Origin of the sequence: Actinomadura harenae, from assembly GCF_003696215.1 — a bacterium.
Taxonomy (GTDB): Bacteria; Actinomycetota; Actinomycetes; order Streptosporangiales; family Streptosporangiaceae; genus Spirillospora; species Spirillospora harenae.
This window is the reverse complement of the sequence record NZ_RFFG01000044.1, coordinates 1-57396: the sequence shown is the minus strand read 5'-3', so window position 1 is coordinate 57396 and position 57396 is coordinate 1. Positions and strand designations below refer to the sequence as shown.

48 protein-coding genes (1 of these 48 only partly in view) are annotated in these 57396 nt (G+C 73.0%); 23 read left to right on the top strand and 25 right to left on the bottom strand.

The window, feature by feature from the left end; all coding sequences use genetic code 11:
• Together EBO15_RS23685 and EBO15_RS23680 are read left to right on the top strand one after the other, a co-directional pair.
• On the top strand, positions 1-1396 hold the 3' end of the coding sequence (locus tag EBO15_RS23685) for a LamG-like jellyroll fold domain-containing protein (RefSeq protein ID WP_122196626.1). The gene continues 1856 nt to the left of window position 1, outside the view; 1396 of the gene's 3252 nt are visible here — the last part of the coding sequence; its start codon lies off the left edge, out of view; the stop codon is at positions 1394-1396.
• Between the two features lie 268 nt (positions 1397-1664).
• A complete protein-coding gene (locus tag EBO15_RS23680) occupies positions 1665-3314 on the top strand; it encodes a PQQ-binding-like beta-propeller repeat protein (protein ID WP_122196625.1) in 1650 nt (549 codons plus the stop codon).
• Positions 3315-3377: 63 nt separating this feature from the next.
• On the opposite strand, the gene EBO15_RS23675 is transcribed toward EBO15_RS23680, so the two are convergent.
• Both EBO15_RS23675 and EBO15_RS23670 read right to left on the bottom strand, forming a co-directional pair.
• A complete protein-coding gene (locus tag EBO15_RS23675; RefSeq protein WP_122196624.1) occupies positions 3378-4280 on the bottom strand; it encodes a phosphotransferase family protein in 903 nt (300 codons plus the stop codon).
• Positions 4277-5422, bottom strand: a complete 1146-nt coding sequence (locus EBO15_RS23670) for a DUF1972 domain-containing protein (protein ID WP_199744761.1) — start codon at positions 5420-5422, stop codon at positions 4277-4279. Before EBO15_RS23670 ends, EBO15_RS23675 begins: the two co-directional genes overlap by 4 nt.
• 186 nt (positions 5423-5608) lie before the next feature.
• On the opposite strand from EBO15_RS23670, the gene EBO15_RS23665 reads away from it, so the two are divergent.
• From EBO15_RS23665 to EBO15_RS23645, 3 genes are all read left to right on the top strand, one after another.
• Positions 5609-6718, top strand: coding sequence for a glycosyltransferase family 4 protein (locus EBO15_RS23665; RefSeq protein ID WP_233616392.1), 1110 nt, complete (start codon positions 5609-5611; stop codon positions 6716-6718).
• Between the two features lie 247 nt (positions 6719-6965).
• The gene (locus tag EBO15_RS43725) at positions 6966-9608 is read left to right on the top strand and encodes a hypothetical protein (protein ID WP_147481626.1); all 2643 of its coding nucleotides are present in this window, start codon (positions 6966-6968) and stop codon (positions 9606-9608) included.
• Positions 9608-10891, top strand: coding sequence for an MATE family efflux transporter (locus EBO15_RS23645; protein WP_147481625.1), 1284 nt, complete (start codon positions 9608-9610; stop codon positions 10889-10891). Before EBO15_RS43725 ends, EBO15_RS23645 begins: the two co-directional genes overlap by 1 nt.
• 757 nt (positions 10892-11648) lie before the next feature.
• Here EBO15_RS23645 and EBO15_RS23635 read toward each other — a convergent pair.
• The 5 genes from EBO15_RS23635 to EBO15_RS23615 form a co-directional block, all read right to left on the bottom strand.
• On the bottom strand, positions 11649-12629 hold the full coding sequence (locus tag EBO15_RS23635; protein ID WP_122196645.1) for a sulfite exporter TauE/SafE family protein: 981 nt from the start codon (positions 12627-12629) through the stop codon (positions 11649-11651).
• Positions 12630-12739: 110 nt separating this feature from the next.
• Complete coding sequence (cysC, locus tag EBO15_RS23630; RefSeq protein ID WP_122196644.1) at positions 12740-14254, bottom strand: adenylyl-sulfate kinase; 1515 nt, start codon at positions 14252-14254, stop codon at positions 12740-12742.
• A gap of 112 nt (positions 14255-14366) precedes the next feature.
• Positions 14367-15272 carry a class I SAM-dependent methyltransferase gene (locus EBO15_RS46215; RefSeq protein ID WP_233616391.1) on the bottom strand — a complete coding sequence of 302 codons (906 nt, stop codon included), beginning with the start codon at positions 15270-15272 and terminating at the stop codon, positions 14367-14369.
• Positions 15273-15446: 174 nt separating this feature from the next.
• Entirely contained in the window at positions 15447-17081 is a 1635-nt protein-coding gene (locus EBO15_RS23620) for an MFS transporter (protein ID WP_122196618.1), read from the bottom strand.
• Positions 17078-17710: a TetR/AcrR family transcriptional regulator gene (locus EBO15_RS23615; RefSeq protein ID WP_122196617.1), complete on the bottom strand. Its 633-nt coding sequence runs from the start codon at positions 17708-17710 to the stop codon at positions 17078-17080. Before EBO15_RS23615 ends, EBO15_RS23620 begins: the two co-directional genes overlap by 4 nt.
• 270 nt (positions 17711-17980) lie before the next feature.
• Here EBO15_RS23615 and mfd point away from each other — a divergent pair, with 270 nt between their 5' ends.
• The 6 genes from mfd (at position 17981) to nhaA (ending at position 28675) form a co-directional block, all read left to right on the top strand.
• A complete protein-coding gene (mfd, locus tag EBO15_RS23610) occupies positions 17981-21514 on the top strand; it encodes a transcription-repair coupling factor (protein ID WP_122196616.1) in 3534 nt (1177 codons plus the stop codon).
• Between the two features lie 10 nt (positions 21515-21524).
• Entirely contained in the window at positions 21525-22205 is a 681-nt protein-coding gene (locus EBO15_RS23605) for a SurA N-terminal domain-containing protein (protein WP_147481624.1), read from the top strand.
• Positions 22206-22208: 3 nt separating this feature from the next.
• Entirely contained in the window at positions 22209-23252 is a 1044-nt protein-coding gene (locus tag EBO15_RS23600) for a MazG family protein (protein ID WP_122196614.1), read from the top strand.
• A 110-nt stretch (positions 23253-23362) separates the two neighbouring features.
• The gene (locus EBO15_RS23595) at positions 23363-25561 is read left to right on the top strand and encodes a transglycosylase domain-containing protein (protein WP_233616390.1); all 2199 of its coding nucleotides are present in this window, start codon (positions 23363-23365) and stop codon (positions 25559-25561) included.
• A gap of 141 nt (positions 25562-25702) precedes the next feature.
• Complete coding sequence (locus EBO15_RS23590; protein WP_199744760.1) at positions 25703-26647, top strand: NADP-dependent oxidoreductase; 945 nt, start codon at positions 25703-25705, stop codon at positions 26645-26647.
• Positions 26648-26719: 72 nt separating this feature from the next.
• A complete protein-coding gene (gene nhaA / locus EBO15_RS23585; protein ID WP_233616389.1) occupies positions 26720-28675 on the top strand; it encodes a Na+/H+ antiporter NhaA in 1956 nt (651 codons plus the stop codon).
• Here the strand turns inward: nhaA and EBO15_RS23580 are convergent.
• Positions 28654-29007, bottom strand: coding sequence for a hypothetical protein (locus EBO15_RS23580; protein WP_147481623.1), 354 nt, complete (start codon positions 29005-29007; stop codon positions 28654-28656). The two genes, nhaA and EBO15_RS23580, sit on opposite strands and share 22 nt — an antisense overlap.
• 87 nt (positions 29008-29094) lie before the next feature.
• On the opposite strand from EBO15_RS23580, the gene EBO15_RS23575 reads away from it, so the two are divergent.
• Positions 29095-29346, top strand: a complete 252-nt coding sequence (locus EBO15_RS23575) for a hypothetical protein (protein WP_122196612.1) — start codon at positions 29095-29097, stop codon at positions 29344-29346.
• Between the two features lie 24 nt (positions 29347-29370).
• Here EBO15_RS23575 and mgtA read toward each other — a convergent pair whose 3' ends face one another.
• A complete protein-coding gene (gene mgtA, locus EBO15_RS23570) occupies positions 29371-32187 on the bottom strand; it encodes a magnesium-translocating P-type ATPase (protein ID WP_233616388.1) in 2817 nt (938 codons plus the stop codon).
• A complete protein-coding gene (locus EBO15_RS23565) occupies positions 32171-32533 on the bottom strand; it encodes an ArsR/SmtB family transcription factor (protein ID WP_233616387.1) in 363 nt (120 codons plus the stop codon). Before EBO15_RS23565 ends, mgtA begins: the two co-directional genes overlap by 17 nt.
• Before the next feature lie 260 nt (positions 32534-32793).
• Between EBO15_RS23565 and EBO15_RS23560 the strand changes: the two genes are divergently transcribed.
• On the top strand, positions 32794-33132 hold the full coding sequence (locus EBO15_RS23560) for a hypothetical protein (RefSeq protein ID WP_122196611.1): 339 nt from the start codon (positions 32794-32796) through the stop codon (positions 33130-33132).
• 84 nt (positions 33133-33216) lie between these two features.
• Here EBO15_RS23560 and tatA read toward each other — a convergent pair whose 3' ends face one another.
• From tatA to EBO15_RS23535, 5 genes are all read right to left on the bottom strand, one after another.
• Positions 33217-33513, bottom strand: coding sequence for a Sec-independent protein translocase subunit TatA (tatA, locus tag EBO15_RS23555; protein ID WP_122196610.1), 297 nt, complete (start codon positions 33511-33513; stop codon positions 33217-33219).
• 41 nt (positions 33514-33554) lie between these two features.
• Positions 33555-34097 (bottom strand): isochorismatase family protein, encoded by a 543-nt coding sequence (locus EBO15_RS23550; protein ID WP_122196638.1) that lies wholly within the window; start codon positions 34095-34097, stop codon positions 33555-33557.
• A gap of 24 nt (positions 34098-34121) precedes the next feature.
• A complete protein-coding gene (locus tag EBO15_RS23545; RefSeq protein ID WP_122196609.1) occupies positions 34122-35057 on the bottom strand; it encodes a threonine/serine dehydratase in 936 nt (311 codons plus the stop codon).
• Between the two features lie 20 nt (positions 35058-35077).
• On the bottom strand, positions 35078-36037 hold the full coding sequence (locus EBO15_RS23540; protein ID WP_122196608.1) for a hypothetical protein: 960 nt from the start codon (positions 36035-36037) through the stop codon (positions 35078-35080).
• Between the two features lie 198 nt (positions 36038-36235).
• Entirely contained in the window at positions 36236-36517 is a 282-nt protein-coding gene (locus EBO15_RS23535) for a hypothetical protein (RefSeq protein WP_122196607.1), read from the bottom strand.
• 181 nt (positions 36518-36698) lie between these two features.
• On the opposite strand from EBO15_RS23535, the gene EBO15_RS23530 reads away from it, so the two are divergent.
• Both EBO15_RS23530 and EBO15_RS23525 read left to right on the top strand, forming a co-directional pair.
• Positions 36699-38111, top strand: coding sequence for a glycerophosphodiester phosphodiesterase (locus tag EBO15_RS23530; protein ID WP_122196606.1), 1413 nt, complete (start codon positions 36699-36701; stop codon positions 38109-38111).
• Between the two features lie 55 nt (positions 38112-38166).
• A complete protein-coding gene (locus EBO15_RS23525) occupies positions 38167-38526 on the top strand; it encodes a tetratricopeptide repeat protein (RefSeq protein ID WP_122196605.1) in 360 nt (119 codons plus the stop codon).
• A 30-nt stretch (positions 38527-38556) separates the two neighbouring features.
• Here EBO15_RS23525 and EBO15_RS23520 read toward each other — a convergent pair whose 3' ends face one another.
• From EBO15_RS23520 to EBO15_RS23510, 3 genes are all read right to left on the bottom strand, one after another.
• A complete protein-coding gene (locus EBO15_RS23520) occupies positions 38557-39135 on the bottom strand; it encodes a dihydrofolate reductase family protein (RefSeq protein ID WP_122196604.1) in 579 nt (192 codons plus the stop codon).
• Between the two features lie 118 nt (positions 39136-39253).
• Positions 39254-40441, bottom strand: a complete 1188-nt coding sequence (locus tag EBO15_RS23515; protein WP_122196603.1) for a thioredoxin family protein — start codon at positions 40439-40441, stop codon at positions 39254-39256.
• An 80-nt stretch (positions 40442-40521) separates the two neighbouring features.
• Positions 40522-41697 (bottom strand): MFS transporter, encoded by a 1176-nt coding sequence (locus tag EBO15_RS23510; RefSeq protein WP_122196602.1) that lies wholly within the window; start codon positions 41695-41697, stop codon positions 40522-40524.
• Between the two features lie 61 nt (positions 41698-41758).
• Here EBO15_RS23510 and EBO15_RS23505 point away from each other — a divergent pair, with 61 nt between their 5' ends.
• Positions 41759-42754, top strand: a complete 996-nt coding sequence (locus tag EBO15_RS23505) for an ArsR/SmtB family transcription factor (protein ID WP_122196601.1) — start codon at positions 41759-41761, stop codon at positions 42752-42754.
• Here the strand turns inward: EBO15_RS23505 and EBO15_RS23500 are convergent.
• Positions 42744-43595 carry a hypothetical protein gene (locus tag EBO15_RS23500; RefSeq protein ID WP_122196600.1) on the bottom strand — a complete coding sequence of 284 codons (852 nt, stop codon included), beginning with the start codon at positions 43593-43595 and terminating at the stop codon, positions 42744-42746. The two genes, EBO15_RS23505 and EBO15_RS23500, sit on opposite strands and share 11 nt — an antisense overlap.
• A 99-nt stretch (positions 43596-43694) precedes the next feature.
• On the opposite strand from EBO15_RS23500, the gene EBO15_RS23495 reads away from it, so the two are divergent.
• Positions 43695-44450, top strand: coding sequence for an alpha/beta fold hydrolase (locus tag EBO15_RS23495; RefSeq protein WP_122196599.1), 756 nt, complete (start codon positions 43695-43697; stop codon positions 44448-44450).
• Between the two features lie 6 nt (positions 44451-44456).
• On the opposite strand, the gene EBO15_RS23490 is transcribed toward EBO15_RS23495, so the two are convergent.
• The 4 genes from EBO15_RS23490 to EBO15_RS23475 all read right to left on the bottom strand — a co-directional run bounded on the left by EBO15_RS23490 (position 44457) and on the right by EBO15_RS23475 (position 48834).
• On the bottom strand, positions 44457-45911 hold the full coding sequence (locus tag EBO15_RS23490) for a sensor histidine kinase (protein WP_233616386.1): 1455 nt from the start codon (positions 45909-45911) through the stop codon (positions 44457-44459).
• A gap of 166 nt (positions 45912-46077) precedes the next feature.
• Entirely contained in the window at positions 46078-46989 is a 912-nt protein-coding gene (locus EBO15_RS23485) for an ABC transporter permease (protein ID WP_122196598.1), read from the bottom strand.
• Positions 46979-47788: an ABC transporter ATP-binding protein gene (locus EBO15_RS23480; RefSeq protein WP_122196597.1), complete on the bottom strand. Its 810-nt coding sequence runs from the start codon at positions 47786-47788 to the stop codon at positions 46979-46981. Before EBO15_RS23480 ends, EBO15_RS23485 begins: the two co-directional genes overlap by 11 nt.
• Entirely contained in the window at positions 47785-48834 is a 1050-nt protein-coding gene (locus EBO15_RS23475) for an ABC transporter substrate-binding protein (RefSeq protein ID WP_122196596.1), read from the bottom strand. The genes EBO15_RS23480 and EBO15_RS23475 overlap by 4 nt, the downstream gene beginning before the upstream one ends.
• Before the next feature lie 292 nt (positions 48835-49126).
• On the opposite strand from EBO15_RS23475, the gene eno reads away from it, so the two are divergent.
• The 4 genes from eno (at position 49127) to EBO15_RS23455 (ending at position 52678) form a co-directional block, all read left to right on the top strand.
• Positions 49127-50410, top strand: a complete 1284-nt coding sequence (gene eno, locus EBO15_RS23470) for a phosphopyruvate hydratase (protein ID WP_122196595.1) — start codon at positions 49127-49129, stop codon at positions 50408-50410.
• Positions 50411-50472: 62 nt separating this feature from the next.
• Entirely contained in the window at positions 50473-50940 is a 468-nt protein-coding gene (locus EBO15_RS23465; protein ID WP_122196594.1) for an FtsB family cell division protein, read from the top strand.
• A 266-nt stretch (positions 50941-51206) separates the two neighbouring features.
• On the top strand, positions 51207-51758 hold the full coding sequence (locus EBO15_RS23460) for a DUF501 domain-containing protein (RefSeq protein WP_122196593.1): 552 nt from the start codon (positions 51207-51209) through the stop codon (positions 51756-51758).
• Positions 51755-52678 carry a Ppx/GppA phosphatase family protein gene (locus EBO15_RS23455; protein ID WP_122196592.1) on the top strand — a complete coding sequence of 308 codons (924 nt, stop codon included), beginning with the start codon at positions 51755-51757 and terminating at the stop codon, positions 52676-52678. The genes EBO15_RS23460 and EBO15_RS23455 overlap by 4 nt, the downstream gene beginning before the upstream one ends.
• On the opposite strand, the gene EBO15_RS23450 is transcribed toward EBO15_RS23455, so the two are convergent.
• Complete coding sequence (locus EBO15_RS23450) at positions 52675-54183, bottom strand: CocE/NonD family hydrolase (RefSeq protein WP_122196591.1); 1509 nt, start codon at positions 54181-54183, stop codon at positions 52675-52677. The genes EBO15_RS23455 and EBO15_RS23450 overlap by 4 nt on opposite strands.
• A 52-nt stretch (positions 54184-54235) precedes the next feature.
• On the opposite strand from EBO15_RS23450, the gene EBO15_RS23445 reads away from it, so the two are divergent.
• Positions 54236-54934: a TetR/AcrR family transcriptional regulator C-terminal domain-containing protein gene (locus EBO15_RS23445; protein WP_199744759.1), complete on the top strand. Its 699-nt coding sequence runs from the start codon at positions 54236-54238 to the stop codon at positions 54932-54934.
• Here the strand turns inward: EBO15_RS23445 and EBO15_RS23440 are convergent.
• A complete protein-coding gene (locus EBO15_RS23440) occupies positions 54931-55593 on the bottom strand; it encodes a DUF2510 domain-containing protein (protein ID WP_122196589.1) in 663 nt (220 codons plus the stop codon). The two genes, EBO15_RS23445 and EBO15_RS23440, sit on opposite strands and share 4 nt — an antisense overlap.
• Before the next feature lie 689 nt (positions 55594-56282).
• Between EBO15_RS23440 and EBO15_RS23435 the strand changes: the two genes are divergently transcribed.
• Positions 56283-57101, top strand: a complete 819-nt coding sequence (locus EBO15_RS23435) for a uracil-DNA glycosylase (RefSeq protein WP_122196588.1) — start codon at positions 56283-56285, stop codon at positions 57099-57101.
• The last annotated feature ends 295 nt before the right edge of the window (positions 57102-57396 follow it).

The window sequence follows — 57396 nt, the reverse complement described above, 5'->3', positions numbered from 1 at the left end:
CGGGACGGCCGGGGGAGCGCCCACGCCCACCCCGGACGACCTGACCCTGGAGGCGTGGGTCAAGACCACGTCCACGTCCGGCGGGAAGATCGTCGGGTTCGGCGACAAGGAGTCCGGGTCGAGCTCCAACTACGACCGCCGGCTGTACATGACCGGCGACGGCGCGGTGATGTTCGGCGTCCACGACGGCCAGACCAAGACGGTGCGCAGCGAGTCCGGCCTGAACGACGGGAAGTGGCACCACGTCGCGGGCACGCTCGGCTCGTCCGACGGGATGCGGCTGTTCGTGGACGGCGAGCAGCAGGCCGCCGACTCCGGCACCACGTTCGGGCAGAACTTCGACGGCTACTGGCGGATCGGCGGCGACAACCTCACGGGCTGGCCGCAGGCGAGCGGCGCGTACTTCAAGGGCGACATCGACGAGGTGGCGTACTACCCGTCCGTGCTGACCGCCTCCGACCTGCACCGGCACTTCGCGATCGGCTCCGGGCTCGAGAAGCCGAACGTGCCGCCGGTAGCGACGTTCACGCCGTCCTGCGCGCAGCTGTCCTGCGCGTTCGACGCGGCCAAGTCGTCCGACCCGGACGGCACGATCAAGTCCTACACGTGGGACTTCGGCGACAAGACCACCGGCACCGGCGTGAAGCCCTCGCACCTGTACCAGGCGGCCGGGAGCTACACGGTCAAGCTGAAGGTCACCGACGACAAGGGCGTCGCGACCGAGTACACGGCGTCCGTCGCGGTCAAGCCGCAGAACCTCGTCACCGACGCGTTCACGCGGACCGCCGCGTCCGGCTGGGGTTCGACGTCCCCGTCCCCGGGCGGCGCGTGGACGGTCTACGGCGGCACGTTCTCGACCAGCGGCGGCGTCGGCTGGATCAAGATGACCAAGACCGGCGCGCTCGGCGGCGCCGGGCTGAAGGCGGTGTCGTCGACGAGCAGCGACCTGGCCTTCCAGCTCTCCGCCGACAAGAACCCGTCCGGCGCGGGCGTCGCGGGTTACGGCACGCCGCGCACGATCTCCGGCGCGGGCGAGTACCGGGCCCGCGTCCGCATGGCGGCGGGCAAGGTCTACCTGCGCCTGAGCAGGACGAACGCGTCCGGCACGGAGACCGCGATCGGCTCGGAGAAGGCCGTCGCGGGCATCACGTTCAAGGCGTGGACGCGCCTGCGCCTCCGCGTCCAGGCGGTCGGGACGGCCCCGACGACGCTGCGCGCGAAGGTCTGGCTCGTCGGGCAGTCCGAGCCCGCCGCATGGACGATCTCCGCGACCGACTCCACGGCCGCGCTGCAGCGCGCGGGCGGCGTCGGCGTGCGCGCCTACACGGCGAAGAACACGGCCGTCCCCGTGCGTCTCTCGATCGACGACCTGCGGGCGGACCGCCTGGCCCCCTGAGCCGGAGCCGAGGCGGCGCGTCCGGACCGGGTGCGCCGCCCGGCCTCCCGGCCCGTTGTGAGCCGCGCGCGGGGCGCCTGCCCGACTCTGTCGGGCGTTCGCCAGGCGCCCTCCGCGCCCGAGGGCGGGTCCCCTTCCGGGGATCCGCCCTCTTTGCTGAGGATTCACCGGGATGCGCTGAGCCGAATGCGGACAAGTACTACGATCTCCCCCTGACCGTGGTGGCCGGAGTGCCACCGAGTCTCCTGCGGCACAAGGGAAGCGATTCGTGAGGTCTCACACGCGACCAGAAACATCCACCCGCCGGACGAAACGCCCGGCCGTCGCGCTCGCGGGAGGTGCCGCGCTCCTCGGCGCGGCCTTCGCCCCCGTCGGCACCGCGATCGCCGACACCGCTCCGCCGACCGGGACTCCCGCGACGATGAGCGCCGACGCCCTGCCGACGTGGCAGGTGGACGGCGTCGTCTGGAGCATGGTGACGGTCGGCGACACGGTCTACGCGACCGGCAACTTCACCAAGGCGCGTCCGCCGGGCACCAAGCCGGGCAACGCCAAGGAGGTCGCCCGGCAGAACCTCCTCGCGTTCAGCCTGAGCACCGGCAACCTCGTCACCACCTTCAACCACAAGCTGAACGGCCAGGGCCTGCGCGTCGTCGCGTCCCCGGACGGCAAGCGCGTCTACGTCGGCGGCGAGTTCACGACGGTCGACGGCAAGGCGCACACTCGCCTCGCCGCGTTCGACACCAAGACCGGCAAGCTCGTGGACGCCTTCAAGCCGGTCGTGTCGAACAAGGTCCGCGCCATCGCCGCGACCGCCACGACCGTGTACTTCGGCGGCAACTTCTTCAACGTCAACGGCAAGGCCCGCACCCGGCTCGCCGCGGTGAAGGCCGCCGACGGCGCCAACATCGACACCTGGCGTCCGACCGCGGACGACGACGAGGTGTTCGCGCTCGCGCTCGCCCCGGGCGGCAAGACCGTCCTGGTCGGCGGGCGCTTCCAGCAGCTCGACGGCCAGTCCAAGGTCGGCGTCGGGGCCGTCTACGCCTCCAACGGCGCGCTCGCCCCGTGGAGCAGCCGGCCCGTCCCGTCCCGGCAGGGCCTGAACTTCTCCTACGTCACCGACCTGCAGGTCCAGGGCGACACGGTGTTCGGCGCGGCGGACGGCGAGGGCCAGCACTGGTACGACGGCCGGTTCGCGGCCAAGGCCAACGGCGGCGACCTGGTCTGGCTGGACAACTGCTACGGCGCGACCTACTCGATCCTGCCGCTCGGCAAGGCGGTCTACAGCGTCTCGCACGCGCACGACTGCTCGTCCCTGGGCGCGTTCCCGGACACCACGCCGGCCACCTGGCACCGCACGCTCGCCGAGACGGCCGCCCCGACCGGGCGCGACAAGAGCGAGCCGGGCAGCAACAGCAACTACAGCAAGCAGCCGATCCCGAGCCTGCTGCACTGGTTCCCGACGCTGGCGTCGGGCACCTTCACCAAGCAGTACCAGGCCGCGTGGGCGATCACCGGGAACGCGAACATCATCGCCCTCGGCGGCGAGTTCCCCTCGGTGAACGGCAAGGCGCAGCAGGGCCTGGTCCGGTTCACGCTGCGCGCCAAGGCCCCGAACAAGAGCGGCCCGCAGGCGACGGGCGCTCCGCGCGCGTCGCTCTCGTCCGGCAAGATCGCGCTGCGCTGGACGGCCACCTGGGACATGGACAACGCGAGCCTCACCTACGAGGTCCTGCGCGACAAGGGCACCAAGGCGATCGGCACGGTCACCAAGACGTCCGCCTTCTGGACCCTGCCCGCGCTGAGCTTCACCGACTCGGCCGCCCCGAAGGGACGCCACACCTACAAGATCCGCGTGAAGGACGCGCTGGGGAACAGCTTCACGACCCCGGCCTCCAACGCCGTCACGCGCTAGTCCGACGAGAAGGCCGCCGCCCCCGGGGTTCCGGGGGCGGCGGCCTTCTCGTCGGCTTCGACGCTAGAGCGTGCGGAGGATGTCCAGGATGCGCTGGTTGAGGGCCGCGTCGTGGTCCCCTCCGGCGCGGCGCGCGACCCGCTCCGCCCAGAACGCGGCGGCCTCGGAGACGTCCGGCGGCAGCGTCCCCAGCGGAGCCCCGAGCGCGGCGCTCGCGGTCGCGCGGTAGTAGACGAGGTCGGCGTGCGGGGGAGCCCACGCCGCGTCCTCCCAGTCGATCAGCCACGGGAGCCCGCGCCCGCACACCCGCAGGTTCCACGCGGTGAGATCCCCGTGCATCGGCCGCCAGTCCTCCGGAGCCCCGCCGCGCGGCAGGACGGACGCGAGCGCCCCCTGGACGGCCTCGACGACCCCCGCGAGATCGGGCCTCCGGACGGGACGCGCCGGACGCGCCGGCATGGCCTCGATGACCATCCAGTGCCTGCCCGCCTGGCCGCCCGCCGCCTCGCCCCGGCCCAGGACGAGCGGGACGCGGAAGGCCGGGGAACGGCCGTCCGCGAACGCGCGCAGCGCGCGCTCCTCGCGATCGAGCTCGCCCGCGTCCTCCCGAACTTTCAGGAAACCGACAGGATGCCCTGCGCGCAGTAGCACGGCGGCCACGCCCGCACGGGACGCCTGCGGACGCTCGTAGACCGCTAGGCCGTCGAAGCCGCCGACGCCGTCCGAGACGTCCTGCCATAGGGAGGGGTCACCGGGTGCGTCCCACGACGTGCGCGCACCCGGCAGCATGCGCGGCCCGGCGACCGCCACCGCCCCGTACAACGCCCACTGCGCCGCGACCGCGACCGGCTTCGACTTCGTCAGCAGCGACACCCCGGCCAGTGCCGCGCGCCGCGACGAGACCGGGACCAGCACGTTCCCGGCCCCCGGCGCCCGCACGAACGTGCCCGACCGTCCGGCCGTCATCGCTTGGGACGGACGGTACGCCGCGTCAGGCGGCGCTCCGCGAGGTCTTCGCAGAGACGCTCGTAGTCGCGCGCGATGTCGTCCCAGACGTAACGCTCCGCGGCGCGCTTGCGGGCCTCCTCACCACGGTCGGCCGCATGCCCCGGGTCGGCCTCGGCGGCCTCGAGCTCCTGCGCGAGCGCTGCGGGATCACCGAAGAACCGTCCGGCGTCCTCACCGAGGACCTCACGGTTGAAGTTCACGTCGTACGCGAGGACGGACGCGCCCGCACCCATCGCGCGCAGGAGGGACGGGTTCGTCCCGCCCACCGAATGCCCGTGGACGTAGGTGAGCGCGCCCGCATAGAGGGAATCGAGCAGATCCTGATCCCAGACGCCGCCCAGGAAGGTGATGCGCGGATCGTCGCCCGCGAGCTCGCGCACGCGCGTGGTGTACTCGTCCGCGTACGGGGCCGACCCGACCACGACCAGCGGCTTGCGCGCCGCGCTACGCCGGTACCCCTCGACCGCCAGATGAACGTGGTTCTCCGGCTCGAAGCGGGCCACGACCAGGTGGAACCCGCCCGGCGCGTACCCCGCCTCGGCGAGCTTCCCGGCGTCCGCGCCCTCCAGGATCGGCGCGCCGTACGGGATGAAGACCGACTCCGCGCCGAACTTCTCCTGGTAGTAGTCGCGGATGCCGACCGCGTCCGCGATCAGCGCGTCCGACCAGCGGACGGCGAGGCGCTCCACGGCCAGGTAGTAGCGCCGACCCGAGCCGCTCCACTTCGTCCGCTTCCACTCCAGGCCGTCCACGTGCGTCGCGACCGGGATCCGCATCGCCCGCAGGACGGGCAGCAGCGGCGCGTTCGCCGCGTTGAACACCAGCGCCGCGTCCGGGCCGCGCCGCGTGATCCGGCGTGCCGCGCTGTGCGTGACCGACAGGGCGGTGTGGCTCAGCGTCTCGGCGACCTTCTTCTTCACCGCCGGGAGATGGACGAGCCGCATCCCCAGATACATGCGGTCCGGATGCCGTTCGCCCCGGCAGTAGACCGTGACCTCGTGCCCGGCGTCCGCGAGGCGGCGGCCGATCTCCTCGACGGCGGTCTCGAAACCGCCGTAGCGTGCCGGAACACCTCGGGTACCGATCATGGCGATGCGCACGGGGAGCCTCCGATGCGTCGATTGCGGTCCCTGCGGCTGCCCGGGCCGGCGGGGGAGGACCGGACGGGCCTCGCGCATCCAGGGGTAATGCGGAGTTAATCTGAGGGTTGCGGGGAGTCTGTTGTATCAAAGCCTGCCAGAAACGGCGGAAGGGGAAGTGTGGGCCAGCGAGAAACCAGACCCGTCGTGGTTCTGGCGCATCCGTCACCGGATCTCTACGGGTCCGACCGGATGCTGGTCGAGTCCGTCCGCGGCCTCACCCGCGATAGGGACGTGCTCGTGACGCTACCGGCGGACGGCCCCCTCTCGCAGGCGCTCCGCGACGCGGGCGCCCGCGTGGAGGTGACTCCCGTACCCGTCCTGCGCAAGGCGTACATGACTCCCGTGGGCATGCTGCGGCTCGCGTTCGACTCCGCCCGCTCGCTGCCCGCCGCCCGGCGGCTCCTGCGCCGTGAACGCGCCGGCGCCCTCTACGTCAACACCGTGACGATCCCGTTGTGGCTGGTCGCGGCGCGTCTGGCGCGCGTCCCCGCCCTCTGCCACGTGCACGAGGCCGAGGACGGCGTGCCCGGCCCCGTCCGCGCCGCCCTCGCCGCGCCGCTGCGCCTCGCCCGCTCCGTGATCGTCAACAGCCGCGCCAGCGCCGCCGCCCTCGGCTCCGCCGGACGCCGCGCCCAGGTCGTCTACAACGGCGTGGACGAGCCGCCCGCCCCCGTCGCCGAACCCCGCGCCGAACTGTCCGGCACGGCCCGTATCGTCCTGGTCGGACGCCTGTCACCCCGCAAGGGCACAGATGTGGCGGTCCGGGCCGTCCGGCTCCTGCACGCCCGCGGCGTCCCCGTCCACCTGACCCTCGTCGGCGACGTCTTCCCAGGTTACGAGTGGTTCGAGGACGAGCTGCGCACCCTCGCGGAGGGCAGCCCCGCGATCGAGTTCGCGGGCTTCCGCCCCTCGGTGTGGGCGTCCTTCGCCGAAGCGGACGTCGCGATCGTGCCCTCGCGGGTCGAGCCGTTCGGTAACGTCGCCGTGGAGGCGATGCTGGCCGGCCGGCCCGTCGTGGTCTCCGCCACCCAGGGCCTCACCGAGATCGTCATCGACGGCGAGACCGGCATCCGGGTCGCCCCCGACGACCCCGAGGCCCTGGCGGACGCCATCACCCGCCTGCTGGACGACTGGACCTCCGCCCTGACCATGGCGAAACGAGCCCGCGAGGACGCCGTCACCCGTTTCGGCACCGCGCGCTACCACCGCGAACTCCGCGAGGCCGTCACCGCCCTCTCCGCCCCGACCCCCTGAGCCCGACCCCTGACCCCGCCCCCGACCCCCGACCCCCGACCCCCGACCCGGCCCCCGACCCCGAGCCGCCGCCCCCGAGCCTCCGACCAGCGACGACGATCCCCGATGCCGAGCCTCGACCCGCTCCCGAACCTGGCGCCGAGATGAACGCGACGGCGGCGAGCGCGTAGCCTGCGTTCTCGCCCCGGCCGTCCGCCCACCCTCCGCAAGGATCCGCCCGACCGCCCAGAGGATGAGAAGCACCACGATGACCGCACCGAACCCCGCCCCATCGGCGACCTCGGAGATCAGTCTCGTCGAGGCCGTCTGGCGTTACCGGCTGATGTCGTCGCTCGTCGTGGTGGCCTGCGTGCTCGCCTCGGTCGCGGCGACCGTGTTCCTGCTCGGCGGCGCGACCGCGACCGCGCGCTTCGCCGTGACCGACCCGACCAACAACAACAACGTGCTGCGCCAGGGCGTGGTGTCCGGGCCCGGATACGCGGCCTACACCGCCCAGCGCGCCGCGTTCGCCGGCTCGGCCCCGGTGCTGGGACGCGCCGCCGAGATCATCAAGTCCAAGAAGGGCCCGTCGCTGACGCCCGCGGCGCTCCGCGGCGCGGTGAAGACGTCGACCAAGCCCGACAGCGGCGTGGTGATCGTCAACGCCTCCGGCGCCGACATGCCCCAGGCGGCGCTGATCGCCAACGCCGTCGTCCAGGCGTACCAGGAGGAGACGATCGCGACCGCGACCGCCCGCCTCGACACCCAGCTGAAGAACATCCAGAACAGCGAACGCGAACTCACCCGTTCCCTGGAGAGCACGCCCGCCACGACCCGCGAGGGCCGTGTCCTGGCCGCCAACCTGGCCAAACTCCAGTCCCAGGAGAGCGGCGTCCTGTCCGCCCGCGCCAACGCCAACGACGGCGTCCAGTTCGTCGACAGCGCCGACCCCGGCGCGGCCACCCCGGACCAGCTCCCGCAGAACGCCGTCATCGGCCTCGCGATCGGCGCGATCCTCGCCTGCGTCATCTCCTTCCTCCGCGCCACCTCGGGCGGCCCCCTCCGCCGGGGCCCCCGCGGCCCCCACCACCCGGGCCCCGAACGCCGCATCGAACGCGTCTGGACCGACGACGAGGTCTACGGCCCCACGGCCCGTCCGGCCCTCCCGGCAGGTCACACGGCCCCCAACCCGATCGTCTACCCCGACCCCCGCTCCGACGCGTCCCGGCCCGCCGACCCCCCGTCCCGCCGCGCCGGCACCTCCCGGCACGCGGACACGTCCCCCCGCCACGCCGACACCTACCCCCGCCACAGCGACACCGCTCCCCGCCGCAGCAACCCCACCGGCACCTACGCCAACGGCACCGGCCCCACCCCCCACGCGAACGGCGCCACCCCCCAACCCCCGAGCACCGACCGCCGCGTAGGCGGCGCCACCACCCCACGCACGGACGCCGCAACCCCCCACGGCGCCGATACACGCGTGGGCGGCGCCATCCCCCACACGCCCAACACCGACAGGCGCGTAGGCGGCGCCACCTCCCGCACACCAAGCACCAACACCCGCGGACCCAGCAGCGACCCCCTAACGGACCCGGCGACTCCCTACGCCCCAGCCCCTAGCAACACGCCGCGCGCCGACGCCACCACCCCCAGCATCGAAGCACGCACCAACGACGCCACACCCCGTCCAACGGCCCCCGACGCACGCGGCACCGACGCGCGCGTGAACGGCGCCACGTCTCAGGCGTCCGGCACCGACATGCGGGTGGGCGGGGCCGCCCATGGTTCCGGCACCGAGGCGCGCGTGAACGGGGCCACGTCCCGGGCGTCTGGCACCGACGTGCGGGTGGGGGGCGCTACCAATGTGTCCGGTAGCAATGCGCGTGTGAATGGCGCCGCGGCCCACGTGTCCGGTGCTGAGGCGCAAGTGAGCGGCGTTGCGCCTCGCGCGTCTGCGGACGTGCGTGCGAATGGCGCCGCGCGTCCTGCGGGTGCTGAGGTGCTTGGGGCTGACCCGCTTGGGGGCGCGGCGCGTTCTTATGGCGCCGGTAGTGGTGGTGCTTCGCGTGCTGAGACTGCCAACGCTTCAGGCGCTGAGGCGCGTGGGAATGGTGCTGCGCCTCGTGCGTCCGGTGCCGATTCACGTGTGCGGGGCGCGACCGTCCGCGGAGCGGGTGGTGACGTGGGTGGCGCTGATCCCCTTGGGGACGCGGTGGGTTCGGGTGACGTTGTGAGCTCCCCTGGGGACGGTGTCAACGGTGCCGCGCCCCAGGCGGGGCGGTCTTCGGGGCGGCATTCCGTGGGGCGGGGTGCCGACGTGCTGGGCACTGATCCGCTCGGGATCGACGCCCGGGCCTCTGATCCGCTGAGCGGGGACGGCTCCGGGTTCGGACGGGCGCCTGAGCTGGGGGCCGGGCGTGAGGGTGGCGCCCCGGCCGGGGAGGACGGGCCGCCTGTCGCGTCAGGGCGGGGACGGCGGGCGAGCGGCGGGCGGACGCGTTCCAGTGGGGCTCATTCGCGAGGCTCCTCTCGGGAGGACGGTTCGTTCCGCGACCCGGCGAAGGCGCTGGAGACCGGGTTGGCCGCCACGCCGCCGCGGACCGCGGGCAAGGGCGAGGACGCGCCGAAGGACGGCACGTCGAGCGGGAAGGACGCCGGGTCGCGCATTCCCGTGGACCTCTGGAGCGAGGCCTCTTCCGATTCTGCGGGTGATCCGGGACGGACGGTGGAGGACCTCCGGATTGTGGATGACGAGATGCTCGCCGCGGTCGGCCTAGGAAAAGCGACCTCGAACAGCGGGAAGTCCAAAACCGATGAGGGAGATGCCTTGTCTGGGCCCGGTAAGGACGAATCGGGCCGGACGGCGGACGACGGTGAGCCGGTGCTGAAGCGGTACGACCTCGACTGATGCGTACAGGGCTCTCGGGAAAGGCAGGAAAGCTGCTGTCGTCGGCCGGCGGCGCGGTGGCGGTGCAGTTCGTGACGGCGGGCGGCAGCCTGGTCGTGCAGTCGCTGGCGGCGCGGACGCTCGGGGCGTCGGGGTACGGCGCGTACGCGCTGTTCTTCGCCGTCCTGGTCATGATCACGTCGGTGCAGACGAGCTTCGTCGGGGACACGCTCACGGTCTATGACCGGTTCGACCCGAAGGTTCGGGGTGCCCTGATCTGGTCGGTGGCCGGGACGGTCACGGCGGGCGCGCTGGTCGGGGCGGTCGTCTCGGTCGCGATGGGGCTCGCCGGGGCGGCCGGGACGGCGCTGTTCGCGCTGCTCGTGGCGTTGTGGCTGCTGAACGAGACCGGGCGGCGGATCTTCACCGCGCGGATGGAGTTCTGGCGGCTCACGCTGAACGACGCGTCCTACCTGGTGGTGACGCTCGCGGCGCTCGGGGCCGCGGTCGGGGCCGGGGCGGACGGCTCGGTCGAGCTGCTGCTCGCCGCGATGTGCGTGGGCTGCGTCGCGTCGATCGCGCTGGCGAGGTTCCGGCTGCCCGGCGAGGAGTACGCGGGCGCGCCGCTGCGCGGGACGGCGCTGCGGGAGATCCTGGGGTTCGCCTGGTGGCGGTCGGTGCAGGCCGGGGTCCGGCCGGGTGCGCTGCTGCTGGCCCGGATCATGATCGCGGCGTTCGCGTCGACCGCGGCGCTGGCCGGGGTGGAGGCGGCGCGGCTGCTGCTGGCGCCCGCGATGACGTTCGTGAACGGCGCGGGCTGGTTCCTGCTCGGCGATTTCGCGAAGGCGGAGCGGGAGGGCACGCCGATGCCCGCGCGGGCCGCGCTGCGCGCCTGCGGGCTGATGGCGGGGATCGCGCTGGTCCTGAGCCTCGGCGGGATCGTCCTGGTCGACTGGCTCGGCCCGGTCGTGACGGGCGGCTCGTTCGACGTGAACCGGACGGCGCTCGCCGGATGGGGCCTGTACGCGGTCTGTTTCGCCTGCACGCTGCCGCTGGCGAGCCTCGCGACCGCGCGCAAGAAGTCCCGGACGGTGTTCGCTGTGCGCGGTGTCGAGAGCGCGTTCGGGCTGGTGGTGCTGCTCGTCCTGCTCGCGGCGGCGCCGCGCCACGCGGCGCTCGCGCCGTACTGCCTCGGCGGCGGCGGGCTGGTCTCGGCGGCGCTGCTCTGGTACCTGCTGCGCCGGGATGATCCGCGTCCGGTGGAAACGACTGAACGGACCGCTGTGTACGAGGTTTCTGGATAGCTCCTGAATGCCGGATGGCTATCGTTGCCGTATGCCAGTTCTGCTCTGCGGCGCGGTCGTGGTCGCCGTCGTTCTCGCCGCCGGGGCGGTCCTCCTGGCCCGTCCGGCCCTGGCCGGGACGGTCACGGACGTCCTGAGCGGCGCGAACCCGGTCGGACGCGTCCGGCGGAGGCTCCTCGACGCCCGGGACGGGCTCGTCCGGACGCTCGGCCCGTGGGGCGCGTTCGCGATGATCACCACGGCGGTCGTCGGCGTGACGCTGGTGATCGCGTGGCCCTTCGGGCGGCTCATAGCGTTCCGTTTCGGACAGCACGCGATCGACCGGCCGGTGTACGACTGGATCGCGGCGCACCGGCTCCACGGCGGTTGGACGACCCTGATGGCGCAGGTCACGCAGATCGGCGACCGGCCCGCGACCAGGTACTTCGCGATCGCGTCGATGGTGGTGACGCTGCTGCTGGCGCGGCGCCGCCGGTGGGTTCCGGTCGTCCTCATCGCGGCGATGTTCGTGACGCAGTACTGGGGTCAGCTCGCGCTCGCCGCGCTCGTGGACCGGGGGCACCCGCCGACCAATCCGGGCACGTATCCGTCCGGTGCGACGATGCGGCTGCTCGCGCAGGGCGGCTTCTGCGTCTTCCTGCTCTTCCAGTACGCGCGCGCAGGAGGGATGCGCTGGGCGTCCAGCCCGCGCTGGATCACCGCCGCGTTCACGGTCGTCGTGCTGTCCGGGGTGGTCGAGGGCTATACGCGGCTCGACCTAGGGCGTCACTGGGCCACCGATGTGGCCGGGGGCTGGCTGGTCTCCGGGCTGCTTCTCTCCGGATTCGTGTTCGCCGCCGGTGCCGTCCTGCCGTGGGCCGTGGGCACCCCCGCGCGTACGAGCGCGGGCCAGCGCCCAGAACGCCGCGACCCCGACGGCCATGCCGACCATGACCCAGGCGAGCGGGACGGCCGGGACGCCGAACATCTTGAGGCCGGACACCACTAGCACGAACGCCAGCACCCGCCGGATGATCCCGCCCGGCGCGCGCGACGAGATCCGCGACCCCAGGTAGACGCCGGGGACCGATCCGACGAGCAGCGCGGCCGTGACCTGCAACTGGAAGTCGCCGAACAGCAGGTGCCCGAGCGCCGCCGAGAACACCAGCGGCACCGCCTGGAGCAGGTCCGTCCCGACGATCTGGTTCGCGCGCAGCGCCGGGTACAGGCCGAGCAGCGCGACGATGATCAGCGAGCCGGACCCGACCGAGGTCATCCCGACCACGAGTCCGCCGGCCAGTCCCACGAGCACCGTCGGCAGCGGCCGGACGACGATGTCGGGCGCCGGTCCGCCCTCGTCCTCGCCGGTGCGGCCCCGGGACAGCCATGCCTTCAGGACGATCCCGGCGGCGGCGACCAGCAGCGCCACGCCCATCGCCTTCTGCACCACGTCCTGCACGGACGCGCCGTCCCCGAGCGCGCGCGCGACGAGCACCCCGGCGAACGCGGCGGGCACCGATCCCAGGCACAGCCAGGCGACCAGGCGCAGGTTCACCGTGCCGCGCCGCAGGTGGACGACGCTTCCGACGGGTTTCATCACGGCGGCCGCGACGAGGTCGCTGGAGACCGCGGCCAGCGGGCTGACCCCGAAGAACGTCACCAGCATCGGGGTCATCAGCGCCCCGCCGCCCATCCCGGTCAGTCCGACGACGACGGCGACGAGGAACGAGCCGCCGGCCATCGCCCAATCGAAGTGCATCGGCATGACCTACCAGACATATCGGGAAACCCGACTACCAGAGTACGAGGCATCGCCCCAGGGCAGAACCCCGCGTGCGCAAACCCTTGTTCAGAGGGGAAAGGGGCGGCTCACTCCGGGCGCAGCCAGGCGCCTTCGGTGAGGAGGGCGACGACGCGCGCGACGGCCTCGTCCGGCGTCATCTGGGACGTGTCGAGGGTGAGATCGGCGTCCACGGGCTCCTCGTACGGGTCGGAGACGCCGGTGAACTCGGGGATCAGGCCGGCCCGCGCCTTGGCGTACAGGCCCTTGCGGTCGCGGCGCTCGCACTCCTCCAGCGGCGTGGAGACGTGCACGAGGACGAAGTCGCCCGCCGCCTCGACCATCCGGCGGACCTCGGCGCGCGTGGCCGCGTAGGGCGCGATCGGCGCGCACACCGCGACGCCGCCGTGCCGGGTGATCTCGGCGGCGACGAAGCCGATGCGGCGGATGTTCAGGTCGCGGTCGGCGCGCGAGAACGTCAGGCCCGCGGAGAGCGTCCGCCGGACGACGTCGCCGTCCAGGAGGGTGACGGTGCGTCCGCCGCGTTCGACGACGGCGTCGGAGAGGCCGCGCGCGACGGTCGACTTGCCCGACCCGGACAGGCCGGTGAAGAAGACCGTGAGGCCGCGCTCGTGCTTCGGCGGGCGCGCGACGGCGAGTTCGGCGGCGACGGCGGGCGGGGTGAACCAGTCCGGGACCGGCTCCCCGGCGTCGAGCAGCTCGCCGAGCCGCTCCGGGGTCAGCTCCGCCTTGACGTGGTCCGGTTCGATGCGCGCGACGGGCCGCCAGACCTCCACGTCCGCGTCGTAGGCCCACGGCTCCGGGACGACCACGGGGATCGCCGTGCCCTCCACGTCCGCGGACGCCAGCAGATGCGTCGAGCCGTAGGCGGCGGCGACCTGCGCGCGCAGGAGCGTGTCACGTTCGGCGTCGGCGTCGCGTCCGTTGGCGGTGTCCACGGTGTTGTCACCGGCCCCCGGACGCGGGGGCAGCGGCACCGGGATGACCCGCGCGCCGTCGGGCAGTTCCCGCCGGACGGCGAGGAGCGCGCGCACGAGCGACTCGTCGTGGACGCCGCTCAGCAGTGGCAGGACGAGGACGCGCGCCCCCAGCCCCTCGGCGACCTGGCGGACCTGTCCGAGCCCGCGCCGGTGCAGGGGTTCGCGGATGGCGACGGCCAGCACCGGCCCCTCGGACGGCTCGATCTCGTCCGGACGGCGGCGCAGCCGGTGGAACGGCCCGTGCGCGGGCGCGCGCAGCGCCTCCAGCGGACCGGCGAGCCGCCAGTTCTGGGTGGTCGGGTCCTGCCACGCCTCGGCGACGGTGAGGACGGCCAGCGGCACGCCCTCCGGGTCCTGCAGGACGACCCGCTCGTGCGTGGTGAGGTCCTTCGGGACGGTCAGCGTGACCGGCACCGGCCACGGCGTCCCGTCGGCGAGGCGCCCGCCCGCGATCACCATCGCGGTGTCGTAGGACCCGAGGAATCCCGGCAGCGGCCGGAACACGCCCGAGAGCAGCAGCTCCAGGTCCGCGAGCTCCACCGGGTCGGGCGTCCAGGTGGGCAGGTCGCGCAGCATGTCGGGAAGGCCGGCTTCGGCGGTCACCGCGGTCTCCGATCCCGCCCGGTCCACACGGCCGGGCCGATCCAGGTCACTAGGGGTTTACCGCAGAAATTTACCGAGCCCGCGGGGCGCCGCGCACCTCGCGCGCCCGATGTCAGATCACTCTGGCGTACCGGTTCTCCGGTTTGCGGATCACCAGGGTCACCTCGGAGTGGGTCGCGGTCAGCCGTCCGCGGCTCGCCGTCGCCACGCTGCGGCACGCGGCGGCGACCAGGCCGGTTCCGGCCCCGAGGGCGGTCATGCAGTTCCGCGACACGTACTGCTCGGCCAGGACCAGCCCGCGCATCCCGCAGTACCACTCCATCCCGGCCCGCGACGCGACCCGGTCGTACACCGTCGGCGCGGGCGGCGGCAGCGGGATCCCCCCGGTCTGCTCCGGGGCCCTGGACGCCCCGCGCCCCGCCTTCGCGGCGGTCACCGGGAGGCCGTCCGGCGGCGTCGCGTCGTCGAGCCGCACGCCTCCGCCCTGCTCCGGGGCGAGGACGCCGGAGACGTGCGCGTGGCGGCGGCCCGCCGGACGCGGACGGGGGACACGGCTGGACGCGGCCCGCACGGCCAGCCGCCGGAACAGGTCGGGGACGTTGCGGTCGAGGAACCCGAACGCGGTGTCGCGGTCGCGCATCAGGACCAGGAGGAGCCCGCCGGGCCTGAGCGCGGCCGCCATGCGGTCGAGGACGAGCTCGGCGTTGCGCAGCCGCTCGATCAGGTAGGGGGCGTGCACCACGTCGAACGCGCGCGGCGGCATCGGGACGTCCCGGAGGTCGCCCAGGTGCCAGGCGTCGAGGTCGGCGCGGGCGCCGGTGCGGGCGCGGAGCTCGGGCAGGTCGAGGTCCACGCCGGTGGTCTGGACGTCGATCCGTCCGAGGTCGAGCGGGTGTCCCCATCCACAGCCCGCCTCCAGCAACTGGACGCGGTGCGCCGGCCGCTCGGCGGAGTACTGCCGGACGCGTTCGGAGAACAGGTCGCCGGGGTTGACCGGTGTCGTGCGCAGTTCGGTCACAACTTCGTAGCGTAGTCGTGAGATCGCACAGTGTCCGCTATTTATCTTTTCTTGGCGGGTCCCTTGAGAGCCACATGCGGCTTATGCGGCCCGCCCGAAACCCGCCCGTACGTCATCGGATCGCGCGCCCGACACGTTCACGGGCGCGCCCGACACGTCCATGAGGCCGTTCGGTCAGTGCTCGACCTCGGTCAGGTCCAGGTCGCGCGGGGTCAGCAGCCAGACCGCGACGGCGGCGGCCAGCATCAGCCCGGCGCCCGCGATGCCCGTCCACTCCAGGGACGAGGTGAACGCGGACCTGGCCTGCTCGACCAGGTGCCCGCCGACCGGCCCGGTGACCTCGATCGCGCCCGCGATGGACTCGCGGGCCTGCCCGGCGGCCCGTCCGGTGATCCCGGCGGACGCCAGGTCCGACAGCGGCAGGCCGTGCCGGAACACCGCGGCGGCGACGCTGCCGAGGACCGCGACGCCGAGCGCGCCGCCCAGCTCGTAGCTGGTCTCCTCGAACGCGGCGGCGCTGCCGGAGCGCTCGGCCGGGGAACCCGCCATGATCACGGCGGACGCCACGGCGAGCGCGCCCAGCCCGATCCCGACGACCAGCAGCGCGACCGCGACGGTCGGGTAGCCGAGCGGCTGCGGCCCGAGGAACAGCGCCGCGAACCCGGCGCCGATCAGCAGCAGCCCGCCGGACAGGACGGCCCGCGCGCCGATCCGGTTCGCGAGGGCCGGGGCGAGCGGCGATACGACCGCCGCGCCGACCGCCTCCGGCAGCAGCCGGATCCCGGACTCCAGCGGCGAGTACCCCTGGACGACCTGCATCCACTGGGCGAGCAGCAGCATCGTCGCGGCGGCCGCGAGGCTCACGGTCAGCGCCGTGACGACCCCGGCGGAGAACGCGCGCCCGCGCAGGAGCCGGACGTCCAGCAGCGGGTGGTCGCGGCGCAGGCAGCGGCGGACGAACAGGCCCAGCGCGGCGATCGCGATCGCGGCGGAGGCGAGCCCCTCGCCGGTCACGCCGTCCTTGCCGAAGTGCTTGATCGCATAGACGAGCGCGACCATCCCGACGATCGACAGGACGGTGCCGACGGCGTCCCAGGGACCGGGGTTCGGGTTGCGCGACTCGGGCAGCAGGAACCAGGCCGCGACGAGCGCGACCGCCATGACCGGGACGTTCACCAGGAACGCCGAGTGCCAGGAGAACGCCTCCAGCAGCGCGCCGCCGAGGATCGGGCCGAGCGCTGAGCCGAGCGCGGCCATGGTCGCCCAGATCCCGAGGGCCGTCGCGCGCTCGCGCGGGTCGGTGAACAGGTTCCGGATCATGGACAGCGTGGACGGCATGATCATTGCGCCGCCGACGCCGAGCATCGCGCGGACGGCGATCACCGCGCCGGGCGAGTTCGCCCACAGGACGGCCAGGGAGGCCAGCCCGAACAGGGCGAACCCGGTGAGCAGCATCCGCTTGCGCCCCCACCGGTCGCCGACCGCCGCCCACGTCACCAGCAGCCCGGACACGACGAGCGAGTAGACGTCCACCATCCACAGCAGGGAGATCGAACTCGGCCGCAGGTCGGCGGAGATCTCCGGCAGCGCCACGTTCAGGACGGTCATGTCCATGACGACGAGCAGCAGGCTCGCCGACAGGACGGCCAGTCCCGCCCACCGCCGCGGATGCGGCGCGGGCACCTCCGGCCGTGTCTCCACCTGTGTCTCAGCCCGTGTCTCGGCCCGTGATTCGGCCCGCGCGGCCGCGTCCGCCGAGGGGCGCGGGTCGGTGGGGGGCGTGTTCCCGACCGGCTTGGCGGTCGTCATGCTCGTCCTCCGTCGTGATCGTTCTGTGGGGCCCGTGACGTGCCCATGGCGGGGCCCGGGGTGGGGCCCGGGGTGGGGCCCGCGCCGGCCAGGAAGGTGCCGAGCAGCAGGGCGGGGGCGTCGCGGCGGGCCACGTCGCCGCGGCGCAGGCTCTCCCGGACGCTGATCATCAGGCCGTAGACCGTGTTGCTCAGCCAGCGGACCGGCAGGTCGGGGCGCAGGACCCCGGCGTCCTGGCAGGCCGCGTAGAAGGCGATCTCGCGATCCTCCAGGCGGGTGGCCCAGGCGACCAGCTCCGGGATGCGGTTCACGAAGTGGTCGGTGAGCGCGAAGCCGAAGTCGTCGGCGTCGACGACGAAGGCGTTCAGCATCACGCGCAGGGCGGTGGCCATCCGGTCGGGGTCGCCGGACGCGGCGGCGGCGTCGATGTCCGCCGCGTCCTGGGACTCCTCCCAGCGGCGGGTGGCGCGTTCGCCGAGAGCCCGCAGCAGGTCCTCGCGGCTCGCGAAGTGCCGGTGCAGGGTGGCGCGGCTCACCCCGGCGGCCTCGGCGAGCCCGGCCATCGAGGCGGTGGGGTCCGCGTTCAGGTGCCGGGTCGCGGCCCCGAGGATCTCTTCTTCGCTGCGCATGCGACCCTTCATCGTTTCATCGTCGTCTCGTTTGAGACATAGTTGTCTCATCTTAGACGTTGACGTCAAATGATTTATGCCCGAAGGCGGTGACGCGACCCCCGGCGCGTCCGTGTCGGGGAGTTCGCGCGGGTTGTCGTGGGCGCCGCGTAGGGTGGGTCAGGACACCGGGGTGGTCTCATCGCTCCCGGGTTTTCGGGCTGCCCCGAATCGGGTCGCGGCGGGCGACGCCGCGGATTGTTCGGCGGGGCGATGACGTTGCAGGCAGTGATGACGCTTTCTGGACTTGTTGATCTCGCGTACACCGACGACGCGCTCCGCACCGCGCTGGCCAGCCCGGACGACCCCCGTTCGGTCGTCGCGCCGCCGTCCCTCTGGCCGATCCTCGGGGCCGCGCTCTCCCGCGCCCTCCGCCGGGAGGGCCCCTCGAACGGCGCTTCCGGGAAGGGCCCGGACGGCGGGGTCGTCCTCGCGGTGACCGCGACCGCGCGCGAGGCCGAGGACCTCGCCGCCGCGCTCACCAGCCTCCTCGCCCCCGACCGGGTCGCGCACTTCCCCGCGTGGGAGACGCTCCCGCACGAGAAGCTGTCGCCCCGCTCCGACACCGTCGGCCAGCGTCTCGCCGTCCTGCGGCGACTCGTCCACCCGGACGTGGACGAGGGCGCGGGCGGGAGGGTCGACGTCGTCGTCACGCCGGTCCGGGCCGTCCTGCAGCCGATCGTCGCGGGGCTCGCCGACCTCGAACCGGTGCGGCTCCACTCCGGCGAGGACGCCGACCTCGACGACATCGTCCGCAGGCTCGTGGAGGCCGGGTACCACCGCGTCGACCTGGTCGAGAAGCGCGGCGAGATCGCCGTCCGCGGCGGCATCCTCGACGTGTTCCCGCCGACCGAGGAGCACCCGCTCCGGGTCGAGTTCTGGGGCGACACGGTCGAGGAGATCCGCTACTTCAAGGCCGCCGACCAGCGCTCCCTCGAGGTCGCGCGGGACGGACTGTGGGCGCCGCCGTGCCGCGAGCTGCCACTGACGCCCGCCGTCCGGGAACGCGCCCGCGACCTGGCCGGACGGCACCCCGCGCTGGAGGAGATCCTGCTGCGGATCGCCGACGGCGACACCGTCGAGGGCATGGAGGCGTTCTCTCCCGTCCTCGCCGAGAACATGGAACTGGTCACCGACCTGCTGCCCAAGGGCTCGGCGCTGCTGGTGTGCGAGCCGGAGCGGATCCGGACGCGGTCGTCCGAGCTCGTCCGCACCAGCCAGGAGTTCCTGGACGCGAGCTGGGTGAACGCGGCGGCCGGCGGCGCGGCCCCGATCGACCTCGGCGCGGCCGCGTTCCGGTCGCTGGAGGAGGTCGTCGAGCACAACGACGCCCTCGGCCTGCACCGCTGGACGGTCTCGGCCCTCACCCAGGAGGAGGAGCTCGACCTCGGCGTCCACCCGGCCGAGGCGTACCGGGGCGACACCGCCCGGGTGATGGGCGACCTCAAGGCGTGGATCGACGGCGGCTGGCGGGTCGTCCTGGTCACGGCCGGGCACGGGCCCGCCGAGCGGCTCGTCCAGCTGGTCGGCGAGGAGGGCCTCGGCGCGACCCTCACCGACCTCGCGGGCGAGCCGAAGCCGGGCCTGGTGAACGTGTCCACGGGCCTGCTGGAGAACGGGTTCGTCTGGGACGAGGTGAGACTCGCCGTCCTGACCGAGACCGACCTGTCCGGGCAGAAGGCGTCCACCAAGGACATGCGGCGCATGCCGTCGCGGCGGCGCGGCGGGGTCGACCCGCTCCAGCTGCGGCCCGGCGACTACGTCGTGCACGAGCAGCACGGCGTGGGACGGTACGTCGAGATGGTCAGCCGCACCGTGCAGGGCGCGACCCGCGAGTACCTGATCCTCGAGTACGCCAAGAGCGACCGGCTGTTCGTCCCGACCGACCAGCTGGAGGAGCTGACCCGGTACGTCGGCGGCGAGGCGCCGAGCCTGCACCGGCTCGGCGGCGCCGACTGGCAGAAGGCCAAGACGCGGGCGCGCAAGGCGGTCAAGCAGATCGCGGGCGAGCTCATCCGCCTGTACTCGGCGCGGATGGCGAGCCCCGGCCACGCGTTCGGCACGGACACCCCGTGGCAGCGCGAGCTGGAGGACGCCTTCCCCTACGTGGAGACGCCCGACCAGCTCGCCGCGATCGACGAGGTCAAGTCCGACATGGAGAAGGCCGTCCCGATGGACCGGCTGATCTGCGGCGACGTCGGCTACGGCAAGACCGAGATCGCGGTGCGGGCGGCGTTCAAGGCCGTCCAGGACGGGATGCAGGTCGCGGTGCTGGTGCCGACGACGCTGCTCGTCCAGCAGCACCTGTCGACGTTCTCCGAGCGGTTCTCGGCGTTCCCGGTCACGGTGAGGCCGATCAGCCGGTTCCAGACCGAGGCGGAGATCAAGGAGACCCTGGACGGCCTCGCCAAGGGCACCGTGGACGTCGTGGTCGGCACGCACCGGCTGCTGTCGGCGCAGACCCGGTTCAAGAACGTCGGCCTAGTGATCATCGACGAGGAGCAGCGGTTCGGCGTCGAGCACAAGGAGGAGCTGAAGCGCCTGCGCACCCAGGTGGACGTCCTGGCGATGTCGGCGACGCCGATCCCCCGGACCCTGGAGATGGGCCTGACCGGCATCCGCGAGATGTCGACGATCCTCACCCCGCCGGAGGAGCGGCACCCCGTGCTGACCTTCGTCGGGCCGTACGAGGAGAAGCAGATCGCCGCCGCGATCCGCCGTGAGCTGCTGCGCGAGGGCCAGGTGTTCTTCGTCCACAACCGCGTCCGGTCGATCACCAAGGTCGCGGCGCAGATCCAGCAGCTCGTCCCGGAGGCGCGGGTCGCGGTCGCGCACGGCCAGATGAACGAGCACGAGCTCGAGAAGGTGATGGTCGACTTCTGGGAGAAGAACTTCGACGTGCTCGTGGCGACCACGATCGTCGAGTCCGGCCTGGACGTCCCGAACGCCAACACCCTGATCGTCGACCGCGCCGACATGTACGGCCTGTCGCAGCTGCACCAGCTGCGCGGACGCGTCGGACGCGGCCGCGAGCGCGCCTACGCCTACTTCCTGTACCCGCCGGAGTCGCCGCTGACCGAGACCGCGCACGAGCGGCTCGCGACGCTCGCGCAGCACACCGAGGTCGGCGCCGGCATGTACGTCGCGATGAAGGACCTGGAGATCCGCGGCGCGGGCAACATCCTCGGCGCGGAGCAGTCCGGGCACGTCGCGGGCGTCGGGTTCGACCTGTACGTCCGGATGGTCGGTGAGGCCGTCCGGGACCTGAAGGAGGGCGGCGTCCGGGCCGAGGAGCTGCCGGAGACCAAGGTCGAGCTGCCGGTCGACGCGCACCTGCCGCACGAGTACATCCCGGGCGAGCGGCTGCGGCTGGACGCCTACCGGCGGATCGCCGCGATCACCTCCGACGAGGAGATCGCCGCCGTCGCCGACGAGCTCAAGGACCGGTTCGGCCCGCTGCCCGTCCCGGTGCTGAACCTGCTGGAGGTCGCGCGGTTCCGGGCGAAGGCGCGCCGCGCCGGGCTGAGCGAGGTCGTCCTCCAGGGGACGTTCGTGAAGTTCGCGCCGGCCGACCTGCCCGAGTCGCGGCAGGTCCGGTTGCAGCGGCTCTATCCGAAGAGCCTGCTGAAGCCGGCGACCAAGACGCTGCTGGTCCCGGTGCCGAAGACCAAGCCGCTGGGCGGCACGCCCCTGCGCGACCAGGAGCTGCTCAGATGGGCCACCGACCTCGTCGAGGCCCTGTTCCTCGAACCCGCGCGGGCCTAGGGTGCCGATCATGAAGAAGACGCCGATCACGAAGAAGACGAGGATCACCGCGCTCGCGGCGCTGCCCCTTTCGGCCGTCCTGCTGTCGGGATGCGGCCAGGTGAAGGCGGGCGCCGCGGCACTGGTGGGGGACGACCGGATCAGCGTCAACACCCTGGACCGGACCGTCCGGGAGTGGAAGCCGCAGTTCCAGGCCGACCCGCAGGCGGGCGCCACCCGCGGCGAGTCGTCCGACCAGCAGCAGATGGGCACGGACGTGGCGAGCGAGTCCGACATCCGCGCCACGCTGGCCTCGCTGGTCTTCCTGCGCGTCGGCGACCGGGCGGCGAAGAACTACGGCGTCAGCCCGACCGGCGGGGACGTCGACCAGGCCATCGCGCTGATGGACCAGTCGCCCAACTCCAACGCGGTGTCCACGACCCTCGCGGCCGGGCTGCCGAAGGAGCGGGTGCGGGACGTGGCCCGGTTCAACGCGATCCAGCTGCTGCTCATGGACCGGTTCGGCTGGGACCACAACCCCAGCTCCCCGACGGCGCAGCAGTCGATGCAGCTGTTCGACCGGGCCCTCGGCGACGCCGCGCGTGAGCTGAAGGTCAGCATCAACCCCCGGTTCGGGGTGTTCGACCCGACGAAGGTCACGATCAACCCGGTCGTGCTCCGGCTGTCCGCTACGGAATCAGGTGTGCGTTAACCGATGAGCCTCATCCTGCTGGCGACCTCCCACCGGGTCGCGCCCGGCCTGCTGACCTGGCGCGCCTGGGAGGCGCTCCGCTCGGCGCCGCGGGTGCTGGCGCGGAACGACCACCCGCTGCTGCCCTACCTCGCCGAGGCCGGGATCCACGCCGAGCAGGTCACCGACCCGGACCCGGCCGCGCTGGTCGACCTGGCGCGCCGGGAGCGGGTCGTCTTCGTGGCCGGGCAGGACGGCGACGAGCGGCTGATGCGCGACGTCGGCCGCCGGGTCGTGGACGAGCCCCTGGACGTCGAGGTGCTGCACGGCTCCTACGACCTGCCGGGGGCGCGGCTGCTCGACCTGGTCACGGTCATGGACACGCTGCGCCGCGAGTGCCCGTGGGACCGCAAGCAGACCCACGAGTCGCTGATGAGGTACCTCCTGGAGGAGGCGTACGAGGTCGACGACGCCATCTCGGGTGGCGACCACGCCGCACTGCGCGAGGAGCTCGGCGACGTGCTCATGCAGGTCGCGTTCCACGCGGTCGTGGCGTCCGAGCGGGACGACGAGACGGCGTTCACGATCGACGACGTGGCGGCCGGGATCGTCGACAAGCTCGTCCGGCGGCACCCGCACGTGTTCGCGGACGTGACCGTCCGGGACGCCGACGAGGTGAACGCCAACTGGGAGCAGATCAAGGCGGCCGAGCGGGCGGAGAAGAAGGGCGAGGCGGCCTCGGTGCTGGACGGCGTCCCGATGGGGCAGCCCTCACTGAGCCTCGCCGCGCAGCTGCAGCGCCGCGCCGCCCGCGTCGAACTCCCGGAGGACGCCTACGAGGTGTCCGGCTCCGAGACGGGTGATTCTGAACCCACCGGTTCTGAGCCCACCGGTTCTGAGCCCGCTGGTTCGCGGGCGGCCGGTTCCGACGTCGGGGCGCGGCTGTTCGCGCTGGTCAGGGAGGCGCAGGCCGAGGGCGTGGACGCCGAGGCCGAGCTGCGCGCCGCGTCCCGTGCGTTCGCGGGCCGTGTCCGCGACTGGGAGCGGGAGCACCCCTCGGGCGCCTGAACGCCCCTGGTTCCGGGTCCCTGGCACGGCCCGGCGGCCGGATGCGGACCGCGCGGACGAAGATCGGCGAAGGTCTGGCCGGGGCGTGGTCGGCCGTTTACCCTGGGGCGGTGCTGCCTGGTCTGCGGGACGACGAGACTCCCGACAAGCTTCGTGCCGTGCGGGGGCTGTTCGGCTTCGCCATGCTGGCCGGGGTGCTGGTGGCGCTCCTGCTGCTGCCGACGGCGTTCACCGCGGGCGTGTCGACCCGCGACGCCGCCGGATGGTTCGAGGACGTCCCGGACGGCATCGACACCAGCGGCGTGCCGGAGCGTTCCACGATCCTCGCCGCGGACGGCAGCTCGATCGCGACGTTCTACTTCCAGAACCGGATCGACGTGCGGATGGACCAGATCGCGCCGGTCGTGCGGCAGGCCGTCCTGGCGATCGAGGACAGCCGGTTCTACCAGCACGGCGCGCTCGACTCCAAGGGCACGCTGCGCGCGCTGATCAGCAACCTCGGGCACGGGCAGGTCACCCAGGGCGGGTCGGGCATCACCCAGCAGTACGTCAAGAACCTGCTGCTCACCCAGGCGACCACCGCGACCCAGCGCAAGGACGCGACGGAGCTGTCGGCGGGCCGCAAGATGCGCGAGCTGCGGCTGGCGGTCGCGATGGAGAAGCGGTACTCCAAGGACGAGATCCTGCGCCGCTACCTGAACATCGCCTACTTCGGGGACGGCGCGTACGGCGTCGAGGCGGCGTCGCGGCACTACTTCTCCAAGACCGCCGCGAAGCTGACGCTGCCGGAGGCGGCGCTGCTCGCGGGCATCGTCCGCTACCCCTACGCCTACGACCCGGTGAACCATCCGGACGCCGCGCGCCAGCGCCGTGACGTGGTGCTCGCACGCATGGCCCAGCTGGGGTGGATCCCGCAGGCCACCGCGGACGCCGCCGCCAAGCAGCCCGTCCAGCTCCATGTGCACCAGGCGCGGAACGGGTGCGTGGAGAGCAGCGCGCCGTTCTTCTGCGACTACGTGCAGCGGGAGATCCTGACGAACGCGGCGTTCGGCAAGACGAAGGCGGACCGGGAGAAGCTGCTCAAGCAGGGCGGGCTCACCATCCGGACGACGCTGAAGTGGAAGGTGCAGAAGGCGGCGCAGAAGGCGGTGGACGGTCACGTCCCGCCGCGGAACTCCGCGCACAAGGCGGCGGCGGAGGCGCTGGTCGAGCCGGGCACGGGCGCGATCCGCGGGATGGCGGTCGACCGGGACCTCGGCCCGGACAACCAGCGCGGCAAGACCTGGATCAACTTCGCCGCCGACGCCGACCACGGGTCGAGCATCGGCATGCAGTCGGGGTCCACGTTCAAGGTGTTCACGCTGGCCGCCGCGCTCCAGGACGACATGCCGTTCGGCACGATGATGGACGCGCCGACGTCGTTCACCCCGACCGGGTACCGCGACTGCGACGGGAGGCGGGTCGGGGACCCGAACGCCTCGCTGCGCAACTCCGCCGACGGCGAGGGCGGGAAGCAGTTCTCGCTGGTCACGGGCACCTGGCATTCGGTGAACACCTTCTTCCTCGGCCTGGAGAAGGAGATCGGGCTCTGCGAGACGGTGCAGATGGCCGAGAAGCTCGGGATGCGGCAGGCGAACGGGAAGCCGCTGGAGGAGTACCCGTCGTTCACGCTCGGCTTCAACCCGGTGTCGCCGCTGCGGCTGGCCTCGGCGTACGCGGCGTTCGCGGCGCGCGGGAGGTACTGCCGCCCGGTCGCGATCGCGTCGGTGACGGACACGAACGGCAAGCCGATGAAGGTGCCGTCGGCGGGCTGCAAGCAGGTGCTCGACAAGGGCGTCGCGGACGCCGTGAACTACATCCTGCGGGGCGTGCTGACGCAGGGGACGGCGGCCGGGTCGGGGATCGGGCGTCCGGCGGCCGGGAAGACCGGCACCGTGGACAACTTCTCGGCGGCCTGGTTCGCCGGGTACACGCCGGACCTGGCGTCCGCGGTGTGGGTCGGCGACCCGCGCGGCGGCTACAAGTACCCGATGGACGACCTGTGCATGAGCGGGGAGTGCTTCGGCGAGGTGTTCGGCGCGACGATCCCGGCGCCGATCTGGCAGGACACCATGTCGGCCGCGCTGGACGGGACGGCCGAGACCGACTTCCACAGCCCGCCGTCGCACTACTTCAGCATGGGCGACGGCCAGACGGACCCGTCCAAGAAGGATAAGAAAGACAAGAAGGACAAGAAGGGCGCCGACCCCTCGCCCACCACCCCGCCGACCACCGGCCCGCCGACCCTGGCCCCGAGCCCCAAGCCCTGACCCGGGCCGACCGCGGGCCGACCGCGGGCCGGCCGCAGACCGCGCGCGCGGGTCCCGGTTTCGGCGCTCTGACCTGCGCGGTCGTGTGGTTTCCCGCACCCTGGGTAGATCATCCCCGACGGGGGAAACGGGGGGAGCCGCATGCGTGCCATCGCCGTGTCGGAGTACGGCGCGACGCCGTCGCTCATGGAGCTCGACCGGCCCGAGCCCGGACCGGGCGAGATCCTGGTCAAGCTGGTCGCCGCGGGGATGAACCCGTTCGACTGGAAGGTCGCCGACGGCATGCTCCAGGGCGTCGTCGAGGCGCGCTTCCCGTTGATCCTCGGCCAGGACGGCGCGGGCGTGGTCGAGGCGGTCGGCGAGGGCGCCGACCGGTTCCGCGTGGGCGACCAGGTGTACGGGTCGTTCGGCGGCATCCCGCGCGGCCTCGGCAGCTACGCCGAGTTCGCCGTCGTCCCACAGGACGGGCCGGTCGCGACGATGCCGCAGAAGATGGTCTACAGCCAGGCCGCGGCCGTCCCGACGGCCAGCATGACCGCCTACAACCTGGTCGAGAAGACCGGCGTGGAGGACGGGAGGACCGTGCTGGTCATCGGCGCGTCCGGCGGCGTCGGGCAGGCGGTGGTGCAGCTCGCCGCGCTGAAGGGCGGTTACGTGATCGCCACCGCGTCGCCCGACATGACCGAGACGATGCTGCACCTCGGCGCGGACGAGACCGTCGACTACCGCGCGGGCGACCTGTTCGAGACGGTCAGCGAGGCGCACCCGGACGGCGTGGACGTCCTGATCGACCTCGTCGACGGCGAACGGGAGCTCGACATGCTCGCCGGGACGGTGAAGAAGGGCGGGGTCGTCGCGTCCACGGTCGGGCAGGCGAACACCGCGGGGCTGAAGAAGCGCGGCATCAAGGCGTACAACTTCCAGAACAAGGCGTCCGGGGAGCTGCTCGCGGTCCTCGCCGAGCTGATCGACGGCGGGAAGCTGACGGTGCACGTGAGCCGGGAGGTCGACCTGGCGGAGACGCCCGCGGCGATCGCCGAGGCCAAGCGCGGCGGCGCGCGCGGCAAGACCGTGATCCGCCTCTGACGGCCCGACCCCGATGACCCGGCGTCCGATGACCCGGCGTCCGGTGCGCCATCGGCCGACGGCGGGGCCGCGATGACGGAGCGGACGGCCGCCACGAGCCGCATGCTGCCCGAGGGGCTGCGTTCCTTCCTCGCCACCGAGACCGGGAGCACGCTCGTGCTGCTCGCGGCGACCGTGGCCGGGCTGCTCTGGGCGAACCTGCCCTTTCGCGAGACCTACGAGACGTTCTGGGAGACCGGCCTCTCCCTCACCCTCGGCGACCACGAGCTCGGCCTGACCCTCAGGGAGTGGGTCAACGACGGCCTGATGGCGCTGTTCTTCTTCGTCATCGGGCTGGAGATCAGCCGCGAGGTCAAGGTCGGGCAGCTGCGCGACCGGCGGGTGGTGGCCGTCCCGGCGGTGGCCGCGCTCGGCGGCATGATCGTCCCGGCGCTGGTCTACTACGCGGTCAACGCGGGCGGGGACGGCTCGGGCGGCTGGGGCATCCCGATGGCGTCCGACACGGCGTTCGTGCTGGGACTGCTGGCGGTCATCGGCGCGCGCTGCCCGGAGCCGCTGCGGGTGTTCCTGCTGACCCTCGCCGTCGTGGACGACGTGGGCGCGATCCTGGTCGTCGCGGTCTTCTACACCAAGGACCTCGAGGTCAAGCCGCTGCTGGTCGCGGCGGTCCTGTTCGCGCTGATCGCGGCCGTCCGGTGGCTGAAGGTCGGGCGCGGGCCGGTCTACGTCCTGCTCGGGTTCCTGATGTGGGTGGCGGTGCTGCGCAGCGGCGTCCATCCGACGATCGCGGGGATCCTGCTGGGCGTCCTGGTGAACGTGTACGCGCCGCCGGACAGCGAGCGGCTGCGCGCCGGGGAGCTGGTGCAGCGGCTCCAGCGGGACCCGAGTCCGGAGCTCGCGCGGGCGGCGCGGCGGTCGGTCGTGTCGACCGTCTCGGTCAACGAGCGGCTCCAGCTCATGCTGCACCCCTGGACGGGGTACGTCATCGTCCCGCTGTTCGCGCTGGCCAACGCGGGGGTCCGGCTCGACCCGGAGTCACTGCGCCGCGCGGCGACGTCCCCGGTCACGCTCGGCGTGGTGCTCGGACTGGTCGTCGGCAAGTTCGCCGGGATCGCGCTCGGCACGTGGATCCCGCTCCGGATGAACTGGGGCGACCTGCCCGGAAGCCTGGTGTGGGGGCAGCTGCTCGGCGGCGCGGCGGTCGCGGGCATCGGGTTCACGGTGTCGCTGTTCATCACCGACCTGGCCTTCGGCGACCGGCCGGACCTCCAGTCCCAGGCGAAGATCGGCATCCTGGCCGGATCGCTGCTGGCCGCCGGGCTCGGCTGGGTGATCTTCCGGCTGGCCTGGAAGCGGGGCGGGGTGTGCGCGCCGCCGTCGGTCGTGGTGGAGCCGCCCGCCGAGCGCGCGCCGCTGCCGCCCGTGACGTCCGCCGACCACGTTCTCGGCCCGCCGGACGCGCCGGTCACGCTGATCGAGTACGGCGACTACGAGTGCCCGTTCTGCGGGGCCGTCCAGCCCGTCCTGGACGAGCTGAAGCGGCTCTACGGGGACCGGCTGCGGCTGGTGTTCCGGCATTTCCCGCTCCAGGAGATCCATCCGCACGCGATGCCCGCGGCGCTGGTCGCCGAGTCCGCCGCGTCGCACGGGAGGTTCTGGGAGATGCACCACCTGCTGTTCGCCAACCAGCTGGCGCTGAACGACCGCGACCTGCTCGCCTATTCGGAGCGGCTGGGCTTCTTCCCCTGGGAGGACGTCAAGGAGCTGGAACGCAAGGTGGGCGAGGTGAAGCGGGCGGGCAAGCGCGCGGGCGTCCGCGGGACGCCGACCTTCTACCTGAACGGCGTCGAGTACGGGGGCTCCCATGATCGGGACGCGTTCGTCGCCGCCGTCGACGCGGCTCTCGCCGCGAGCGCCGGCCGGGGCGGCCAGGGAGGCCAGGGAGGCCGAGGCCGGGGCCGTCGGGGCGGCAGGGGTGGCCGGGGTGGCCGGGGTGGCCGGGGCGGTCAGCCGGGCTCGGCGGAGTAGCCGCCGGGACGGGTCCGGGCGTGCAGGTCGTCGGCGAAGTCGTCCTCCTCCGGAGGCTCGCCCCGGGGGCCCCGGACGGCGGTGACCTCGGCGGGACGGTCCTCCCAGGCGTCCTCCTCGCGCCGCCGGTCGCCGCGCCGGTACTCCTCGCGGGTCTCGCGGAGGATGCCGAGCCGTCCGTCCCCGGGGTCGGGGTCGTCCTCGATCACCAGGTCGGCGGGCGGGTCCTCGATGTAGCGCTCGGTCGAGCGGGTCGTGTAGTCCTGCTCGTCGTCGCCCATCTCGGCCTCGTACCGCGCCTGCTCCTCTTCGTTGTCGTGTCGGCGGACCATGGTGCCCCCCTCCTGCTGGCCCATACTTGGGTGATTCCCGGGTATTGCATGCGTTATGTGCGGTGACCTGCGGGAATATCACCCGGCATGAGCTCAGACGACCTGCGTAAGAGGCTGGAGACCGTCGAGGCGGCGCTGGCCCGGCTGCGCGGCCAGGACGCCGGGCTGGGCGCCGACTACGGCTCCATGCCGCAGGATTTCGGCGACTCCGGCCAGGATCTCCAGATGCGGGAGGAGCTCGAAGGCCAGATCGCCGATCTCGAGGCCGAACGCGACCGGATCAAGGCCAAGCTGGGGCGTGAGGGCAGCCCGGACAAGGCCGACAGGTCACGCCACTGACTCCGCGAGGCCGGACGGATCAGGTCACGCCACTGACTCCGCCAGGCCGGACGGATCGGGCGCCTCGGCGTCCGCCCGGAAGTAGCGGTTCCGGACGATCATCAGCGACGCCCCGTATCCGGCCAGGACGACCGCCAGCACCGGGATCGCGGCCGGCGGCAGCGGGACCAGCCCCAGCGGCCCGGCCAGCGGCGACAGGGGCAGGAGCAGCGCGGTCAGCGAGAGCAGCCAGGCCGCCGCGACGACCGTCCGGGACGCGCGGGGAGAGCCGCGGCCCCGGCCCCGGCCGCGCAGCACCAGCAGCGTGAGGGCCTGCGCGAGCAGGTTCTCCACCAGGAAACCCGTGTGGAACAGGGCCTCGCCGCCCATGCCCGCCCGGACGGGCAGCAGCCACCAGAACAGCCCGAACGCGACCAGGTCGAACAGCGCTCCGAGCGGCCCGAAGACCGCCACGAACCGGGCCAGGTCGCGCGGGTCGAAGGTGCGCGGGCCGCGCAGGTCGGCCGGGTCGACCCGGTCCCGGGCCAGGCAGAGCTGCGACACGTCGAACAGCAGGTTCTGCGCGAGCACCTGGAGCGGCAGCAGCGGCATGAACGGCAGCAGCACGCTCGCCGCCAGCATGGACACGACGTTCCCCAGGTTCGAGGTCACCGCGATCCGGATGTACTTGACGCCGTTGCCGAACGTCCGGCGGCCCTCGGTGATGCCGTCCGCCAGCACCGACAGGTCACGGCCCGCCAGGACGACGTCGGCCGACTCCCGGGCCAGGTCGACCGCGCCCGTGACCGAGATCCCGACGTCGGCGGCGCGCAGCGCGGGCGCGTCGTTGATGCCGTCGCCGAGGAAGCCGACCGTGCGGCCGACACGGCGCAGCGCGCCGACGACCCGGGCCTTCTGGCGCGGGTCCACCCGGGCGAACACCGGCGTGGCGCCGTCCGTCCGGGTGCCGTCCAGCGGGGTGCTGTTCGGAGCGATGCCGTCCGGTGAGGTGATCAGGGCGTCGAGCTCGGCGTCGGAGAGGCCGTCGAGTTCCGCGCCGAGGACGACGCGGCCGGGGGTGAGGCCGGTGTCCCGGCAGGTCCGGACGGCGACGAGGGGGTGGTCACCGGTCACGAGCACGAGCGCGACGCCGAGCCGGGCGAGCCGTTCGAGCGCGGCGGGGGCGGACGGGTCGGGCTCGTCCTGGAAGCCGACGAAACCGAGCAGCGTGAGGCCGCGCTCGTCGCCGGGCGCGTAGTCGCGGCGGGCCGCCGGACGGTCCGCCAGGCCCACCGCGAGCAGCCGCTCGCCGGTCGCGGACCGCTCGTCGGTGATCGCCGCGAGCCGGTCCCGCTCCTCCTCGGTGAGCGGGACGTCGCCGTCGGCGGTCCGGACGCGGGCGCAGAGCGGCAGGACGTCCTCGACCGCGCCCTTGGTGACCAGCAGGTCCCGTCCGAGGTGCCCGTCCCGGCGCAGCACCACGGTCGCGCGGCGGCGGTCGGAGTCGAACGGGACGGCGTCGACCGCGTGGACGTCGTCCTCCGGCGGCTCGGCGTCCGCGAGGAGCGCGTCGTCCATGGTGTCGCCCGCGGCCTCGGGCACCAGCTCGGTCGCGAACCAGGCGTTGAGGCGGGCCCAGCGCAGCACCTCCTCGTCCGGCGCGCCCGCCGCGTCCAGGGAGGAGGTCAGGGCGAGCCGGTCGAGGGTGAGCGTGCCGGTCTTGTCGGCGCACAGGGTGTCCATCGCGCCGAGGTCGTGGACGGCGGGCAGCCGCTTGACGATCACGCCGTCCCGGGTGAGCGCCTTCGCGCCGCGCGCCAGCGTGGTCGTCACGACCAGCGGCAGCATCTCGGGCGTCAGGGCGACCGCGATCGACACCGAGAACAGCAGCGCGTGCGACCAGGGCGTGCGGCCGGGCTCGGTGAACAGCAGGGCGACCGGGACGGCCGCCGCGACCATGGCGATCAGCGCCCACGACACCGTCCGGACGCCGCGGTCGAACGCGGTCTCCGGGGCGGCGCGCGGCACGTCCCGCTGGAGCGCGGCGAAGTGGGTGCGGGCGCCGGTCGCGACCGTCACGGCCGTCCCGGTGCCGCTGACCACGCTCGTCCCCATCAGGCACAGCTCGGGACGGTCGAACAGCGGCGCGTCCGGGCCGGGCGGTGGGGCGGCCTGCCCGGTCCACGCGGCGCGCTTGGCGGCGGGCAGCGACTCGCCCGTCAGGACGGCCTGGTCGACGCGGAGCCCCGTGGAGCTCAGCAGCCGCAGGTCGGCCGGGACCATGTCGCCGGGCGCGAGCCGCACCACGTCCCCGGGGACGACCTGCTCGACCGGCACCTCGCGCTCGACGCCGGGGGATCCGGCGTCCGCGCGGCGCAGCACGGTCGCGGTCGTCGTGGTGAGGGCGCGCAGCTCGGCGGCGGCCCGGTCGCCGCGCCGCTCCTGGCGCAGCCGCAGCAGCGAGCTCAGCACGGCCAGCGAGCCGATCAGCACCGCGCCGCCGGGATCGCGGGTCACCGCGGTCACAGCGCTCAGCAGCACCAGGACCAGCACGAACGGGTCGGTGGCGACGAGCGCCAGATGCCGCAGCAGGACGGCCCGCCCGGTGCCGCCGGCCGCCGCGTCCGCCTCCTGGCGGAGCAGCCGCTCCTCGGCGTCCGCCTCGGTCAGGCCGCGCGCGGAGGTCTCCAGGCCGCGCAGCACCGACAGCGGCGGACGGCCCGCGAACCCGGCGAGCATCGCGCGGGAGCCGGGCAGGTCGGGCAGGACGTCCGGCGCGTCCGCGGGCGCCGGGACGGCCGGGGGGTCCTCGTCGGGCGGGGCCGCGAGGCCGAACGGCTCGGACTCAGGCGCCGAGGCCACGGATGGGGGCCGCTTCCACGGGGTCGCCCTGGAGGTGGGCGACCATCTGCGCGACGATCGCGGCGACGTGCGGGTCGTCCACCACGTAGACCTGGTGACGGCCCTCCCGGCGGGACCGGACGAGCCCGGCGAGCTTGAGCTTGGCGAGGTGCTGGCTGACGGCGGGCACCGTGCCGCCGACCTTCTCGGCCAGCGAGCTGACGTCCTGCTCGCCGTGCGCGAGGACCCACACCATGTGCAGGCGCATCGTGGCGGCGAGCATGCCGAAGCGTCCCGCCGCCTCCTGGAGCAGCTCGGGGGAGAGCGTCTCCGGGGGCCGCGCCGTGTCCCGTGTCCGCTCCTTCACCGGTGCGCCTCCCCTTCGCCTGTGGCCCCGCCCGTGCGCGGGGCCGTTCCTGGGCGGACGCCGCGCGGGCGCCGCCTCAGGTACGAGGGTATCCAAATCGCCCGTGTTCCCGCCGGAGAGAAGGTCCGTGGGGCCAACCTCCGGGGCATGCCGCGCATCAAAGGGGGTAACAGGCGAGTACATTTAAGCGATTGCGCAAGCATTTGATCGCGGAGAGACTGGTGGACCCACGGGGAACGCGGAGGGGAGCAGCACTGAGCATGAGGCAGGCGAAGAGGGGCACGGACGCCGCCACACTGACGCTCGGAGTACGGATGGCGGAGGTCGAGGCGCTGTACTCGGCCGCGCTGACGGCGGAGACCGCGGGGGGCGAGGCCGAGGCGCTGCGCGAGCTGGCCCGCGCGGCGCGCCTGCTGTCCGCGCTGGCCGAGGCCGCGGCGGAGAGCGCGGGGGCGCCCACCCGGATGGCCGTCCCTCCGGCCGGACGCGTCGTCGTCGCCCCGGCGACGGCGGCCAAGCCGAGCGTCCGCCGGCGCATCACCCGCACGCAGCACACGGTCGACTGGATCATCACCCGCAGCCGTCCCGACCCGCGCTAGACGGGCCGGGACGCAACGGGCCGGCAGGAGCGGGCCCGGCAGGAGCGGGCTCGACAGGAGTGGGCCCGGCGGGAGCGGCCGCGCTCAGCGCTGCTGGTCGACGGCCTGGCCGTCCTGGCGGACCAGGCGCGGGGCCTCGGCCACCGGGGGAGCGGCCTCGGCGATCTGCTGAGGGGACCCGGTGCTCTGGGAGGACGGGGACGCGGGGGCGTCCCCGTCCTTCTCCTTGTCCTTGTCGTGCAGGCCGTTCATCTCGGCCTTGAGGATGCGTGCGGACTGTCCGAGCGAGCGTGCCATCTTGGGCAGCTTCGCCGAGCCGAACAGCAGCAGAGCAACGATGATCACGATCAGCCAGTGGGACGGCGACAGCTCACCAGTCATGGCGCCCAACTCCTTCCAGGGTGTTTCCCCCTACTCTAAAGTTATCGCGCAAGCGAGCAAGCAATGACCCTGAGGGTTTCCCCAGTGGACGCCACCTGGCCCAGCCTCGGGAAGACGTAGTCCACGGCGAACTCGTGCGCGTGCGCGTCCAGGCCGGTCATGGCGTCCTCGACGAAGACCGTCCGGAACCCGGCGTCGTCGGCGGCCCGTCCGGTGGACTCGACGCCGAAGTTGGTCACGATGCCGGTGAGGATGATCGTGTCGACGCCGCGCTCCCGCAGCGCCGCCTCAAGTCCGGTGTTCTGGAACGAGCCCCACGTCCCCTTCACGACCTCCAGGTCGGACGCGGCGACCGTGATCTCCGGGCACAGGCCGCTGCCGGGCGGCTGCTCGTCCACGTTCGGGCGCTCGGCCCGGACCCAGGCGACCGTCCCGCCCGCCTCGCGCAGGGCGTCCGCGATCTCGACGGAACGGGTGAGGACGTCGCGGCCGTCGTGCGGGGCGGTCGGCAGCGCGACGATCCGCTCCATGAGGTCGACCGCGACCAGGGCCGTCCGCTCAGGAGTCAAAGAGAGTTCACTCATGTCGGCCATGGTGGCATGAGAGTCCTACCGGGTCACCAGATCGGACGGATCGGTGTTCGCGCCGCACACCACGACCGCGGTCCGCTCGCCCGGCGCGGGGGTGTACGCCCCGGTCAGAAGGGCCGCGAGCGCGGCGGCCGTGCCGTGCTCGGCGACGAGCCGGTGCCGCTCCCACAGCGTCCGCCGCGCCGCGACGATCGCCTCGTCCGGCACCAGGACGGACGCGACGCCCGTCCGGCGCGCCACCGCGAACGCGATCTCGCCGATCCGGGACGCGCCGAGCGAGTCGGCCGCCACCCCGGACACGTCCACGGTCGCCGGTCCGTCCTGGTCGAGGGCCGTGCGCAGGGTCGGGCAGCGTTCCGGCTCGACCGCGACGACCCGCGCCGCGCCGTCCAGCGCGGTCGCGATCCCGGCCATCAGGCCCCCGCCGCCGACCACGACCAGCGCCGTGTCGAACGCGCCGCCGGTCTGCTCCAGCAGCTCCAGCCCGATCGTGCCCTGCCCCGCGCAGACCTCCGGCTGGTCGTAGGCGTGGCAGAACAGCGCGCCGGTGTCGGCGGCGTCCTTGAGCGCGGCCTCCTGCGCGTCCGCGTACTTCTCCCCGACGGGACGGACGTCCGCGCCGAGCGCCCGCAGCCGCTCGACCTTCACCGCGGGCGCGGTGCGCGGCAGGAACACCCGCGCGGGCACCCCGAGCGTCCCGGCGGCGTACGCGACGCCGAGCCCGGCGTTGCCCCCGGACGCCGTGACCGCCCCCGCCGCCGGGAGGGCGCCCCGCTCGGCGGCGGCGAGCAGCCGGTTGAACGCGCCGCGCGCCTTGAACGACCCGCCGTGCTGCGTCTGCTCCAGCTTCAGCCACAGCGGGACGCCGAACGCGTCGCTCTCCAGCACCGGCGTCCGCCGGACATGCCCGGCGATCCGGGCGGCGGCGGCGCGGACGTCCGACTTCTCGATCATGGGAGCCCCTTCCGGTGAGATCACGCCCCATCCTGCCCGCCGGGCGTCGCGGGGCAACTCGGCGGTGTTGTCGGATCCGTGGGGGGCGGGGCGGGTGAGGACGGCGGGCGGTGCGACGGGCGGGTGTTGTGGAGCTTCATGACCTGCTGGAGGCCGGGGGAGTCCGCGAGCGTCGGGCACGCCCAGTCGGACTGGTGGCCCCACGAGTAGCTGATGTCGAACGCGGGGTGCGGCAGCAGCGCGTCCCACTGCCGGAGGAGGCTCGTGAGCTGCCCGGACGTCGGCAGCCTCCAGTTCTTCTCGCCCGAGCTGCACGCCTGCCCGAACGTCTGGATCACCGGCACCATCATCGCCCGCGCGAACCCGGCGCGTTCGGCCTGCGCGACCATCGTCCCTACCGCCTTCGGGTCGCAGCCCGACGTGTCCGACCTGCACGGATACGGGTCCAGGCCGATGAGGTCGAGGTGCGTCGCGGACGGCTCGAGCGGCGTCATCGTCCAGTCGGTGAGCGACGCGAACGCCTTCTGGCCCGGCGCGTACCGGTGGATCAGGTCGGCGCGCTCGCGGATCTGCCCGACGATCCCGGGGCATTCGGCGGGGTTCGGCTCGTCCGACAGGTACCAGCCGTACACGCGCGGGTCGCGGGCGAGGCGCCGGACGGTCGAGCCGAAGTCGTCCGCGGACAGGTCGAAGCCGCCGCACGTGGTGTTCCCGACCCAGACCAGCGCGCGGCCGCCGTCCGGCAGCGACCCGACCTCGCCCGGGCCGACGTCGAAGAGGGTGAAGCCCAGGGAGCCGGCGCGCGCCCGGTCGGAGGCGGGCATGTTCAGCGCGACGTGCAGCGTCCCGGACGAGTGCGTGGGCGCCGCGACGGGGACGGCGGGCTCCGCCGAACCGGACGAGGGATGGACGAGATAGCCGAAGACACCGCCCGCGAGTGCCGCGACGGCGGCGACGGCGGCGAAGTGGTGGGTACGCAACGCTCCTCCCGGGGGCGGGATACCGGCGTCCCGCCGGACCCTGCTGCCCGGCGGCCGGACGCGATCGCCCTCCACCGTCCCCCGCACACCGCCCGGCGCCCCCGTCCCAGAACGAACGGGCATCGAACTCGGCATGGAGGACCGCCCCGGCATGAGGCCGGGGCGGCGCTCGTCAAGCGTGGGAGCCCGGGCGGACGGTCAGCCGCGCTTCCAGCGCCACTGGCCGTTGGTGTACCGGACGCACCGGTACCGCTTGCCCGTCTTGTACGCGTACCCGTAGCGCAGGTGCGCCGCCTTCGGGCAGTACGAGCCCGGCGTGACGCACTCCCAGTGCTGGTGGACCTTGTGGGAGTGGCAGCGGGCGGCGGACACCGTCGGCGCGGGCGCCGGGGCGGCGTTCGCGGAGGCGGCGGTCACGCCGGTGACGACGCCGGTGGCCATGAGGCCGGTGGCGGCGGTGACGAGCAGCCTTGTGCGCATCGAGCTCCTTCGGGGTGCGGGTGTGGTGGACGAACGTGGGGCACATCTAACTGAAATCCCGGGCCTACACGGGCGAAGGTGAAAGAGCGGGCATAGCGGTCGAGTTCACCTGAATGACATCAGACGATCACTCGGGGTCAGTAGGTTGCGGATCACGCGCCCCCCACCAGCGAGGTTCGCCATGCGCCGCCCCCTGGCCGCCGCCGCGACGGCCGTCGTGCTTGTCCCAACCTGGTCACACCCGACGCGCGCGGAGGTCGCCGCCGAGGTCCGTCCCGGGGCCGCCGCGCAGGCCGGCGGCGGGTTCCGGCTACCGCAGCGGTTCTTCATCGCGCACCGGGCGTCCGGCTCGTTCCTCGCGCCGGAGAACACGGCCACGGCGTTCGAGGCGGGGATCCGCGACCCGGACGCCGACCTGCTGGAGTTCGACGTCCAGGTGCTCAAGGACGGCGTCGGCGGCGTCTGGCACGACCCGACCGTCGACCGCATCACCCCGTCGCACGGACGCGTCGGCTCCCGGACGAGCGGCCGGTTCAAGAAGCTCCGGATCGACGCGCACGCCTGGTTCGGCGGGACGGCCAAGGACACCCACCCGCTCCTCCTGGACGAGGTGCTCGCGAAGTACGCCAAGCGCAAGCAGCTCCTCGCCCACCCGAAGGACTCCCGCGCGGCCCGCCTGGTCATCGACCACGTCGTCGCGCGCCACCTCACCGGGAACGTCCAGATGCAGACGGACCGGCTCGCGGACGCCGTCGCGGCCCGGAAGGCGGGCATCACCGCGCAGCTCCTCGTCGGCAACGAAAGCCAGGCCGTGCCGCCCGAGCAGATCGAGAGGGCGGGGATCCACCGGGTCTCGGTCAACTCCGGGCTCCCGGACGCGTTGATCGCCGGGTACGCCCGCGCGGGGCTGGTCGTGGCCTGTTTCAACGTCGAGTCGCAGACGCGCCGCGACCGGCTGTACCGGATCGGCGTGCGCGGCATCGACACCGACGACCCCGTCTACCTGCACGGATCCCGCTACCGCCGGACGTCCGACCCGTTCGCCGCCGGGACGTACGCGCCCGGCCACATGGGCCAGGACCAGACCGCCGCCGCCATGGCCCTCTACCAGCGCGGACGGTTCACCGGCCCCGACTGGTGGACGATCCCGTACGGCCGCGCCGACCTGTTCACCCGGCAGGGCTGGGCGACACTGGGCCGTTCCTTCATGCTGAGCGCGACCGTCCGGTTCGACCGGCTCAGCGGCCGGAGGGCCGACGCCGCCGCGATCCAGTTCTCGTCCCCGACCGACGACCCGTACGAGGCGCGGACCGGCGGCTACGACCTGGTCCTCCGCCAGGACGGACGCCTCGACCTCTACAAGGAGCACCGGCTGATGGCGTCCGTCCGGACCCCGCCGATCACCCGCCCGGGCACCACGGCGGGCCTGCGGGTGACCGTCACCCCGTGGACGATCAGCGCCGGGCGCGAGGGCGGGCCGGGCCTGACCGTGTCCGACACGTCCTACCGTGGGAGGTACCTCTACCTGGGCCGCGTCAAGCCCGCCGGGCAGGACGGACCGCAACTCTCCTTCCGCGACGTGGCCGTGGAATGAAAGCCGGACCCTTCTGGTTGAAGGTTCAACGAACAGTGAGACCGGGAGGAGCGGAATGAACACCTACGACGAGTTCCAGCGCGCTCAGATGTTCTTCGACGCGCGGGACTACATCTCGGCGTCCCGCCTCCTGGCCCCGGTCGCCGAGGCCGAGCCCGGCAACGGCGCCGTCGCCGAGCTCCTCGCCCGCGCGTACTTCCACAGCGCCCAGCTCGGCCGCGCCGAGGACGCGTTCCGCCGCGTCCTCGACATCGACCCGGGCAACGGCTGGGCCCACGAGGCCCTCGCGCGCACGCTCGAGCGCCGCAACCGCCCCGACGAGGCGGCCCGCTACCGCAAGCTGGCCGTCGCGATGGGCGTCACACCGTCCGAGGAGATCGAGGTCTCGGTGACCGCCGCGAACCTCGCCGACTGATCCGAAGGCCCGCCGCCCCGCGACGGGCCTTCACCCTTGCGCGAGCCGGTACGTGCCGATGAGGACGCCGCCGCCGGTGACCTCCGACGCGACCAGGTCGAACGCGGTCAGCGCGTCCCCCTCGTCCGCGAACAGCCGGAACCCCGAGCCGAGCAGGATCGGGTGGATCATCAGCACCATCTCGTACGGCAGCAGCGACCGGACGAGCCCCCCGCTCCCGAAGATCACCAGGTTCTCGTCCAGACGCCCCTTCAGCTCCGCGACGGCCGCGGCCCCGTCGTCGTCCAGCAGCGTCGACCCCGCCCACGGCAGCGGCTCCGTTATCGTCGTCGACACCACGTACTTCTGGACGCGCTCGAACGCCTCGGTGATCGGATTCGGCGGCTGCCTGGGCCAGTAGTCGAAGAACCGCGCGTACGTCACCCGCCCCACCAGCAGCGACCAGGCGTCCGACATCCGCGCCCCCATGGCCCGCCGCATCGCCGGATCCTGCCGCTCGACGGCCCACCCCCCATGCCGGAACCCACCCCGCGGATCCTCATCGGGATGCCCGGGAGCCTGCATGACCCCGTCCAACGTCACCTGCTCCAAAGCAACAACCTTGCCCATGCCTGCCCCCTTCCCTGTGAAACTGCGCCCATGCCCGACTCCCACACCCCGCGCATTCGAGAGATGCGCCTGTACCGGCGCTACATCGACCTCGTCGCGTCGGGTGCCAAGACGGCCTTCAGTGTTCCAGGGCGTGTTTGATGAAGTGGTCCAGGTCTCGGCGGGGGAGGGAGCCGCCATGGCCGGCTATGACTTCGCGGGAGCGGATGACCAGGACTGTTGGGACGCCCTGGATCTCGTAGCGTTCGGCTAGTTCGGGGGCCACGTCGATGTCGATGCGGGCCGTGGAGAGGCGTTCGGCGTTGTCGGCGGCGAAGCGTTCGACGATGGGGCCGAACTGCTTGCAGGGGCCGCACCACTTGGCCGTGAAGTAGGCCAGGACGGGACGTTCCCCGGCGCGGGCCAGGAGCCGGTCGAAATCGTCCGCGTCGTCGATCGCGACGACGTTCTGGTCGCCGACGTGGGCGATGTCGCGGGCGGTGAGGGACGGCAGCTTCTCCGCGGGGTACCAGAGGCCGTTGATCTCGACGTCCGGTAGCGAGCGGATCAGGCCGAGGAGCTGCTCGGCGCCGAGGAGGTCACCGCCGTCGGCCGACTTGACCTCGAGCACCTCCAGCTCGGGCAGTTGGGTGATGAAACCGAAGTGGGACGGTTCGAGTTGGGTGTCCGTCCAGATGGTGAGGGACTCCAGGCCGTCCAGGGAGCCGAACGACTCCAGGCCCTCGGCGTTCAGCTCGTCGGAGAGCAGGCGCAGCGAGTAGAGCCCGTCGATCGAGCCGATTCCGGCGAGGGCGTCCAGGTCGGTGGCGCGGCGGGAGACCTCCAGGTTCATGAGGCCCGTCCCGGCGAAGCGCTCGAACCAGCGGCCGGGGCTGGTGTCGTCCTCGATGCCGAGGATCTCCAGTTCGGGCAGGTCGGCGAGGCGGGCGAGGGCGGTGTCGTCTCCGGCGGGCTCCTCCAGGACGACCTGGAACAGCTCCTTCTGGTGCGAGAGCCGCGTCAGGCCCTTCGCGGAGACGCCGGACGCGGCGAAACCGGCGAGGGCGTCCTCCGGCAGCGCGTCCAGGAACGCCAGGTCGCCGGCGGACGTGCCGTCCGGCATCTCGAGGGACGCCATGTGCCCGGCGGGGACGGTCACCTCGCCGCGCGCGTCCGTGAGCGTGATGTCGTCGTCCTCGTTCCCGACGGCGACGATCTGGATCTCGCCCACGGACCGCTCGTCCGGGAACCGCAGGACGACGTCGCCCCGGTTCCACAGCCGCTCGTCGTACTCGACGCCGTTCTGCCCGCTGCTCTGCTCGGTCACCTCACGGTGATCTCCGCGCGCCGGAGGGGGAATGCCCGACCTGCGGAAACATGGCCGAGATTTGGGGTGGACGCGACCGCTCAGACGGCTTCGGCGGGGACCGGGGGCCGCAGGCCGGGCGCGATGGCGAGGGTGACCGCGACGGACGCGGCGGCCATCACCGCCATCCCGGCGGACGGCCCGGTGAACTGCGCGACGGTGCCCGCGATCGTCGCGCCGACGCCCTGCATCGCCAGCATCCCGGACGAGAACAGCCCGAGCGCCTGCCCGTGCAGCTCGTCCGGGGTGAGGGCCATGAGCCGCTCCTGGAGCAGCAGCGTCGAGCTGTACCCGACCGACGCGAGCGCGATCACGGCGACCGCGACGGGCAGCCCGGGGTCGAGCGCGAAGGCCAGATAGGGCGCGGCGAGCAGCAGCCGGATGTACGGGCCGATCCGCTCGCGCCACGCGGGCGGCAGGAACCGCCCGGCGAGGACGTCCCCGACGAACATCCCGACGGCCGCGACGGCGAGCAGCATGCCCGCGTGGGACGGCGAGTACGGCACGTACAGCGACTCGCAGCCGACGATCAGCCCGTTCGGCACCCACAGTCCGACGAACACGTACCGCCGGGCCGGGGACGTCAGCAGCCGCCCGTTCCCGCGCCAGGTCGCGGCGATCGAGGGGCGCCCTCCGGCGCGCGCCGGACGCGCCGACAGCCCGAACCGCGAGGCCAGCGCCGACACCAGGTACAGGGCCGCGCCGACGAGGACCGTTCCACGCGGGGAGAAGAACGCGACGAGCAGGCCGCCGGTCGCGAATCCGGCGATCTGCGTGAGCCCGCTCGACATGTTCAGCACCGACCGTCCGAGGACGTATCCGTCCTTCGGCAGGATGTCGGTGAGCATCGCGTACCGGACGCCGCCCGCGACGGACCCGGCGAGCCCCTGGACGCCCAGCAGCGCGAACAGCGCCCAGACCGGCAGTCCCGGGATCGCGACCAGCGCCGTGGTCAGGGTGAACACGAGGGACGTCGCGGTGAGCGCGGCGCGCGGCGGCAGCCGGTCGGCCGCCGACAGCAGCGTGGTCGCGCCGATGAGCTGGGTGAACGACGGGCCGAACATCGCCAGTGACGAGAGCAGCGGCGACTTGGTCGCCTCGAAGACGAGGGTGCCGAGCGCGAGGCCGCTCATCGCCATCCCGGCCGTGTTCGCCGAGACGACCGCGAACAGCGGCGTGTACTCCGGCGCCCGGAACAGATCCCGATAGGTGCGCATAAGCGAGATTGTTCGGCGCGGCCTCCGCGGCAGCTAATGTTTCGCGAGGAGGCGAAACATCATGAGCGTGTGGCTGATCGACGCGGACACCCTCGCGAGCGGACGGTTCGTCCTGTCACCGCTGGCCGAGACCCTCGGCTGCCTGCGCGACCTCGAAACGGAACAGGCCGACCACCCCGGACGCCGTGCCTGGATGGACGCCGTCCTGCCCGCCTACCGCGCGCACATGAGCGAGAACCCGGTCGCGCGCCGGATCGTCCGCGAGGGCCTCATCGCCTTGAAGACGAACTGGAACGCCGACTTTCTCACGCCCGCGCCGATGGGCGCGTTCGAGCCGTCCTTCGAGGACGAGGTCGCGGTCATCCGGGCCACGCCGCCCGCGAAGGCCCGCGCCGACCTGGAGGTCTCGGTCGGCGGCCCGCTCCCCGAGATCCTCCGCCGGGACGACCTGCCGCGGATCGCCGCCGACGCCATCACCGAGGTCTGGCGGTACGCCGTCGAGCCGTTCTGGCCGCGGCGGCGACGCGTCCTGGAGGCCGACATCATCGCCCGCACCCGCCAGCTCAGCCGGGACGGCTGGGCCGCCGCGCTGGAGGGGCTGCGGCCGGGCATCCGCTGGCTCGGTGACGGCCGCCTCCAGATCAACGCGGCCGAGTACCCGCCGCGCGACGTCTCCGGCGCGGAGCTGTTCCTCGTCCCGATCACCTCGCCGCACGGCTGGGTGAGCTGGGCGGACGGCGTCCGGTACGCCAAGTTCTACCCGTGCGCGGGCGAGCTCGCCGCCCCCGACCCGGCCGCCGTCCCGCGGGCCCTCGCCCGCCTCCTCGGCGAGGGCCGCGCCGCCGTCCTCACCCTCCTGGACGACCCGAAGAGCACCACGCAGCTCGTCGCGCTGACCGGCCTGCCGCTGGGCTCCGTCGGCCGCCACCTCAAGATCCTCCTGGAGGCGCGCCTCGCCGACCGCCGCCGCTCCGGCCGCTCCGTCCTCTACTACCGCACCCGCGCCGGCGACACCCTGATCCACGCCCAGACCGCCACCCCGACCGTCACGCCTTGAACGTCACGCGGTACGTCTTGCCCGCGGCGAAGCGTCCATCGAGGTCGTTGCTGCTGCCGCGGGGCGAGATGACGTAGCCGGACCACTTCCCCGGCGTCACGTGCACGGTCAAAGTCCTGGGCGCGGGGAACTCCAGCCCCGGATATCCCGCCGAGCAGATGTCGTGGTCCATGAACAGGACGGCCTGCTGCCGCTTCGCCTTCACGGTCGTGACCTTCGCGCGGATCGTGGCGAACTTCAGGTGCGCCTGGTCACGGACGAGGCCCGAGGGAATGCCGCGCGTCTCGCCCGAGACCCAGTACTGCGTCCCGGCGGACGAGCCGTTCCAGGCCGCCTGGTAGCCGAAGCTCAGCGCGCGGTCGGTGTTCGGCACGATGTAGGAGCCGCCCTGGTCGGGCAACTGGCTCAGCAGAGCCTTCGCAGTGCATACCGCGCCGCTCGCCATGGACATGCTCGATCCGCGCCCCGGGTTGATCGAGAACCGCTTTCCCTTGCGGGCGTCCAGGATCACGTCCACGTGCCGGGAGCCGATGGTGACCGTCCGGGCGGCGAGCGTCTGGGTGCCGTCCGGGCCGTCGTCCGCCGTCTCGATCGTCACCGAGATCGCGTACCGCCCCTTCTTGAGGGTCCGGTTCGTCCCGGTCGTGAACCGGTGGGTGTTCTCGCTGGTCAGGGCCGCGATCTCGACCTCCGTCCGGACGGCGCGGCCGTGCCGGTCCAGGGTCCGGACGGTCAGTGAACCCCCGGTCGCCGCGTCCGCGGGGACGGCCTGGCAGGCCAGGAGAAGGGCGCCGAGGAGGACGCCGCCCGTCCCGGCCGCGACGGTTCCGATTTCGCGCATGCTCACGCTCGCCTTCAGCGGGGGGTTCTGGTCGGCAGGGTCGGATTGTAGGTCGGAGATCACGTTCTGGGGGAGTGGGGCGGCGGGTATTTTGGGGGGATGATCGACGTGCCCGTTCAGTACTTCGAGGCGCGCGACGGCGTGCGGCTGGCCTTCCGGGAGCTGGGGGAGGGGCGGCCTCTCGTCCTGGTCCACGGCTACTTCTCCACCGCGACGGTGAACTGGATCCGGTACGGGCACGCCGAGGCGCTCGCCGATCTCGGCTACCGGGTGATCATGCCCGACCTGCGCGGACACGGTGACAGCGGCAAGCCGCACGACCCGGCGCACTACCCGCCGGACGTCCTCGCCGACGACGGGTTCGCCCTGCTCGACCACCTCGACCTGACCGACTACGTGCTCGGCGGCTACTCGCTCGGCGCGCGGACGACCGTCCGGATGCTGGTGCGCGGCGCGACGCCGGTGCGGGCGATCCTCGGCGGCATGGGCCTCACCGGGATCGTCGAGACCGAGGGGCGCGGCGAGCACTTCCGGACCGTCCTGAGCAACCCCGGCGCGTTCGAGCGCGGCACCGCCGAGTGGCGCGCCGAGGCGTTCCTGAAGACCGTCGGCGGCGACCGGACGGCCCTGCTGGGCGTCCTGGACACCTTCGTCAGCACCCCGCGCGAGGAACTGGCGCGCCTGACGCTCCCGACGCTGGTCGTCGCCGGGGCGGACGACCACGACAACGGCTCCGCGAAGGACCTGGCCACCGCGCTCCCGGACGGCCGCTACACCGAGATCCCCGGCAACCACATGAGCGCCGTGACCCGCAAGGACCTGGCCGAGGCGATCGCCGAGTTCCTCGAGGACTGACCGCCGTCAGTTCTTCGGTGACGGCCCCGGCGGGCCGTCGTGGCGGTGGCCGTTGCGTTTCCTGGGGGGCTCCGGCGGCTCGCCGCTCTTGGGGAGGCGGAGGACGAAGCGGGCGCCCTCGACGCCGTCGTCGCGGTCGGCGATGGCGAGCGTCCCGCCGTGCGCCCGGACGATGTCGCGGGAGATGGCGAGGCCGAGGCCGGTGCCGCCCGCGTCCTTGTGCCGGGCCTCGGCGAGCCGGGTGAACCGGTCGAACACCCGCTCGCGGTCCTCGGGCAGGATCCCGCCGCCGTCGTCCACGACCTCCACGACCGCGTCGTCGCCCTGCTCGCCGACCTTCACCGTGACGCCGGTCGCGGCGTGCCGGTCGGCGTTGTCGATGAGGTTGGTCAGGACGCGGGCCAGCTCCAGCCGCCCGCCGCGCACGGTGACCGGGGAGTCGCCGACGACCGACACCCTGGTCCGGCGCGGACGGCGCAGCACCTCCTGGTCGGCGATCTCGTGCAGGTCCAGCGACTCCTTCTGCAGCCCCCCGCCGGACTCCAGCCGGGCCAGCGCGAGCAGGTCGTTCACCACCTGCTCCAGCCGGTCGGCGTTGCGCAGCATCGCCTCGGTCGTCTCGTTCATGTCGGACGCGTGCGGGTCGGACCGGGCGAGCTCCAGCTCGGTCCGCAGGCCGGTGAGCGGGCTGCGCAGCTCGTGCGACAGGTCGGAGATGAACGCCCGCTGCCGCGCCACCGCCTCCTCCAGCCGGTCGAGCGTCTGGTTGATGCTGCGGGCGAGCGCGTGGATCTCGTCCTTGCGGACCGGCTCGGGCACCCGCCGCTCCAGGTCGGTCGCGGTGATGTCGTCCAGGTCGCGGCGGATCACGTCCACCGGGCGCAGGGCACGCCCGGCCGCGCGCCACGCGCCGAGCCCGACGATGCCCGCCGCCGCCGGGATGACCAGCGCCGACAGCGCGGCCACGCCCGGCTTCGGGAGCCACGGATGGGCCGTCTGGAGCGCGTAGACGACCAGCTCCTCCTTCCCGTTGTGGACGCGCAGCGCGACGACCTGGAAGCACGGCCCGCCGGGCGCGTCGATCTGGCAGCCGACACCGTCCTCGCGGTTGTCCGGGCCGGTCGGGATCCGGAAGTTGACGGCCGGCCGCCCGCGCATGGCGTCGGTCGCCGCCACCACGCGCCGGGACATGTCCACGACCTGCGCGAGCGCCTCGGGGTGGCTGCTGACGATGTGGGGCTGGGTCTGGCCGTTCCGGACGAGTTCGGCCACGACGCGGGCCCGCCGGGCGACGCTCCGCTCCTGGGAGTGCTGCGCCTCGGCGGTCACCAGCAACATCGCGACGAGGTAGAGCGGGATCACCAGCAGGATCGTGATCGCCACCGCCCGGACGGTCACCCGGGTGCGGATCGACGGGTCACGCAGCACCCGCTGCCACAGCCGCGCCGACGGACCGCTCACGCCCGGAGGGTTCCCCCGCCACGGTAAACACGATCCGCCGGACCCGGCAAAGATCCGTTACACCGGGCCGAAACGCCCTTTCCGGACAGCCTTTTCGCCCCTTTCGATCACCCGGTCCGCCCTGTCGGTCCTGGTTCCACCCGGTCGGTCCCCGGTTCCGCCCCGTTCAGTCCCCGGCGAGGCCCCAGCGGGTGCGGATCGCGTCGTCCACCAGGCCGAACAGGCGGTCCATCACGATCCCGATCACCAGGATCACGATCATGTAGGAGATCATCGCGTCCGTCTGGGAGAACTCGCGGGCCTGCGACAGCAGCACGCCGAGCGAGGTGTGCGACGAGATCACCACCAGCAGCTCGCCCGCCATCAGCGACCGCCACGCGAACGCCCAGCCCTGCTTGAGCCCCGCCACGAACGAGGGCAGCGACGCGGGCAGGACGAGGTGCCGGTACAGGTTCAGGCCGCGCAGCCCCATCACCTTCCCCGCGCGCAGCAGGATCGGCGGCGTGTAGTCCACGCCCGCGATGAGCCCGTTCGCGATGGACGGCGCCGCGCCCAGCACCACCACGAACAGGATCGCCTGCTCGCTCAGCTGGAACAGCAGGATCGCGAGCGGGAACCACGCGATCGACGGCATCGTCTGCAACCCGGTGATCAGCGACCCGACCGCGCGGCGCAGCACCGACGACTGCGTCACCAGCGCGCCCACGACCGTCCCGACCAGCACCGACACCGCGAACCCGAGGACGGCCCGCTGCATCGTCAGCCCGACCGCGCCCCAGAACGACCCCGTGGTGACCTGGCGGCCCAGCTCGGGCAGCGTGTCCGCCGGGCCGGGCAGCACATAGGACGGCTTCCAGCCCGACCACACCACGACCTGCCAGGCGAGCAGCGCGATCGCGACGGCGCTCGCCATCGGCCACACCGCCGACCACGCGCGCGCGGCCGGGTTGCGGCGCGTCTCGCCGCCGAGCTCCAGCGCGTCCAGCCCGGAGATCTGCCGGCTCAGCTCCGGCCGTGCTTCCGGCCTTGACGATTCCTGGTCGGTCGCGTCGTTCTTCGTCCGCACGTCAGGCGCCATGGCGTCCGACCTCCTCGCGCAGCCGGTCGGTGATGGTCCCGGCGAGCGCGGCGACCTCGGGGGAGTCGATCCGGCGCGGCCGGTCCAGCGGGACGGGGAACTCCTCGACGACCCGTCCCGGACGGCTCGACAGCAGCACCACGCGGTCGCCGAGCCGGACGGCCTCGCGGACGTTGTGCGTGACGAACAGGACGCTCAGGTTCCGCTCCCGCCAGATCCGCTCGATCTCGTCGTGCAGCAGGTCGCGGGTCATGGCGTCGAGCGCGCCGAACGGCTCGTCCATGAGCAGGAGGGTGCCCGCGCGGTCCTTCCCGGCGGGCTCGGCGTCGATGGTCAGGGCGAGCGCGCGGGCGAGCGCGACGCGCTGCCGCATTCCGCCGGACAGCTGGTGTGGGCGCTTCCTCTCGAACCCGGCCAGATGCACCAACGCGAGCAGCTCGGCGGCCCGCCCACGGCGCTCGGCGCGCGGGACGCCGCGGGCCTTCAGCGCGAGCTCGATGTTCGCCGTGACCGTCAGCCACGGGAACAGCGCGGGCTCCTGGAACATCAGCGCGACGCGCCGCCCGGCGGTGTCGATCGTCCCGGCGGACGGGCGGTCGAGCGCCGCGACCAGGTTCAGCAGCGTGCTCTTCCCGCAGCCGGACGCGCCGAGCAGGCACACGAACTCGCCCGGTCCCACGGTGAGGGATACGTCGTCGAGGGCCAGCAGCGGCCCGAACGCTTTGGAGACGCCGTCGAGCCGGACCGCTGCCCCGGAGGGCACGGTCCGGCTCGCGGCGGCCTGGACGGCCTGTGTCATTTGTCGGTGACCTGTGCCTTTCCCTGTGCCTTGAGCACGTCGTTGAGGGGTCCGAGGTCGTAGATGCCGTTGAGGTCGACCTTGTCCAGCAGGCCGATCTCCTCGGCGTGCTGCGCGCCCGCCACCAGGGACGGCGCGATCGGGTCGGTCGTGAACGTGAGGCTCCTGAACGCCGCGTCCAGGACGTCCTGCTTGATGGGCTTGCCCGACAGCTTGGTCAGCGCCTCGTTCGCCGCCTGCTCGGCGCCCGCCTTGTCGGAGTTGATGTAGTCGGTCGCCTCGACCACGCCCTCGAGGAGCTTCTTCACCTGGTCCGGGTGCTTGTCGGCGTAGTCGCGCCGGACGATCAGGTTGGTGATGACGAACTTGCCGCCGGGCCACAGGGACGACTCGTCCAGCAGCTTCTTGCCCTTGCCCTCCAGGATCAGCCGGGACGCGTAGGGCTCGGGCACCCACGCGCCGTCGATCGAGCCCTGCTGGAAGGTCTGGATGGTCTGCGCGTTGTCCTGCGGGACGACCTTGACGTCGCCGGAGCCGTCCTTGTTGGCGGTCAGGCCGTTCTTCTTGAGCCAGTAGCGCAGCGCGACGTCCTGGGTGTTGCCGAGCTGCGGCGTGGCGATCTTCTTGCCCTTGAGGTCCTGCGGGCCGTTGATGCCGGGCTTGACGACGAACGAGACGCCGCCGGACGCCGCCCCCGAGATGACCTTGATCGCCTTGCCGTGGGACTTGGCCCACGCGTTCACGGTCGGGTTCGGGCCGACGAACGTGGCGTCCACGGCGCCGGAGAACAGCGCCTCGACGGCGGCCGGGCCCGCGTTGAACGTGGCGGTCTTCGGCGCGGCGCCGAGGTGCTTGGCGAAGATGCCCTTCTGGATGCCGACCAGGGCGGTCGCGTGCGTGATGTTGGGGAAGTAGCCGAGCCTCAGCGGGGCGGGCGCGCCCCCGGACCCGCCCTTGTCGTCGCCGCCGCAGGCGCTGAGCGTCCCCGCGGCGGCCAGGACGGTCAGCGCCGCGACGGCGGCGCGCAGGCGGATCGTTCGCTGCATCGCTGAATTCCCTACTATTTAGGTCGGGTTGACGTGCCAAGTAGACAATGTCGGATATCTCCTCGTCAACCCGCCCGAAGGTTCGAGTGCGCACAGGGTTCGCCCTGTCGCGTCCGGTCAAGGCACGCGCCGGTCTCGGAGCACTGGCGCGCCGGTCCGCGCACCGGCGGTTCCCGCACACCGGTTCGGGCGTGCCAGTTCGAAGTCAGGTCGGGGCGCTGGATAGGCTCGGGGAGCATCCGCCCACGCGGGTGCGCTGTCTGAGCATGCCGATGCAACTGGGGAGATGCCCGTGTCGTCGATCGAGGCCGTCCTCGCCCGTGAGGTCCTGGACTCCCGCGGCAACCCGACCGTCGAGGTCGAGGTCCTGCTGGCGGACGGGACCGAGTCCCGTGCCATGGTGCCGAGCGGAGCGTCCACCGGCCAGTTCGAGGCCGTCGAACTGCGCGACGGAGGCGAGCGCTACGGCGGCAAGGGCGTCCGCGGCGCCGTCAAGGCCGTCAACGAGACCGTCGACGAGACGCTCGTCGGCTACCCGGCCACCGAGCAGCGGCTGATCGACCAGCGGCTGATCGACCTGGACGGCACGCCGAACAAGGCGTCCCTCGGCGCGAACGCCATCCTCGGCGTCTCCCTCGCCGTCGCCCGCGCCGCCGCCGACTCGTCCGGGCTGCCGCTGTTCCGCTACGTGGGCGGCCCTAACGCCCACGTCCTGCCCGTCCCGATGATGAACATCCTCAACGGTGGCGCGCACGCCGACACCAACGTGGACATCCAGGAGTTCATGATCGCGCCGATCGGCGCGCCGACGTTCTCCGAGGCCGTCCGCTGGGGCGCCGAGACCTACCACGCGCTCAAGTCCGTGCTGAAGCAGCAGGGCCTGAACACCGGCCTCGGCGACGAGGGCGGCTTCGCGCCGGACCTGTCGTCCAACCGCGCCGCGCTCGACCTGATCCTCGAGGCGATCCGCAAGGCCGGGTTCGAGCCGGGCCGCGACATCGCGCTCGCCCTGGACGTCGCCGCGTCCGAGTTCCACACCGACGGTGTCTACGAGTTCGAGGGCTCCAAGCGCACGGCCGACGACATGGCCGCCTACTACGGCGAGCTCGTCGAGGCCTACCCGCTCGTGTCCATCGAGGACCCGCTGAACGAGGACGACTGGGCCGGCTGGAAGTCCCTCACCGACGCCATCGGCACGAACGTCCAGCTCGTCGGCGACGACCTGTTCGTCACCAACCCCGAGCGCCTCGGCCGCGGCATCCGCGAGGGCGTCGCGAACGCGCTGCTGGTCAAGGTCAACCAGATCGGCACCCTCACCGAGACCCTGGACGCGGTCGCCCTCGCCCAGACCAGCGGCTACCGCTGCATGATGAGCCACCGGTCCGGCGAGACCGAGGACACCACGATCGCCGACCTCGCCGTCGCGACCAACTGCGGCCAGATCAAGACCGGCGCCCCCGCCCGCTCCGACCGGGTCGCCAAGTACAACCAGCTGCTGCGCATCGAGGACATCCTGGACGACGCCGCCCGGTACGCGGGCGCCGCGGCGTTCCCGCGGTTCACCCACGGGTCCTGAGCGCGTTCCGGAGCTACCGGCCGGGAGCGCGTCCCGGCCGGATCCCGATCTGAGGAGCGGTGATGGCGGCGGACGACGGCGGCGGCGGAAGGCGGACGAACCCGGGCACGGGTTCCGGTTCCGCCTCCGGTACGGGACGGCAGCGCGGCAGGCAGGGCGGATCCGCCCTGACCGGACGCGCCGCCATCCTCGCGGTCGTGGTCTGCGCCATCGCCCTGACGCTCGCCTATCCCGTCCGGGAGTACATCGCGCAGCGCCAGGAGATCGCCGACCTGGAGCACAAGCAGTCCGTCGCGCAGAAACAGGTCGCGGAACTCTCGCAACGCAAGCAACGGCTGACCGACAAGTCGTACATTGAACGTGAGGCCAAGCGCAGGCTCCATTACTGCATGCCCCACGAGAAGTGCTACATCGTCCTGGACGGCGGGGCGAGCGACGGAGAACAGGCCCAGCGGGGCGGCGTGAACGAGCGTCCGCCGTGGTACGAGACGCTCTGGCGGTCGGTGGAGACCGCGGACCGCACCCGCTGACACGCACACCCGCCGGGTGACGGAGCCCGGCGGGGGCCGACGGTCTCGCCGGGCGCGGAGTCCGGCGAGGGTCACGGCTCTCGGGCGGGTGCGGAGTCCGGCGAGGGTCACAGGTCTCGGCGGGCGCGGAAGCCCGGCGAGACGGGCACGGCGTCCTCGGGACGCCGGGAGAACGGTGTTCCGCGCGATGCGGGACGCCGGAGCATTCGGTGCCGCGGGGAGGCGGCACGACGCGGGCCGGTGCGGTCCGCGGGTGGGGACGGGAAATGATCGACGAACGCGACACCGCGGCCATCGCGGCGCAGCTCGGCCGTGAGCCGCGCGGCGTCCGGCGTGTGGCCTACCGCTGCCCGTGCGGCAATCCTGCCGTGATCGAGACGGCGCCACGGCTGCCGGACGGCACGCCGTTTCCGACGCTGTTCTACCTGACCTGCCCGAAACTGGCGTCCGCGATCGGGACGCTGGAGGGCGGCGGGATGATGCGCGGGATGCAGGCCCGCCTGGCGGACGACCCGGAGCTGCGCGCCTCCTACGAGGCCGCGCACGCCGACTACCTGCGCCGACGCGACCAGGCGACGAAGGAGGAGGGTGTCGAGCCGCTGCCCGAGGGCATGCAGAGCGCGGGCGGCATGCCCGAGCGCGTGAAGTGCCTGCACGCGCTGATCGCGCACGAGCTCGCCGTCCCGGGCGTCAACCCGTTCGGCCACGAGGCCCTCGCCGAGCTGCCCGAGTGGTGGCGCAACGGCCCCTGCGTCCGCCCCGGCGGCGACGCGGAGACGACGACAGATGATCGGCCCGACCAGGAGGGGGAACGGTGACGCGCGTCGCCGCCATCGACTGCGGAACCAACTCGGTCCGGCTCCTCATCGCCGACGTGGAGGGCGACACGCTCACCGACGTCGAGCGCGAGATGCGGATCGTCCGGCTGGGCCAGGGCGTCGACCGGACCGGACGGCTCGCCCCCGAGGCCCTCGACCGCACCTTCACCGCCATGCGCGAGTACGCCGGGATGATCGAGGCGCACGGCGCGGAGAAGGTCCGGGTCGTCGCGACGAGCGCGACCCGCGACGCGGAGAACCGCGCCGACTTCGTGTCCGGCGTCGTCGACATCTTCGGCGTGGTCCCGGAGGTGATCACCGGCGACGAGGAGGCGCGGCTCTCCTTCACCGGCGCGACCCGCGAGCTCGCGGCGCTGCGTCCGGCGCGTCCCTACCTGGTGGTCGACATCGGCGGCGGCTCGACCGAGTTCGTGCTCGGCGCGTCCGGCGTCGAGGCGGCCGTGTCGATGGACATCGGCTGCGTCCGGCTCACCGAACGGCACCTGAAGGACGCCGACCCGCCGAGCCCCGAGCAGATCGCCGCGACGATCACCGACATCGACGCCGCGCTCGCGACCGTCCGGGAGACCGTCCCGGTGGACGAGGCGCGCACCCTGGTCGGCCTGGCGGGCTCGGTCACCACGGTCGCCGGGATAGCCCTCGACCTGCCCGAATACGACTCGTCGCGGATCCACCTCTCCCGGATCATGGCCGCGCAGGTCCACGACGTGACCCGCAACCTCCTGCACGCCACCCGCGCCGAGCGCGCCGCGATCGGCGTCATGCACCCCGGCCGCGTCGACGTCATCGGCGCGGGCTCCCTGATCATCGACCGGATCATGCGCGAGTACGGCTTCGGCGCGGTCGTCGTCAGCGAACACGACATCCTGGACGGCATCGCCTGGTCCCTCGCGGGTTAGCGGGCCCCTCGCGGTTCGGGCGGCGCGGCCACGGTGAACGTGGCGGCGCCGCCCTTCGCGTACCGGGGCGAGGGCGGTCCGCTGACCAGCAGGCGAAGCCGGTGACCCGCGGCGAAGCGGTGGCCGACCGCGCCGAGCCGGACGCTCGTCTCGCCTCCGGCCGTCCTGGCGACGCCGTCGGCGACGTTGTGGGAGCGTCCGCCGGCGTCCACGTCGCTGAGGCGGACGAAGAGGTCGCCGTGTCCTGAGAGCCGGAGTCGTACGTCCATCACTCCGACGATCTCCAGGGGCTCGTCCAGTACGGCCGTCTCGAAGAGCAGGACGTCCTGATGCGCGGCGTAGCGGTCGTCGCGTTTCACTCCGGCGCGGTGCGACAACAGAGCCCCGCCGATCGAGGGCGGCGCGGCGTCCGGCTCGTACCGGAGCGTCGCGGGTAGTTCGGGTCCGTGCTCCCAGGTCGGCATGTCCGGGACGCCGGGCCAGGTGTCGAAGTCGCGCCACTCCCCGCTCACGTTGAGGCGCAGCGGCGCGCCCGGTTCCTGGGCCTCACCGGTGAGGTGGGCGCGGAACCAGGTCACGGCGGCGTCGAAGGCCTCGGGAAGTCCCTGACCGAGCGCGGTCGTGTGCGTCCACGGGCCGACGACCAGCCGGGTCGGGGTCCCGGCCCCGCGCAGGGTCTCGTACTCGCGGACGGCCTGGTCGAGCGTGACGTCCTGCCAGCCGCTGATCACGCAGGTCGGGACGCGCGGGGTGACCTTCGCGCCCGTCCAGTGGGCGCCCGCCGGGTCCGGGTGCGCGACGGCGTGCCGCAGGACGGGCGGCCCGGTGATCTCGTCGGCCCGGAGGCCCCTCCGCAGCCGCCGGGAGATCCGGGCGAGGTCGGCGAGGTGCGCGGGCGTCATCCGGCCCTCGTGGGACAAGGCCGTGGACGCGACCAGCGCGTTCTCCAGGTTGAGGACGCCGCCCGTGAAGAAGAACGCGTGCGGGTCGTGCAGCGGGACGAGCGCGACGGCCGCGCGCAGCTCGGGCGGCGGATCCTGCGCGAGCGCGGCGGACGCGTGGCTCTGCGCGCTCGCGCCGATCGTCCCTAGCGCGCCGGTGAACCAGTCCTGTCCTCGGAGCCAGGTGACTGTGGCGTGGCCGTCGTCCGCCTCGTCCTGCCACGGGTGGAACGTCCCGCCCGATCCGCCGGTGCCGCGCCGACTCTGCAGGACGACGTGGAACCCCTGCTCGGCGAACGCCACACCGAAGACCGCCGCCCACGGGAAGCCCCGCGTGTACGGGCTGGACACCAGCAACGTCGGGAAGTCGCCCTCGCCCAGCGGGACGTAATGGTCGGTCTTCAGCGGGACGCCGTCGGCGGCCGGGACGTCGATCCCGCCCTCGAATCCGACGGGATACCGCGCCTCGGGCAGCCCGCGCAGCAGGCGGCGGTGGAGGCGGGCTCCGCGCGGGACGCGTCCGGCGGCGCGGGGGAGTCGTGCGGTCGGGGTGACGGGGGCCATGGGCTCCTCCGAGGGGGGTGACCGTTCTCGTACTTAGTACGAGAATAGCAGGATGATGCGCATGGACCCCGAGGCCCTCTGGCTCGACGCGGACCGGCCCCGGCTCGGCCGCCCGCCCGCCCACACCCGCGCGGAGATCACCGAGGCCGCCGTCGCGATCGCGGACGCCGCGGGCCCGTCCGGCGCGTCCGCCGTGACCATGCGCAAGGTCGCCGCGCACATCGGCGCCGGCGTGATGTCGCTCTACACCTACGTCCCCGACCGGGAGACGCTGCTCGAGCTGATGATCGACCACGTCGTGGGGGAGCGACTCCCGCCCCCGGGCACCGGAGACTGGCGTGCCGACGTCCGGGCCCTCGCCCACGCCCAGCGGACCACGATGCTCGCGCACCCGTGGCTGCCCGCCGTCCTCCCCGCACGCCGCACGCTCGGCCCGAACACCCTGCGCGTCCTGGAGCACGCCCTGGTCGTCATGGCGCCCACCGGCCTTCCGCCGGGTGGGATCCTCGAGGTGTTCTCCCTGGTCACAGGCTTCGTCGCGAGCCACGTCGGCTACGAACTCGGCCAGCGCGACGCCGCCGCGCAGGACCCGGCGACCCAGCTCCGCTACCTACGCCGAGCCGCCGAGGCGGGCGGCCTGACCACCCTCGCCGCCCTCCTGGACGCCGACCCCACTCCGCCCCCGCCCCCGACCGAAACCGGAACCTTCGACCGTCTCCTGGACCGCCTCCTCAACGGCCTCGTCTCCTAGCCGCCGTCCCGCAGCTCCGCGACCAACGCCGGAACGATCACCGCGTTCGGGCTCTGCTGCGGCACGTGCAGCACGGCCGGCCCCCCGCCCACCGGGCGGATCCAGACCCGCCCCTTCTCGACGACGGCGTCGGACACCATCGCCCACGACACCGACGCCCGCCCACCCCGCAACCCACCCGGGTGGACGACGAGCCCCTGCGCCACCTCGACCGCCCCGCCCATGCGGACCCGCCCCGCGATCTCACCGACGAGGCGCTCCTCGGCCCGCTCCCGGCACACCCCCACGAGCCTCGTCCAGAGCCCCTGGGCGTCATAGTGCGCGGACGGATCCAGCGCGACCTCGACCCGCGGCCCCGCCTGGAACGGATGACGCCCCACCCGGAAGATCCACTGCGTCGGCAGGGCCGTCTTCCAGTACGCCGTCCACTGGACGTCGTCCCAGCTCAGAGCGCTACTCCCGTACGAGACGCCCGTGCCGTCCACCGAGAGCAGCAGTCCCCGCACCTCCGCCGCGACGGGCTCCACCGCCCGCCGGGCCGCCCCATGCCTGGACGGCCGGCTCGGCTGCGGATTCAGCGCCTCCGTCCACGCCTCCCCGTCCCACCAGCGCAACTTGCTCTCACCCAACGGATCGGCATACCACCCCGGCCCCGCCATCCGCCCACCCTCCACTAGCCCCGACAGCCCCGCCCACCCTCAACGCCACCCACGCGCCTCCTCCAACGCACAACCCCCCACCACCGTTTCGCGCCGAACCCCGACCCCCGCGAAGCCCCGTCTCACACGAAGGTCCGTCCCATGCGGAGGCCCGTCCCACCCGGAGGTCAGTCCCGCGCGGAGTTCCGCTCCACGTGGAGCTTCGCTCCGCGCGGAGGTCCGTCCCACGAGGAGGTTCGCCCTGCGCGGAAGTCTGTTCCGCGCAGAGCTTCGCTCCGGGCGGAGGTCCGTTCCGCGCGGGGGGCCGTTCGGCTCGGAGGTTCGCTCTGCGGGGGCGTCCGTCCCACGTGGACGTCCGCGCCTGGTGTGGACGCCTGCGTTTGCCTCGCGTGGCCTGTGCCCGCGTGCCACGCGCGTGCGTGCGTGCCACGCGGGCGGTGGGGGTGGCTCTCGTGGTTGGCTGTGTGGGGGCGGGGTGCTGGGGCTCGTGTACAGGCTTCGCACATGGCCTCCGTCCGCGGACCCTGTGCACGGATTCCCCGCGCACGACCCGCGTGCGCGGCCTCATGGTCCCTCCAGCGTGGAGGCATCGTACCTACGACGAGTGCCCGTGATGCGCGTTTCGTCCCGGTAGGTCGTGATCAGTGTCCAGGCCGCATGCGGCCGCTCTGACGTGCGAGGATCGCAACATGAGCGACGCCGCCAACGCGCCTTACGTCCTGCCTGGAACCGGCTGGCCGGACGACCCGGCCGAACCCGGAACGCCCGTGGCGCACGACGCCGCCGAGGTCGCCGGGCTCGCCGCGTCAGCGCCGTCGCTCCACGATCTCCTCGCCCGCCAGTCCGTCTGCCGCGCCTGCGACCGGCTCGTCGAGTGGCGCGAGAAGATCGCGGTCGAACGGCGCCGCATGTTCGCGGACGAGCCCTACTGGGGACGTCCCGTCCCCGGCTGGGGCGACCCCGAGCCCGGGATCCTCATCGTCGGCCTCGCCCCGGCCGCGCACGGCGGCAACCGCACCGGACGCATCTTCACCGGCGACCGCTCCGGCGACTGGCTCTTCGCCTCCCTGTACCGGGTCGGCCTCGCGAACCAGCCCACCAGCGTCCGCGCCGACGACGGCCTGCGCCTCATCGGCGCCCGCATGGCCGCGACCGTCCGCTGCGCACCGCCCGACAACAAGCCCACCCCCGCCGAACGCGACACCTGCCGTCCGTGGCTGGCCCGCGAGATCGCCGCCGTCGCCGCGTCCGTCCGGTGCGTCGTCTGCCTTGGCGGCTTCGCCTGGCAGGCCGTCTGGCCCGCCCTGGACCAGGCCGGATACACCCTGCCCCGCCCCCGCCCGAAGTTCGGCCACGGCGCCGAGGCCGCCCTCACCGCCCCGGACGGAACCCCCGTCACTCTCCTCGGCTGCTACCACCCCAGCCAACAGAACACCTTCACCGGCCGCGTCACTGAGGACATGCTCGACACCCTCTTCACCCGAGCCAGAAGCCTCGCCACCTCCTGACATCGCCACCCACCGCCTGGTCGCCGTCGGCGGGGAGCTTCGTGGAACTCGCCTGCGGACGGTCGCTGCCTGCTGGGCTTGGGATGTGCCAGGTCAGCCTGGTGGGGAGGAGGCGGGCGAGGGCCGCCCTGGATCGGCGGTGTGATGCCGCTGTCAGGGCGCCGACTTTCGATGGCTCGCCGGGGAGGGCGAAGCTGCGTGATGCGAGGTGAATATGCCCAGGTCAGGGCTGTCGGCGAGGGGCAAGCCTGCCGGGGCGGCGCGGAGCGGGCGGGGCGGCGAGGGGCGGCGGGGC

Coding starts and splice junctions, on each gene's coding strand:
- EBO15_RS23445 (WP_199744759.1), top strand. CDS start 54,236: ATGATGCGCATGGACCCCGAGGCCCTCTGGCTCGACGCGGACCGGCCC.
- EBO15_RS23520 (WP_122196604.1), bottom strand. CDS start 39,135: ATGGGCAAGGTTGTTGCTTTGGAGCAGGTGACGTTGGACGGGGTCATG.
- EBO15_RS23460 (WP_122196593.1), top strand. CDS start 51,207: ATGATCGACGAACGCGACACCGCGGCCATCGCGGCGCAGCTCGGCCGT.
- EBO15_RS23550 (WP_122196638.1), bottom strand. CDS start 34,097: ATGAGTGAACTCTCTTTGACTCCTGAGCGGACGGCCCTGGTCGCGGTC.
- nhaA (WP_233616389.1), top strand. CDS start 26,720: ATGACGGAGCGGACGGCCGCCACGAGCCGCATGCTGCCCGAGGGGCTG.
- EBO15_RS43725 (WP_147481626.1), top strand. CDS start 6,966: ATGACCGCACCGAACCCCGCCCCATCGGCGACCTCGGAGATCAGTCTC.
- EBO15_RS23615 (WP_122196617.1), bottom strand. CDS start 17,710: ATGCGCAGCGAAGAAGAGATCCTCGGGGCCGCGACCCGGCACCTGAAC.
- EBO15_RS23525 (WP_122196605.1), top strand. CDS start 38,167: ATGAACACCTACGACGAGTTCCAGCGCGCTCAGATGTTCTTCGACGCG.
- EBO15_RS23505 (WP_122196601.1), top strand. CDS start 41,759: ATGAGCGTGTGGCTGATCGACGCGGACACCCTCGCGAGCGGACGGTTC.
- EBO15_RS23590 (WP_199744760.1), top strand. CDS start 25,703: ATGCGTGCCATCGCCGTGTCGGAGTACGGCGCGACGCCGTCGCTCATG.
- EBO15_RS23635 (WP_122196645.1), bottom strand. CDS start 12,629: ATGCACTTCGATTGGGCGATGGCCGGCGGCTCGTTCCTCGTCGCCGTC.
- EBO15_RS23485 (WP_122196598.1), bottom strand. CDS start 46,989: ATGGCGCCTGACGTGCGGACGAAGAACGACGCGACCGACCAGGAATCG.
- EBO15_RS23535 (WP_122196607.1), bottom strand. CDS start 36,517: ATGCGCACAAGGCTGCTCGTCACCGCCGCCACCGGCCTCATGGCCACC.
- EBO15_RS23575 (WP_122196612.1), top strand. CDS start 29,095: ATGAGCTCAGACGACCTGCGTAAGAGGCTGGAGACCGTCGAGGCGGCG.
- EBO15_RS23435 (WP_122196588.1), top strand. CDS start 56,283: ATGAGCGACGCCGCCAACGCGCCTTACGTCCTGCCTGGAACCGGCTGG.
- EBO15_RS23480 (WP_122196597.1), bottom strand. CDS start 47,788: ATGACACAGGCCGTCCAGGCCGCCGCGAGCCGGACCGTGCCCTCCGGG.
- EBO15_RS23580 (WP_147481623.1), bottom strand. CDS start 29,007: ATGGTCCGCCGACACGACAACGAAGAGGAGCAGGCGCGGTACGAGGCC.
- EBO15_RS23560 (WP_122196611.1), top strand. CDS start 32,794: ATGAGGCAGGCGAAGAGGGGCACGGACGCCGCCACACTGACGCTCGGA.
- EBO15_RS23600 (WP_122196614.1), top strand. CDS start 22,209: ATGAGCCTCATCCTGCTGGCGACCTCCCACCGGGTCGCGCCCGGCCTG.
- EBO15_RS23675 (WP_122196624.1), bottom strand. CDS start 4,280: ATGACGGCCGGACGGTCGGGCACGTTCGTGCGGGCGCCGGGGGCCGGG.
- EBO15_RS23475 (WP_122196596.1), bottom strand. CDS start 48,834: ATGCAGCGAACGATCCGCCTGCGCGCCGCCGTCGCGGCGCTGACCGTC.
- EBO15_RS23645 (WP_147481625.1), top strand. CDS start 9,608: ATGCGTACAGGGCTCTCGGGAAAGGCAGGAAAGCTGCTGTCGTCGGCC.
- EBO15_RS23465 (WP_122196594.1), top strand. CDS start 50,473: ATGGCGGCGGACGACGGCGGCGGCGGAAGGCGGACGAACCCGGGCACG.
- EBO15_RS23450 (WP_122196591.1), bottom strand. CDS start 54,183: ATGGCCCCCGTCACCCCGACCGCACGACTCCCCCGCGCCGCCGGACGC.
- EBO15_RS23440 (WP_122196589.1), bottom strand. CDS start 55,593: ATGGCGGGGCCGGGGTGGTATGCCGATCCGTTGGGTGAGAGCAAGTTG.
- tatA (WP_122196610.1), bottom strand. CDS start 33,513: ATGACTGGTGAGCTGTCGCCGTCCCACTGGCTGATCGTGATCATCGTT.
- EBO15_RS23495 (WP_122196599.1), top strand. CDS start 43,695: ATGATCGACGTGCCCGTTCAGTACTTCGAGGCGCGCGACGGCGTGCGG.
- mfd (WP_122196616.1), top strand. CDS start 17,981: ATGACGCTTTCTGGACTTGTTGATCTCGCGTACACCGACGACGCGCTC.
- EBO15_RS23500 (WP_122196600.1), bottom strand. CDS start 43,595: ATGCGCGAAATCGGAACCGTCGCGGCCGGGACGGGCGGCGTCCTCCTC.
- EBO15_RS23510 (WP_122196602.1), bottom strand. CDS start 41,697: ATGCGCACCTATCGGGATCTGTTCCGGGCGCCGGAGTACACGCCGCTG.
- EBO15_RS23605 (WP_147481624.1), top strand. CDS start 21,525: ATGAAGAAGACGCCGATCACGAAGAAGACGAGGATCACCGCGCTCGCG.
- EBO15_RS23620 (WP_122196618.1), bottom strand. CDS start 17,081: ATGACGACCGCCAAGCCGGTCGGGAACACGCCCCCCACCGACCCGCGC.
- EBO15_RS23545 (WP_122196609.1), bottom strand. CDS start 35,057: ATGATCGAGAAGTCGGACGTCCGCGCCGCCGCCGCCCGGATCGCCGGG.
- EBO15_RS23530 (WP_122196606.1), top strand. CDS start 36,699: ATGCGCCGCCCCCTGGCCGCCGCCGCGACGGCCGTCGTGCTTGTCCCA.